Below are 57,671 nucleotides of genomic sequence, written 5' to 3'. Positions count from 1 at the left end.
GAGTGGCTCCAGATCCTGGAGAAAAACATCGCGAGCGATATTCTCGACAGGCGTTTCCTGTTTAACTCGCCCTGTCTTTTCAGCGCCGCGGCGGGCCTCACCGTGCGTCCCGAGTTCGCCTCCATCCTCTACAAACCCGTGGAATCCATGACCTTCGAGGATTACTCCCGCCTTTACGAGGCCCGTACCCAAAGCCAGCAGTTGTTTGCCTGTTTCGTCATCAACGTGCCCGACAGCATCGAAGGGATTTTCGAGTCCGTTAAGGACGCCAGCGTCATCAGCAAGTTTGGCGGCGGCGTGGGAGGCAACTTCGGTTGGCTGCGCGAACATGGTTCGGCCATCAACGGAGGTACCGGAGGTCAGGCATCCGGCCCCGTTTCCTTCATGGAAACCTGGAACACCATGGGAGCGGTGGTGGTCCAGGGCGGGAAACGCCGGGCGGCCCTCATGGGTATGCTTTTCGATAACCACCCGGACATTTTCCGCTTCATCGACTCCAAGACCGAGGACGGTAAACTTTCCTATTTCAACATCTCTGTGGCCGTGTCTGATAAGCTGATGGAGGCTACGGCCCAAGATGGGGATTTCGATCTGATTTCTCGGGATGACGGTTCCGTGAAGCGGACCATCAAGGCGAAAAAATTGATGGGGCACATCTGTGAAAGCGCCTGGAAACGCGGTGACCCCGGTGTGTTTTTCATCGATAAGGCCCAGCAGGACAATCTGCTCAAAATGAGCGACGAGTGGACTATCGAGTCCACTAACCCCTGCGGCGAGCAGCCGCTTCCGAACTACACCAGTTGTAATCTGGGCTCCATCAACGTGGAGGCCTTCGTTGAGAGCCAAAATGACGATGCGGTCTTTGACTGGGCAGGATTCTCGGATCAGGTAGCCAGGTCCATCTACTACCTGGATTTGGTTATCGATGCCTGCTCCTATCCATTAGAACGCATCGAAGAGCGCACGAAGAAAATACGCCCCGTGGGACTCGGACTCATGGGTCTGGCGGATGCAGCTCTCATGCAGGATATTGTCTACGGCAGCCCGGAGTTTCACACCTATTGTGAAAGACTGGGGAGCGCGCTTTCGACGGGAGCTCTTTTGGCGACGGCCCAAATTGTAAGTGACGCGGGGAAACAATCCTTTCCGGAGTCCCATCTGGTAGGAAATCTTTTTGACGTTTTCCGTAGCCAGATCGAGGAAGGCGAAGAGCCGCGGACTCGGCCTCTTTTCAGCGAGGGCGTAATCTTCAGCGACGAGTGGTTTCTGCTTTTGTCCGAGGAAGAATACGACCAGCTCTTGACCCGGATGCAGCGGTCGAAAATCGTCCCTCGGACGTTGGTCAACACATTGCTGGAGTTCCGCAAACCGGACAGAGGCTATTCCTTCGAGGAGTCCAAGGCGATCCTACATAGCCTCGTCCACGGACAGATGCGCAATAGTCGGCGCCTTTCCGTGGCACCGACGGGTTCTATCTCCATGATTATGGACGCCAGTTCAGGGATCGAGCCCAACTTCGCCTGGTCCTGGAACCGGCACATTGCCAAGGTGGACGGTTCAGGGACGGAGATGCGCGAGTTTTGGCACAAGTTTCTGAGTGAGGAGCAGCGACAGGAGTACAAAAAAACCGGTCGGTTGTCGGATAAAACCTTCGTTACGGCCTACGACATCACAATGGAACAACACGTGGATGTCATGGGGATTTTTGCCCGCGTCGTGGACTCCGGCATCAGCAAGACAGTTAACTTGCCCAACAACTCCTCGGTGGAAGACGTCCGCCACGTTTACGAGGCGTGTTATCGCCTGGGCTGCAAGGGCATCACTATCTATCGAGACGGCTCCCGCTCGTACCAGCCCATCGAGATCAAGAAGGCCGGGGAGGCTGGGGAAAAGGAGGGATCCGGTAGGGTCAAGGAACGTCCTGGGTTGGTCGTGTTTGGCAGGACGATCAAGGAAAGTACGCCTTGGGGCAGTATTTATGTTACGATCAACTTTGACGGCGACGAACCCTTCGAGATCTTCATTACTATCGGTAAAAGCGGCTCCGAGCTGAAGGCCATGACCGAGGCCCTTTCCAGGGCCATCTCCATCGGCCTACGGTCCGGAAGTAAATTGGAAGACTTCATCGCCACGCTAAAGGGTCTTTCGGGGAAAGAATACTGGATGTTCGGTTTCGACGAGACCCACGTGGCGCGCTCCATCCCAGACGCCATCGCTGTGCTGCTGGAAAAACTGGTGGAGCGGGATAACGCGCCCGCCGCGCCTCACGAGGGGGGCGCTCCCTGCCCGGAGTGCAAAGCTCCTATGGAAATGATCTCCGGCTGCGCGTACTGCTTCAGTTGCGGCTATAGCCCGTGCAAATAAAGATTGATTCAGAAAACACGAGGAGGAATTTGAATGTTCCAGGGGACAGGTACCGCGCTGATTACCCCGTTTACCACCGGCGGGGTCGATTATCACAATTTCGGAAGGTTCATCGATTGGCAGATTGACCAAAAGGTGGAATTTTTGGTGGTGTTGGGGACCACGGGAGAGAGTCCCGCCGTAACCGAAGCCGAGCGCGAGGAGATTGTCCGCTTCGCCGTAGATCGGGCCCAGGGGCGCGTTCCCGTGGTCATTGGAACGGGGGGCAATAACACGCCCCATGTCGTGGAGAGCAGTACGCGGGCCGAACAGCTCGGGGCCGACGGAGTTCTGGTGGTCACCCCCTATTACAACAAGCCGTCTCAAGAGGGTCTTTTCCAGCATTTTAAATCCGTGGCCGAGAGAGTGGGGATTCCGATGATTCTGTACAATGTGCCGGGGCGCACGGGGGTCAATTTGCTTCCAGACACTGTGGTCCGCCTGGCGGAGGTAGGGAACATCGTCGCCATCAAGGAAGCGTCTGGCAACCAGGCTCAGGTGGACGAAACGATCCGCAAACTTCGCCGGGTGCGTCCCGAGTTCATGGTTCTGTCGGGCAATGACGACCAGGCTTTTCATCTGATCAACGCGGGGGGGCGCGGGCTCATCTCCGTTCTCTCGAATATCGCCCCCAAGGAGACCTCTGACATGGTCCGCGCCGCGCTGGCCGGACGCGTGATGGAGGCTCGCGACTTACATTTGAAACTTTTCCCGCTGATGAAAAGCTTGTTCATGGAAACCAGCCCCATGCCGGTCAAGTATGCCGTCAGCAAATTGGGCTATTGTGACAACCGGATGCGTCTGCCCCTGGTGGAGGCGTCGCAGAACTGCATGGCCCAAATCAACGGCGACATGAAAGAGTGCTTGGGGGTTTGATTGACTATGTCGGGGGCTAATATTGCTGTGTTCGGCGCCACGGGGGCTGTTGGCGTGGAAATGATCAAAATCCTGGAGGAGTTCGACTTGCGGCGTGCGGGTCAGGGTAAAGAGCCTTTGGTGAAAGACTTGCGACTTCTGGCTTCCAAAGGAGGACGCTCCGCCAGGTGGCGCGGGGGTGATATACCGGTGGAGGCCGTCGGCGCATCGAGCTTCGAAGGTATCGACATCGCCCTTTTCGCGGTGGAGAGCGACGTCAGCCGAGAATGGGCCCCGGCGGCGGCCCAAAGTGGGGTTGTTGTCATCGACAACTCCAGCGCGTTTCGCATGGACCCGGAAATTCCTCTGGTGGTGCCGGAGGTGAACGAGGAGGACATCGCCCGCCACAAGGGGATCATCGCGAACCCCAACTGTTCCACCATCATCGCGCTGGTGCCCTTGGCTCCCCTTCACCGGGCCGCCACCCTCACCCGCGTCGTGGCGTCCACCTATCAGGCTGTGAGTGGCGCGGGCAAGGCCGGCCTAGAGGAGCTGGAGCGCCAAGTCAGAGATTACGTTCAGGGTAAACCCCTAGAGGCTTTAACCTTCCAATACCAGATCGCCTTCAACCTGATTCCCCACATCGACGCTTTTGGGGAGGGAGATTACACCAAAGAGGAGTTGAAGATGCGGAACGAGTCGCGTAAGATTTTGCATGCGCCTGATCTGCGCGTCAGTTGCACCTGTGTGCGCGTGCCGGTGTTGCGCAGCCACTCCGAGGCTCTAACAATCGAAACGGAACGCCCTCTTTCCCCTGACGAGGCTCGGAGGCTTCTGGAAAATGCCCCAGGAGTGAAGGTGATCGATTCGCCCGCCGACAAGGCCTACCCGATGCCCCTTTTCGCCTCTGATCAAGACCTGATTTACGTAGGCCGTGTCCGACGCGACGAAAGCGTCGAGCCAGGGCGCAACGGCCTTGTTCTTTGGGTATCCGGGGACCAGATCCGCAAAGGCGCCGCCACCAACGCCGTTCAGATCGCCGAAAAGGTGTGGGAAGGTAAAATGATTCCGTAGCTTGCCAAAAGAAGAGGGGGACGGGATCATGTTTGTATGGGAGTCCGTTGTTTCCGCGTTATCCCTAGCCATGGACGCATTTGCCGTGGCTTTGTGTGTGGGAGCGACAGGGGGGAACTCCGGAGCGGCTGTTCGTATGGGAACGGCCTGCGGAATTTTTCAGTTTTTCATGCCCTTGATCGGGTGGTTTTTAGGGGTCTACAGCATGGATTATATCGCGTCCTTCGATCATTGGGTGGCCTTTGGCCTTTTGACTCTGGTGGGAGGAAATATGATCTATAGTTCGTTTTCCCCCGCGGAGTCCTATTCCGCGGATCCTACCCGCCTGGCGGTGCTGCTGTACCTAGCGCTGGCCACGTCTATTGATGCCTTGGCGGTGGGGGCGAGTTTCGCTATGGTGGGCAAACCCGTGTTGTGGCTGGCGACCGTGGCGGGGATGGCTACGGGAGCGCTCTGTTTTGGCGGCGTGCAGGTCGGACGACGAGTGGGGTGCAAGCTGGGGAAACGGGTCGAGCTGCTGGGAGGCGCGCTTTTGTGCCTGATTGGCCTCAACGTTCTGAGAGCCCACATGGGAGCGTGAGGCTACGTAAATATTAGAGAGGTTCACGAGTTGCCTTGTTACGATAAAGCGATGAGAAAGCCAACGGCTGAAGTCGTTGGATGAGATGTCGTTGGATGAGATTTGGACGAGAATCGCAACGCCGCCAATGGCGGCGTTTGTTTTGTATTTGGTTTCTTGCCATATGTCTACTTTCATGTTAAACTTCTTTTATGTTAAACTCCTTTTATGGCTTATCAACGCGAGATGTGGGGCGGAACACGACGAACACGACCGGGATATCAATCGGGATATCAAGGCGGCTGTAAATATTCTCAGAGTGGGGGCATCCACTCTTAAAGGAGAAGACGTAAGACCGGTTTCAGTCGGCTGTCTTTGTCGATCTTAGAATCCCACAACTTTAGTCGTGGGAGTATGTTAAGCCTACATTGTTCGTTGCGGCGACGGCACGTTCCGTTCTACGCTGACTACGCTGACTGGGCTGACTGGACGGACTGGACGGACTGGACGGATAATCTCGAAAGAAGGACTAACGCCCATAACATGGACAAGGGCAGCCGCTACACTCGCTCCCGCTTGCCGCTGACACTGGTGTACAGCGAGGAATTTGCCTCTAAAAACGAGGCCGTGAGGCGAGAACGAGAAATCGAGAACGAGAAATCAAGAAAATGACCCGATCAGCCAAAAGCCGTTTGATTGCTCGGCGTTGCGACACAGGGTGTTGCGACACAGGGGGAGGGGATTGATTGTCTTCTAATTTTTTAAAAGGAAAATTTGTTCCTAATATTTTCGATGAAATGGGAAAACGGGCTTATTTTTTGATGCTGGAACTCGTGGCGATTCCCAGTATTACGGGCTCAAAGGAGGGAGAGAACCTTTGCGCGCGGTTTATTCACGATTGGCTTTCTCGGCTCGATTATTTCCGGAGCTACCCCGATGATCTGCGCCTTTGGACGTTAGGGAAAGATTTTCTTGGCCGCCTCTCGGTAAGCGCTCTATTGCGCGCGGCGCGGCCCACAAAGAAAACCGTGATTTTGACGGGGCATTTCGACGTGGTGGACGTCGACGTTTGCGGTCCCCTTCGCCCTTGGGCTTTTGACCCGCTGGAGTATACGGAGCGCATCGGAGACCTCGACTTGCCCCAAGACGTCCGAGAGGATCTGAATTCGGGACGTTATCTTTTCGGGCGAGGAGTCGCGGACATGAAGGCGGGGTTAGCTCTCGACCTTTGCATGTTGGAGGACTACGCGGCTCAGCGAGAAGATCTGGAGTTCAACGTTCTGTTGTTGGCTGTGCCTGACGAGGAAGGGGATTCCACGGGAATGAGGGGATCGCTTCCTCATCTGGTGGAGTTGCGGGAAAAAGAGGGACTCGACTTCGAGTTTTGTGTTCTGACGGAGCCCACGTTCGAGTCGGGGACTCCGGCGGTGTACTACGGAACGATCGGGAAGATCATGCCGCTTTATCTTTGTGTCGGACGCGAAAGTCACGTGGGGGAATATCATGATGGACTGAATTCCACTCTGATCGCGTCCTACCTCAATATTTCTCTGGAGGGGGGAAAGGATACAATTGAGACCAAGGGCTCTCAAACTTTCCCGCCCCAGTCTTGCCTGCGTATGCGGGACACCCGCGACCGTTACGCCGTGACTTTGCCTGAGCGTACCGTCCTTTATTACAATTGCCTTATCATTGAAAAAACACCCGCCGTGGTCTTGGAGGAAATGAAGAGCAAGGCAGCGTTGGCCTTGATTGGCGCCCTTGCTCACGTGGGCCGTGAAAGTACGGCGTCGCGGGTATTGACCGTGGAGGACGTACTAAACAAGGCATCTACGATAGCGGGTGATAGAAAAAAACTTTTTGCGGAACTCCTCCCGCGAATCAAGGCGGAAGACGAGCGAGAGCGTAACATCGAGTTTTTATCCCTAGCCCTGGACATGACGGGGGAGAAGGGGCCTCTGGTGGTGGTGGGTTTTATTCCTCCCTTCTATCCGCCTCGCGTCAACCGGAACGAGCGGATAGGCGAGCGGGCGGTGCGTCGTGGGGCGTTTGTCGTGAGCGAAGATCTGAGGCGCCGAGGGTTCGATCTTACGGAGGTGGAAATCTTTCAAGGCATTACTGACTTAAGCTTCACGGGATTTCAAGGCGACGCCGAGGAACTGACGCCTCTGGCAGCCAATACTCCATTATGGGGGAAAAACTACGGCCTGCCTCTAGCGGACCTGAGAAAAATAGACATTCCTGGTGTCGTTCTGGGTCCGATCGGCAAAGATTCCCACAAAATCACGGAAAGGGTGGAACTGAATTACTCCTTCAATGTGCTGCCTTCTGTGTTGAAGAAATTCGTCGCGTCGGTCTTACGCCATTATCTTGATCAGTGACGAGTTTGTCGAGTTTGTAAGGGGTCGTTTTTTGGTGACGCCGGACAGAGTTTTGTGTCTGAATTTGCGTCCAAATTTGCGTCCAAATCTGAAGAACGCTCTTTCGTTAAGAGGCATTATGCGTTACAATACACGCGCTATAGGGTAGGGTTCATTTTTGCGGAGGTGAGAGGGGATGCGACTTCTAACCCGATCCGATTTCGACGGTTTGATGTGTGCCGTGTTGCTTAAGGAACTGGATCTTTTTGAAGGAAAAAAATTTGTACACCCTAAAGATATTCAAGATGGCGTAATAGAAGTAACAAACGAGGATATCTTGGTGAATGTTCCTTACGCCCCGGGATGCGGCATGTGGTTCGACCATCATACTAGTGAAGACGCCAGAGGACTTATGTATCAGTTCAAGTACGTAGGGGCTTCGTGGCCAGCGCCTAGTTGCGCTCGTGTGATTTACGAGTACTATGGGGGCGCGAAAGGTCGTTTGGCGCGTTTCAAGCAGGTGGTCGTGGAAGCGGACAAGTGCGATTCGGCTCATTTTACCCGTGAAGAGGTGCTCAACCCCGAAGGTATGGTGTTACTTTCTTTCATTATGGACCCAAGGACGGGGTTTGGGCGGTATAGGGATTTTCGCATCTCTAATTATCAACTGATGGACTGTTTGATTGATTACCTCCGTACAATGGAAATCGAGGAAATCATGTGGTTGGAAGATCTGCAGGAACGTGTGCGTCTTTATGGCGAGCATAAAGAACCCTTCCATAAGATGATGAAAGACAATTCTTGGGCAGATGGCGCGGCCGTTATCACCGACTTGAGAGGAATAGAGGAGACTTACGTGGGCAATCGCCACGTGATCTACGCGCTTTTCCCCGATCAAAACGTTTCGGTCCGCGTTTTTGATGGTCGGGAAAAGCAGTTTTGTGTGTTTTCGGTAGGATACAGCATCCTCAACCGCACTGCCACTGTGGATGTGGGGAAACTCATGTTGAAGTACGGCGGAGGCGGGCACCGGAGGGTAGGAACATGTCAGGTTCCTTACGTGGAGGTCGACAGAATCTTGAAAGAGATCGTCGAGGAGATCAACGCCCGCAACTGGCAAATGTTGAACATTGCTGGACTGGAAGAATTTTAGGCGATTGTTTACCCTGCCTTTTCTGAAAAAAGGAAAGGCCATTAGACCATAGGGAGGAGGTGTAGAGTGTGCGGCATTATGAAATGTTGGTTCTGATGAGTGCCGAACTCGAAGAGCCGAAAGAAGAGATTGAAAAGGTCGAAGAAGTCATACGCAACCTTGGCGGCGCAGTTACCAAGGTCGAACCGTGGGGAAAAAAAGAATTGGCTTACCCCATTCAGAAGAAAACGAAAGGTATTTACGCGCTCTTTAATTTTGACTTAGAACCGGAGCAAACTTTCGAGCTAAGACGTGTACTCGGTTTACGGAGCAATATTTATCGTCAGATGGTTATTTTGCGGGACGAGTAACTTGCGCCGGGAGACATGAGAAGGAGAAAGATTCGATGGCCAGGGGATTCAACAAAGTCATTTTGATGGGAAACCTAGCTCGGGATCCTGAGGTCCGCTACACGGTGGATAAACGAGCCTGGGCGCGTTTTACTGTAGCGGTAAATTTTTCGCGGAAAAACAAAAACGGAGAATACGAAGAAAGCGTAGATTTTATTCCCGTAACGACCTGGGGACCGTTGGGAGAGCATTGTGGACGCTATCTGAAAAAAGGAAGCGCGGTGTTGGTCGAAGGCAAAATCAAAGTTCGCGCTTATGAAGCCCGTGACGGCAGCGGTAAGAAATACGCTACGGACGTAATGGCGGATAACGTTCAGTTTGTAGGCCCTAAACAGACCTCTGATACCGCGGGGGAGTTTGCTGGAGCGCCTGCAGATACTGGGGGTGTAGCTCGCCCTGTGAGCAATGACGCGGATTTTGGAAAAAGTATACGGGAGAAGGGTTTCGGCAACGAGTTCCCTATGGACTTTTCCGAAATGGGAGAGAGCGACGAAGGAGAAACCGAAATCCCATTTTAGCTAGATGATGTGATGCAGGAGGCTTGAAAAAGATGAATGAAGGAAGACCGGGCGGAGGGACGGGAGGTCCTCGCGGAGGGATGCGAAGAGGCGGCCCCAGGCGACGCCCGAAGTTTTGTTTTTACTGCGCGGATAAGCAGGAAAAAGTCGATTATAAAGATGTGGATAAGTTGCGCAAGTATATCAGTGAGCGGGGTAAAATTGTCCCTCGCCGCGTAACGGGAAACTGCGCAAAGCATCAAAGGCTTTTGACGGAGGCCATCAAGAGAGCCAGATATATGGCGTTGCTCCCTTACTCTTTAGATTGACGCCGTCCGTTTGGAGGTTTGTTTTGGGTGGGGGAGGCTCCGAGGGGGCATCTCCCCGCTTTTGTATCGTTATACGTGGGGAGGAACTATGGAGGGACCGAATAAATCTCGCAAAATAGTTATTTCGACGACGTCTCTTGTGCGGTGCTTTTTGTTATCATCCGCATCCACGGTGCTTTTTTGCGCCGCCTCTTTTGTTCCTCTCTTGGGTATAGCGGCTTTTTTGTTTTCTCCGACGCCCCTTGCCCTTTTAGGGGTACAAGAAAATAAAATATGGATGACCGCGGGGCTTTTGGGCGCCGCGATATTTTTGTTGTATTTTATGGGGCCCTGGGTTTTTAGCTATTTTTTGGTGACCCAGGGGTTTTTATGTTTCGGATTGACGCTACCTTTGGGCAAGGTCAAAAGCGGGGGCGAAGGTCTGCTTTTCTGTACAGTAACTTCCATTGTATCTAAAATCATCTTCATGGCCTTATTCGTCAAACTGACGGGAAAACATCCTGTTATGGTGGACGTTAGCGCGTTGCGCGTTTTGTTGGTGCAGACGTACTCAGGGGGATTAGGGCAGGACGTGGCGCCTTTGACCGACTTGGTGGAGCGGACGATAACGCTCATTTCCTATATGACGCCTTCTTTTGTCATTTTTTTGTCGATGGTCGACTCGTTTCTTAACTATCGGTTGTGCGAAACTTTGCAACGAAGACGCGCGGTGATGTTGCCTGCCCTGCCTCCCCTGGGAACGTGGCGTTTTTCCGGGAGTTTATTCTGGGCTTTGCTCTGCGCGTTCATTCTTTCCGTTGTTGCGGAGGAATGGCCTCTTGCGATTATGTTGAGCCTCAACCTGAAGTTCCTGGTCAACATGTTTTTCTTTTTGCAGGGGATATCCCTCATTTGGTGGTGGCTCACGAAGCGCGCGGTACATGTCCTTTTGCGGGGTCTGATTGTCTCGCTTCTTTGTCTGCCCGTTTTGGGAATGTGGGTCATCGCCCTGGGAGTGGGGGACATTTGTTTCGATTTCAGGACGAAAAAAAGAAAATAAACATGAAACAGGAAAAGCAAAACGGAAAGAAAAACGGAAGGAAAAACGGAAGGAAAAACGGAAGGAAGATTCGATATGCAGGTCATTTTGAAGAAGGACGTCAATAAAGTAGGCAAAGCAGGACAACTTCTGGACGTCAGCAACGGATATGCGCGTAACTTCCTGTTTTCGCGAGATCTGGCTGAGGAAGCCACTGAGGGTAAAATCGCGGATATGAAAAACCGGCAACAGAACAGGAAAGCCAAAGAGGAAAAAGAACGTCACGCCTCCGAAGAGGATAAAAAACGTCTTCAAGGCAAAGGAGTTCGGGTTCTCGCGAGTGTGGGGGAAAGCGGAAAACTGTTTGGAAGCGTCACGGTCGTGCAAATTGCCGAAGCCCTGAAAGCGCAATATGGGCTCGATGTCGATAAACGACACATCAAATTATCTGAGCCGGTGAAACAGCCGGGAAGTTACAGGATCTCCGTTCGCCTTTACGCGGGGGTACAAGCGGAGATGACGCTGTTCGTAGAAAACCAGAGCGCTTAACGCTGTGGCGATGATGTACGATCGTGTAGCCCCCCAGAACACGGGGGCCGAACGGGCGGTTTTAGGCGCTTGTCTGCTGGAACAAGAAGCACTAGGTAGTGCCGTGGAAGTCCTGATCCCTGATGATTTTTACGATATGAATCATAGGGCCGCCTTCGAGATCATGGCCGACATGTTTGGGGCGAATCGTCCCGTTGAACTGGTAACTTTGGGCGAGGAACTGGCGAAGCGGGGTCTTTATGAAAAATTGGGAGGACAGTCCTTTTTTTCCTCTCTCGTGGCCGAGGTGCCCACGACGGCCAACATCGAATACCACGCCAGCATTGTCAAGGAAAAATCCATCCGCCGCCGCCTAATTGAGGCCGGCAACCAGATTGTACGTCTGGGCTACGCGACAGACATGGACAATGCTATGGCCCTGGACGAGGCGGAGCGCGCGGTTTTTGAGGTCACCCAAAACAACAATAAAGTGGACTTCAGGCCCGTTCGCGAAATTTTAGGTGGAACTTTCGCTAAAATCGAAGAACAATACCGACGTAGCGGCGCGAAGGTCAGCGGTTTTGATTCGGGATTCACGGATCTGGATCTCTTGACGGGAGGTTTTCAACCGGGCAGCCTTAACATCATCGCTGCGCGGCCGTCGATGGGAAAGACGGCGCTCGCTCTGAATGTCGCCCAGTTTGGAGGTGGACGAACGGGGGATTGCATTTTGATCTTCAGCCTCGAAATGTCCAGTGACCAATTGGTCCAAAGGATGTTGGGCTCCGAGGCGCAAATCAACATTCACGCCATGCGGACGGGAGTCATGGGTAAATCCGAGTGGGACGAGCTGATGGCCGCGGCGGGGAGGTTAGCGAAGGCCCCGATTTACATCGACGATAGCTCCATGCTCTCGACGATGGAATTTCGTTCCCGGTGCCGCCGTTTTAAGGCGCGATATCCGACTTTAGGTTTGATTATCGTGGACTACCTCCAACTGATGAGTTTTGGCGGGCGTCCCACGGATAACAAACAGCAGGAAGTCGCGGAGATTTCCCGTATGCTCAAAGGGGTAGCCAGAGAGTTGCAGTGTCCCGTCATCGCCTTGTCCCAGCTTTCCAGAGCCGTGGAACAGCGACCGGAGAAAAAACCGGTGCTTTCTGATCTGCGGGACTCTGGCGCGATCGAGCAAGACGCAGATACGGTTATGTTGCTCTATCGGCCCGATTACTATGACGGCGCGGTCAACCCTGACCTGGACAGTGAGGCTTTTTTGACCTTGTCCAAAAATCGCAACGGTCCCACCAACGAAATCCGCCTTATCTTCAAAAGGGAATTCACCCGGTTTTTCAACGCCACGAGCATGTAGTTAAAGTTAGATTAACATATTCCCACGACTAAAGTTGTTGGGATTCTAAGATCGACAAAGACAGCCGACTGAAACTGGTCTTACGTCTTTTCCTTTAAGAGTGGATGCCCCCACTCTGAGAATATTTACAGCCGCATTGATATCCCGATTGGTATCCCGGTCGTGTTCCGCCCCGCATCTCGCGTTGATAAGCCATAAAAGGAGTTTAACATAAAAGAAGTTTAACATGAAAGTAGACATATGGCAAGAAACCAAATACAAAACAAACGCTGCCAACAGCGGCGTTGCGATTCTCATTCAATCTCATTCAACGGCTGAAGCCGTTGGCTTTCTCATCGCTTTATCATAAATGGCAATGCCCTGTTTTTGGGAAAAATGGAATAAATGGAATAAATGGAATGTACTTTCAAAAAGAAAAAATAAAAACCGCCGCAAAAATTATAAACGCGACGGTCTAAATTATTCAAAAAACAAATGCTGATAATAAAAAAACAAAATTTCCCTTCCGCTTTTTCCTTTCGCTTGTACTGTACTATTTTTTATGATGACATTTATTCAGCAAAAGTTGCAGTGACTTTTTCACTCAAGCCAACGACCCAAAAGATAACGAAATCATACTATGGCAGAAGCATCTCCGCTGCTGAGTAAGGGTCGAGCTTGCGATCCAGAACATCCTGGAGGATTTCGGACCGTCGCGACTCCCAAAGCCGGAAGACAGACGCAGAAAGGCGTTCCAATAAGATATCTTCTATCTTGGAACTCAAACGATCCCGTTCCCGCGTTTTCCCGGCTTCGCCTTTTTGCGCGTACTCTCGATGGGCGCGCAGGTTCTCGCCCAGCTCCGGCACGCCCTCGCCTGTTTCCGCCACCGTTCGGGCGATGGGTGGCATCCACTCCCGGCCCTTCAAGAAGTCCAAGACGGCCCGTACTTCGTTGACCACTCGGTCGGCTCCCGGCTTGTCCGATTTGTTGATGACGAAGATATCGGCGATTTCCATAATTCCGGCTTTCATGGCCTGAATATCGTCCCCCAGGCCGGGGACCAGAACCACACAGACCGTGTCCGCCACACGCATGACATCTATCTCGGATTGCCCTACTCCCACGGTCTCAATGAGCACCACATCGAAGCCACAGGCGTCCAAAATCGAGGTCGCCTCCCGGGTACCCCGGCTCAGACCGCCCAGAGAGCCTCGGGTGGCCAAGCTCCGCATAAACACGCCGCTGTCGTCCGTGTGGCGCTGCATACGGAGCCTGTCCGCCAGGATAGCGCCACCTGTGTAGGGGCTGGACGGGTCCACGGCCAGAACACCCACTTTGGAGCCCGTCGCGCGGAAGTACTCGATTAGCTTGTCGGTGAGAGTGCTCTTACCCGCTCCGGGGCTTCCCGTCACGCCAATCACCCAGGCCTTGCCTGTGTGAGGGTAAAGCTCCTTCATCAAGGCCGCGATTTCTCCTTCGGTTTTTCCCTGGGAAGTCGGGCCAACACCTCGGTTTTCGGCTATTGAAATCAGGCGAGCAATGGAACGCGCGTCGCCGTTCAACGCTTTTTCGGTCAACGGATGCACGGAACCCTCCAAACTCTGAGTCGTAACGAAAACTTCCACTCAGCCTTTTACCGCTCAGCCTTTTACCGCGACGGCTTTTTCAAGCCACTCGATCGTCGTGGAGGTGGGTGTGCCGGGCCCGAAAATAGCCCCCGCCCCCATTTCCAGAAGCGAAGGAACATCTCCTTCTGGAATGACGCCCCCGCCGAAGACCAAAATGTCCGAGGCGTTCTTTTCTTTCAGAAGGTCGATGACTCGCTTGAAGTAAAACTGGTGAGCCCCCGAAAGAATGCTAATCCCGATGGCGTCGGCGTCCTCTTGGATGGCGGTCGTCACGATCTGCTCCGGCGTCTGCCGCAGCCCCGTGTAGATGATCTCCATTCCCGCGTCCCGCAGCGCGCGGGCTATCACTTTTGCGCCTCGATCATGCCCGTCCAGGCCGGGCTTTGCTATGACCACGCGAATTTTCTTCTCCGACATGAGTAATCCACTCCCCCTGCCCTAAAAATTCTTAGAGAACGATGTTCTCGACATATTCGCCGAATTCCTCGCGCAAAACACCACAGATCTCGCCTTCCGTGGCGTATGCGCGCACCGCGTCCAGAATCAGCGGCATCAGGTTCACTTTTTCGTCTCGCGCCCCCTGGCGAATGTTTTCCAGACGTTCATTGACAGCCACATTGTCCCGCTCCTGGCGAAGCTTTTTGAGCTTCTCCACCTGGCGTTCCTCCACGGAAGCGTCCACCCGCAAAAGTTTTCGGTTGGAAGTGTCAGCTTCTCGGCTTTGGAACTTGTTGACACCCACCACGACCGTGTTGTTGGACTCGATGGACTTCTGGTAATCGTAGGCCGCGTCCTGGATCTGCTTTTGCGGATATCCCTTTTCGATAGCGGCCAGCATCCCACCCATATCGTCGATCTTTTGGATGTACTCCGCAGCGCCTGCCTCGATTTCGTCGGTCAGCTTTTCAATGACGTAGCTGCCCCCCAAGGGATCCACGGTGTTGGTCACGCCGCTCTCGTAGGCGATGACCTGTTGGGTACGCAGCGCGATTTCCACACTCTTCTCATTGGGCAGCGCTAGGGCCTCATCCATGCTGTTGGTGTGCAGCGACTGGGTACCTCCTAGGACGGCGGCCAGCGCTTGTAGCGTCACCCGGATGATGTTGTTTTCCGGTTGTTGAGCCGTCAGGGTACAGCCCGCCGTTTGCGTGTGGAAACGCAACATCTGGGCCTTGGGATTCGTGGCGCCAAAGCGGTCCTTCATGATGCGCGCCCACAGACGCCGCGCGGCGCGGTACTTCGCCACCTCTTCGAGGAAATCGTTGTGGGCGTTGAAGAAGAAGGATAAACGCTCGCCAAATTGGTCGGGGTCGAGTCCCTTGCGTCGCGCCGCCTCGGCGTAGGCGATGCCGTCCGCCAGAGTGAACGCCACCTCTTGAGTCGCGGTGCTCCCCGCCTCACGAATGTGGTAGCCAGAGATGGAGATCGTGTTCCACTTAGGTACCTCGCGGCCGCAGAAGTCAAAAATATCCGTGATGAGGCGCATGGAGGGATGGGGTGGGAAAATATAGGTGCCTCGCGCGATGTACTCTTTCAGAATGTCGTTTTGGATGGTCCCCGAAAGCTGACTCGCTTGCACTCCCTGTTTTTCCCCTACGCAGATATACATCGCCAGCAGCACCGCGGCCGGCGCGTTGATGGTCATCGAAGTGGAGACCTTGTCCAAGGGGATTTTGTCGAAGAGAACCTCCATGTCAGCTAGGCTGTCGATGGCCACCCCCACTTTGCCGCACTCGCCCGCGGCCATGTGGTGGTCCGTGTCGTACCCGATCTGGGTCGGCAGGTCAAAAGCGACGGAGAGCCCTGTGGTGCCTCGCTCCAAAAGATAACGATAACGCGCGTTGGACTCCTCCGCCGTGGCGAAACCCGCGTACTGGCGCATCGTCCAAAAACGCCCGCGGTACATGGTGGGTTGCACTCCTCGGGTAAAGGGATATTCTCCCGGAAACCCGATGTGATCGGTGTAACCTTGATCTCCCAGGGATTCGGGGTCGTACAATCTTTCAAGGGGAATCCCTCCTCCCGTCGTGAACTCCGACCGCCGCTCCGCGTTCCGTTGCAGCGTCTTAGCCACTACGCTCTCATAGCGCGACTTCGCTTCCTCAAAATTCGAATCACGCACCTTAAAAACCTCCTTAATATATTATTCCAACAAGTCGGGCCACAAGGGGATCCAATCTCTCGTGTTCATCAGCCCCACATCCAGGTAGGTCGTGAGCGTGGAACGGCTCGGATAGCCTGAAGACGATAGTTCCTGGGGTAGGGGAATACGTATTTGTAATTTATTCTGAGGAGGGCTCAAAGCCGGCGTGTTGACCAAGGAAAAAACGATTCTGCCTCCCGTGAGCGCGGCAGCTCGGGTCAACTCCACCGAGGGAGCGGTACGCGCCCATAGATCCAACTCTACCCCGTTGTTCAGACAGAAAAGAGCCAAAGCGTCCAGCTCATCCTGAGTGAAAATGATGGAGGTGTCCACGAGGACATTCGTCAGTCCGTTCCTTTGCGTAGTCCAGAGTGAGGGCAGGGCTATCCGCACGTCCGTCCCATTTTCCACCAGCAGCCCGTTCAGGGAAGAGGAAAGGATTCCCGGAGGCGCGGGTCGATGAAACACCAGAAATTCCGGATTTTTTTCTTGCTTTTCCTGCCTTTCCGATTCTTCCAGCCACACGGCGGAGGAGGGAATCGTCCTGTTGTTCCAAACGACGTGAACCACCAGGGTTGTCCTTTTTGAGTACATGGGGAATGGCGACGAGAGAGTAGCGTCCAGAATGAAACTTTCCCTGTTCTGTTCCCGAGTAATCCTGGGGTTAGCAACGTTCAAGAAACCCAAGGCGGCGTTTACGTGAGGAAGTGAGATGCCTTTCCATAATGTGGAAGCGGCAATATCCAGGCAGTACACGTTTCCGTCGGAGGAGCTGAAAAGCGTCCATCCGTTTTCGAGGCCGCTCTCCATCGGGTCGCCAGCCTCGGCCGTCCGGTCCCGAAAGTCAACAGAGATTCTGAAAAGATTTCCATCCTCGTTGATAACGAAAAGTTCCCCTAGGGCGGACCAGGAGACGTCTCGAGGTCGGGGAATCTCGACGGAAAAAAAGTCGCGCCTGTTCACCGCGTTAAAAAAATAAACTTTCCCATTTCCGCGGTCCGCTATCGCCAACCAGGGACCATAAGCCGCCAGTCCCACAGGCTCGAAGAGCAAAGCATCCTCTGGCGGCGCCCAAGCTCCCGTGTTCTTCAAGTCGGTCAATGAGTAAAAACTCGTCTCGCGGACCACTGGGTCCGCCACCGCGAACTCGTTGGAGGAAAGCAACGTCACGTCCGCCACAACGTTATCCACAGTTCCTTTGTAGTCGGGCGATAAGGGGGTTCCTTCGATAGCCGTGAAGGAGTGGATGTCCCCGCTGGTGGTCACCACGTAAAAAGAATCGTCTCCCATGGGCAACATGGCAACGGGTTGTTTTATGGAAAGGCTTTCCACTCTTCGCGCGGACTTTTGGTAAAAGATTACCCGGTCGCCCAAGGTATCCGCCAGGCACAAAAACGCTCCCCAAGCGTCAGCTTTTCCCAGCCCCTTGACGCTGAAGGGTCTGAAAAACCCCAAGCCGAACTCGGTTTGAAAATCTGGATAAGAAAACTGCCACCGGGTGGAGAGGCTGGAGGTTCCCAACATTCTACGCAGCTCGCGCTGTTGCGCAATGGCGTAGGAGAGTATCCGGGGTGCCGTAAAGTCCATCGGGCGAACTTCCAGGTAGTAGTCCAGCGCCTCCCGTCCCGCAGCGTAGTCTCCGGTCCGGTTCATGACCAGGCCTTTCAGAAGGTAGTAGTCCACCAGATAAGTATTGGCTCTCAAGGCACGATCCAGATAATCCGAAGCTCCCCAGTAATCTCGGTTCAAGAGGCGCGTGTAGGCCTCGGTGAAGTAACGTTCCGATTCGTCCAACTGAGCACGGGGCAACTCCGCCGCGGAAGCGGGGAAAGCGACGTGGGAAAAAAGATAAATAACAATCGCAACCTGTACGAAAATAGAAGCACAATTTGAGGTCTTCGTTTTGATCTCCCCGTTCAAAGTCTTTGAAAACTTTCCTATATAGGATAACACAATGAATCGTTTTTTGCGGGCGTTGATTCTCGTAAACAAAAATAAGGAGCATGGACAACCTTTCCATACTCCGGTCCTTTCAGCGTACTAATGCCTGCTTATAACGAGTAAATACATTTCACATAGTATTTCTTCGACTATGAAATCAAAGAAAAAACTGAACCTCGCAAAGCTCGCGGAAATATTCCATAAGCGCTGTTGTAGTTCTGATTTACAACTTCCATTTTACAACTTCCATTTTTGGTTATTGTTTTTTCAGCGATATGCCGTTCATTTTCTCATAGTAAAGTCCGAGAGCGCCATGATCAAGGGTATCGTGACCGTTATTGGCCAAATTCTGCATCATTTCCATCACTTGAGCGCTGAGCGGCATGGAGTTATGAAGAGCATGGCCCGTCTCCAGAATATTGTTTAAGTCCTTAATGTGCAGATTGACGCGAAATCCCGGAGCGTAATGCCCTTCAAACATGCGCGGCGCCTTGTCTTCAAGACACTGGCTACCTGCAAGCCCTTTTCTGATGGCCTCGAAAACTTTCCGGGGATCGACGCCCGCCTTTTCCGCGAGGCTCATTCCCTCGGCGACGGCGGCGATGTTGACAGCCACTATTGTTTGGTTTACCAACTTGGTGATCTGTCCCGCGCCGCTTTCCCCCACCAAGGTGACGCTTACGCCCATTTTTTCGAGAATGGGTTTAACCTTCTCGAACGTCGCTTCTTTTCCCCCGACCATGATGGCGAGGGTTCCCTTCTCGGCCTTTTCCTGTCCTCCGCTGACTGGCGCGTCGATCATATCGACCCCTTTCTCAGCCAATAGCGTGGAAAGTTCACGGCTGACCAAAGGAGCGATAGAACTCATATCCACGACGATTTGTCCCTTGCGGCAACCTTCGGCGACGCCGTTCTTACCCGCGACGACTTCCCTGACATGAGGCGAATTCGGCAGCATAGTGACGATAACGTCACCGCTCTGCTCCGCCACCTCACGAGGAGAGGTTGCGCAAGTTGCCCCGTCTGCGACTAACGCCTCGACCGCCTCTTTCACAACATCGAAAACGACCAGCGAATAGCCCGCTTTGATGAGATTCTTGGCCATGGGTTTTCCCATAATGCCCAAGCCGATAAAGCCGATCTTGCTCACGTCAATGCACTCCTTTAATATAGATTAGTTCTTCCAAACTTCCGGGTTGACGAGATCCATGGGTCTCTTGCCCGATAACGCCGCGACAAAGTTTTCCGCGGCTTTGCGCGCCATTCCGTCTCGTGCTGCCTTGCTGGCACTTCCGATGTGAGGCACGGTCGTGATATTGGAGAGGGTGAGGAGCGGGTCGTCCAATGACACGGGCTCTTTTACAAAAACGTCGAGCCCCGCGCCCCAGATCCACTTTTCGGAGCAGGCTTTGTAGAGAGCGGTTGGGTCGACCAAAGAACCGCGGGCCGCATTGATGAGAATGGCGGTCTTTTTCATCATACGCAGTTCTTTTTCGCCAATGAGGTTTCTCGTCTGCTCGTTCAGAAGACAGTGTAGTGTGACAAAATCGCTTTCCCGCAAAAGTTCGTCTATGGGAGTATACTTCGCGCCCAGGTCTTTTTCCGCGTCGGGCCGCCGCACGGCGTCAAAATAGAGAACGTTCATATCGAAGCCTTTTGCCCGTTTGGCCACAGCCTGTCCGATTTTGCCCATACCGATCACGCCCAGGGTGCTGCCGGCGACTTCCATGCCCACCAGATGATCGGGCCCCCAAACTTTCCAGTCTCCGGAACGCAAGAAGTTACTGGCTTCGACAAACCTGCGTGCGCTCGCCAGTATCAGGGCGAAAGTCAGGTCCGCCGTCGCGGGTGTGAGAACGTCGGGCGTGTTGGTGACACATATTCCTCGCTTGGTAGCCGCGACCACGTCGATGTTGTCGTAGCCCACCCCATAGTTGCTGACGACCTTCAGCTTGGGAGCGGCGGAGAATAGTTCCTCATCCACACGAATCGGAGGCCATGACACAAGACCTTCCATGTCCGCTAGGTCGCGCAGTAATTCGTCTCGTACCGGAGCGCCTTCTTTCTCCCAAATCTTATAGTCCACCTTGCCCCGAAGAACCTTCAATCCCGCTTCTTGAATCGGCAAACCCACGTAAGCCTTCGGTAAAGACATATCACACCATCCCTTTTATGATTTTAAGAGTCATTCATTTTTTCGAGGATGACCTCCATCGCGGTGATATCCTCCGACTGCTGCGCCGCCATAAAGGCTACCGAGACTTCTGGCCTTTAATAGGCCTTGAATAGACAGACAGACCTTCAATAGGCCTTTAATAGACAGATCTTTAATAGGCCTTTAATAGATAGGCCTTCAATAAGCCTTGGCAAAGATGGTCTTTCTGCCTTCCCTGCCAGTGAGGACGCATTTGCCCGTGGACGTGTCGCCCAAAGGGACGCAACGCGGGGTCGCGCCCCCGGTTTCGTCCTTGACGCGGCGCTCGTCCTCAGGAGTTCCCGCGAAGTAAGCCTCGACGAACCCTCCCTTTTCCTCCAGTGCCGCTTTCAGTTCGTCGTAACTCGACGCGAAAGACGTGTTCTTTTCTCGGAAGGCTTTGGCTTTGGCGTACAGAGATGCCTGGATGTCGTCCAGGATCTTTGTGACAGTGGGGATGAGGGCATCCTGGGCAATGTTGAATTTTTCTCCGCTATCCCGCCGCACGGCTCGGACCGTCCCGGCTTTCATGTCTTTTTCGCCGAACTCCAAACGCAGGGGTACCCCTTTTTGTAGATGATAAAAGAAACGGTCCCCCGGCCTCATGTGGAACTGAGTATCAACGGTAGTGTAGAGACCGCCCATAGCGTCATTCAGGCGCGTGGAGAACTCCTTGGCCCTCGGCAGCAGTTCCTCCTCCAGAAGATGTGCGTCTGTGCCGATGGGCAAGATCGCCGCCTTTGTCGGGGCAACTCTGGGAGGCAACACCAGACCGTCGTCGTCTGAGTGGGTCATGATGATGGCGCCAATCAGGCGAGTGGATACGCCCCAACTGGTGGTCCAGCATTCCTCTAAGTCCCCCGCCTTGTTCTGAAAGCGGATGTCGAAGGCGCGCGCGAAATTCTGCCCTAGAAAATGGCTGGTTCCAGCTTGCAGCGCTTTTGTGTCACTCATCATCGTCTCACAGGTGTAGGTGTCGACCGCTCCAGGGAAGCGCTCTCCCGGTGTTTTCTCCCCTGGCACCACGGGCAGAGCCAGAACATCCTCCATCACTTGCCTGTACACCTCCAACATGCGCAGGGTCTCCTCCCGCGCTTCCTGGGAGGTTGCGTGGGCGGTGTGTCCCTCCTGCCACAGGAACTCCGATGTCCGCAGAAAAAGGCGGGGGCGTTTCTCCCACCGCATGATGTTGCACCACTGGTTGATCAGAATGGGCAGATCTCGCCAGGATTGGATCCACTTGCTGTACATGTGCCCGATGACGGTCTCCGACGTGGGGCGAATGGCGAAAGGTTCTTCTAGTTCTTCGCCGCCCGCGTGGGTGACCATGGCGCACTCCGGCGCGAAGCCCTCCACGTGCTCGGCCTCTTTCTCCAGAAAAGAGTTTGGGATCAAGAGCGGGAAGTAGGCGTTAACATGCCCGGTGCGTTTGAACGCGTCGTCGAAATACCGTTGCACCGACTCCCATATGGAGTAGCCCGTGGGACGAATCACCATGCAACCGCGAACTGGCGCGTAATCCGCCAACTCGGCCACTTTGATGACGTCGAGATACCACTGCGAATAATCCGTATCGCGCGAAGTAATGTTACGAGCCATATTTACCGACACCTTCCATCTATGTCTACCATTTTATGTCTATCATCTATGTCTACCATCCTATGTCTACCATCTATGTCTATCATCCTATGTCTAGCTTAGGGCAAAGGATAGTGGTCCCAAATGGGAACCCCTAGGAAAAACCCAAAACGAAATTGCTCGCTGCCATACATCGCCGCCAATTTAACGTTGATGATATTGTTGGGGATACTGAACGCTAACCCCACCTCCCAGGGCGCGGCTATTTTTGCGTACTCCTTGTCCATAGCGTAACCGTAACTGGCGAAAACCTCCGTGGCCACAATGCCCCATATACTCCGTTGCAGGACGCGGCGGAAGGCGATATTGGCCCATAACATACGCTCTGCCTCGATGGGGTGTTTCGCGATGGAATACACTTCCTCTGTGGCTCCCAGGTAAACGCCGTGTCCCTCCGTGCCCGTGTCGCCCTCCGCGTACCCCAACCGCAGGTAAGTTCGCCACATGGGCCCTACTTCCAGAGGCTTGAAGTAGGTGATCCGGTACAGGATTTCGTCGGTGTCAGGCCACCAGACGTTCAAACGCCAAGCCTGCCCTTCAGTAGGATCGCCTGGGATATCCAGGGTATCATAGGCCGCGAAAAAGGTGGGGCCCACAGAATCGGAGTCGTTATGACCTTCGATATGCTCATAGGCCATACCTACCCCCATACGCACACTCCCCGCCCTGAAAAGATATTGACCTCCGAAGGCATAGCGTTCCCAGTCTCGCTTGCCTTCATTGAACGTGTCCATTTTCCACTTTTGAGCGGCCAGGGTGACTTCCCAAGAACTCAGAGGTTCTGGGGCCGTCAAATAAGTCAAGTCAAAACCCCATTGATCGCCTATCCGAGCGACCCCCCGCAGGGAGTCTAGCTCATTAAACACGCCTCGCGCCGTTCCTTTGAGGTAAAGCCAACGATAAGGATCTAAGTTAGTGGCGTATCCCGAAAACCCCAACTCTAGCTTGGGATTTCTGCGAACGTCGAGCACCAGGAGGACCTTGTCGTTGTCCAGATGCTGAAGATTGTAGTCCACCGTAGCGATATCCGGCGCCGCCATGAGCCGTTCTACGACCTCCCCCACGTCCTCAGCGTCGAAGGGTTTGCCCACCCAGCGCAAAAATTGCTTGCGCAACTGTTCATTAAGAGGATCTGGCAGTCCTTCGATGAGCACGTCTTGGACAATGGAAGGTTTCGAGGGCGTTCGAGGTTTTAAAATCGCGTCGGGCGCGCTGTCCGACAGAGCCCTGATTTTATCGATAGCGTTGAGGGCCGCTTCCCTTCCCCGCTGAATGATATCGTTTGTGAAATTGTCGGCCAAAAAAGAAAATTCTTGCACCCGAGGAACTATGAGGAGGTCGGCGTGCTGAACTTCCTCTTCTGTGGTGCGTCGCATGACAATGGTCAACGCTTGGTCAATGACATCCACAAAGGTGTCGATAGAACGGTCTTTCGAGGGAACATCCGAGACATCAACACCAATAACCGGAACACCAGGGAAAAGCTCTTTAGCCGTATCAATGGGCAGATTGGAGACCAACCCTCCGTCCACCAAGAGGCGTCCGTCGATTTCCCAGGGTTCAAAAAGGGCGGGAATCGACATCGAAGCCCGCATCGCGGAAGGCAAGCTGCCCGATCGCAGGACGACCTTCTCGCCGGTTCGGATGTCTGCCGCGACGGCCGCGTAGGGGATGGGAAGTTCGCTGAAATCCGTAGCGTCGATGTTTCTCAACAATTGTCCGTAGTACTGAAACAGCTTGTCTCCCGTCAGTATCCCTAAAGGGCCGCCGCGTTTCCCTGACTGTTTTTTGTAAGTGAGAGTCGAGACCGTGCTCATTTTCGCCCGCCGGTCATCTCCAGTAAAGACGAACATGGGACCCGTATTTTCCGACAAGAGGGCGGGCAAGTCGAGCTCCCTGATAATTTCACGCAACGCTTTCGCGCGGTAGCCGCTGGCGTTCAACGCCCCGATGAGGGAACCGATACTGGTTCCCACGATGCCGACAACGGGGATCCCCTGTTCTTCCAACACCTCAATGACGCCAATATGAGCGAAACCTCGCGTGCCTCCTCCGGACAGCGCTAGAACCACCCCGGCCTCTGTGGCGAAGGGCGTCATGAAACATAGTAGAAGCGAGAATCCCCAAAACACACGCGAAATCTTTTTCATTTGCACCCCTCCTCGTCCGAATACGTTATACGCTAAAAAAACGAGCGGCGGTCTCTTTCATAAGAGAACCCCCGCCTCTGTCACGTCATTTCTTCCAAACCGGCCAAATACCCTGCTATAACGTCACGTTTCGGCGTTGCATCAACTGGCGTTGAAAGACAATACCAAGTAGAGAGTCCCCGCAGGCTGCAATACAAAAGGCAACGTAAAACATTTAATTCCAGGGGACTGATTCGGCACGTTTTGAATATTCTCTCCTGCAATGAGTTGGGGGGGAGTGACGTCCACGCCAGCCAGAGCGGCTTGAATCAAAGCACGTCCACTGACCATATTAGAAAGTTCGCCGACAACGCTCATCGCTACAGAATCATTCTTGTTGGGAACGATCATACCTCCTGACATGGCAGTGACGACGGCTTTGAAGCCATCCTCGTTCAACATGATGATCACCGTTCCTTGCACTCCGCTGCCCACAATGCCGATCAAAGACACGGCGCAGATATTGGATACTTTCACTCCCTGAGAAACCTGAGCTTTGTTCAACGCGACTTCAAGGCCGACCTCACGTCCCACAGAAATCAGAGATGAACCAAATGTATTAACGAGAACGGCTAATTTATCCATATCGGCCATCATTGACTACTCCCTTCCAACCCTCGACTTCGCTTTTCAGAAGTTTGTACAATCCTTCAAAATTACGTTTCTCCTGCAAAAACGGGAGCTCTAATGCTCCGTAGGGCGATCGACCACGCAGCCAAATCATCCACTTTTCTTGGAGGAATCCATAACGACCGCGGCAAACATTTTTGCCACCAAGTAGGGCTATGAAAACGCCAGTAAAGATCACGGGCTGTCAATGTCGTACCCTTTTCTTCAATCAAAACTATCTTCAAATCAAATCGCGCAAACCACGACTCTATCTCTCGGCTACCAGTTCCATTTCCCAAAGCAACATATCCCAAGCCCACTTTACGCACAAAAGACTGTCGTTCGCGCGTCCAAACCGCAAGCTCTTTTTCCCATTCATTGGCAGGGCGGTTCAACGCTTTTAGAAACACATCCAACTCAGATACAAGACATATCCCCGACAAGATCAGGCTACCTTTGGATGTTGTCAATGCCCATCCTATTTTATTTCGCCCCGGGTCCACGCCCATGATCATTTTTCCACTCAAACTGTCCGCTGTTCCGTCAAGATCAATAAGATCAATAAGATCACTCATTTTCCTAAATATCTCATCAGTCTATCATTTCTCGACGCAAGTGACAGATTCCCATTTATCCAACAACCACATCCACTGTTCAGGATATTCCTCAATCCATCCGCTTAAAGTATTATTACATATTTTCAACGACTTTTCCATATTAACCCCAAAAGGATTGCCTTCTTCGTCAGGAAGGTCGCTTAAAATCCTTTGGATATGAACAGTATGGCGGATTCCATCGGGATCTCTCAAAGCCACCACGGGCACCACAGGCGAGCCGAACCTGCGGTGCATTTTGATGATCCCCGTGGCGCTGCTGGCAGGCACTCCCAAAAAAGGAACGATGATCCCCTCTTTCCTGGCGTCCAGGTCTTGCAAAACAGTCAAGACATCTCCGTTGCGAAGAGCGCGAAAAGCTTCCCGCAAAGCAAAACCCTTGCTAGGAACCATTTTCATTTTCGATCCATCGGCGCGTAAGTGGGCAACCCAATCTTCCACGCCGACTGTGTTGCGTTGGGGCGTATAAATAGGTGTTATCGCGTATCCTTCCATCACCATTCGAGCGCCTGCCAACTCCCAGTTACCCATATGAGCCGTCATAAGCAGGGCGCCTTTGCCCCGTCCGAGGGCTTCGTCGAGGTGTTCCTTGCCCTCGATCGAAACCAGGGAGGGTAACCGTAAACGAAGTTTCGGCAGCCGCACGAACTCCACGACAGAGCGTCCCATGTTGGCGTAGGATCTTCTCACGATTTTTCTTGCTATCGTCACCCCTACCCCCAAAGCGGACACACAGCGCGCCTCGGCCTTGTCCACCTTGCGTTTGCTGAAGGCCCAAATCGCTATCCCCAAAAACGAGCCCAACCTCGTGGCCGCAACATGAGGTAACAGGTTGAAAAAAGCGACGACACTTGACAATAAGTGTTTGCTCAACGCGCTGTTCAACTTTCCCAGTTTTTGAGGCATCGGCGACCGTTGCAAATCTAGGGTTTTGCCTAGAGGGCTACCTTTCCGATAGTTCCAGAAGGATCCCTCCGGTGGCCGAGGGGTGGATAAAAGCGATTTTAGCCCCTCCCGCGCCCGGTCGCGGCTTCTCGTCGATCAATCGGATGCCTTGAGCTTTTAGTTCATCCAGGGATTTTTGGACGTCATCCACCCGTATGGCCAGGTGGTGGATTCCCTCACCTTTTTTCTCGATAAACTTCGCCACGGGGCTGTCGTCCGCTGTAGGTTCCAGCAATTCCACCTCTGTGTCTCGCACGGGAAGAAACGCCGTCTTGACCTTTTGCGCCGCCACTTCCTCGACGCCAGCGCACTTGATCGACAGAGTTTTTTCCCAGAATTTTAATGATTCTTCGATGTTTTTCACCGCTACCCCTATATGATCGATTACTATCGGATTCATCAATTTTTCCCCCTCTTCTTCTTTTCTTCTTCTTACCTTTATCTTCGTTTATTTTGCCCCTACTCCGGAAGATGCTTTGGCGCGGCCCCAATACAAACTTCCGACAATTACTTCCATATCTTACCCGATTTTACCTCTGGCGTCGCCGTATATCGTCGTAAGAAATCACTCAGTGGGAATATAGTGTCTCTTGACGCGGAGGTGCGCCACGAAACCCACGCAACACATGACGAGTAACATCGTGTAGGGGGCGACGTAAGATCCCGTCCAAGCGAACAAGAGCCCGGTGATGTAGGGTCCCACAAAAGACGAAAACAGGACGTAGGTATTCAGAATGCTCAAATTCATGGCGAAATACCGTTGCCCGTAGACCTTGTCGATGAACCCCGCATTGCAAGGAACATTGCTGCCGTAAAAAAAACCGCCTAAGATGTAACCTGCCGTCAAAATCATGATCGATTCCCTTACGGCTGCGAAAATCAAAACGCTGATCGCCAGAGCTGTTCCCCAAATACCGATCAAAAGCGTCCTTCGGCTGCCGATTCTGTCGAAAACAACGCCCCCCACAACCCGACCCAAACCGTTAAATATGGAAATGAGCCCTCCAATGGTGGCCGCGACCACGGAGTCCTGGGCGATGGAATAAGCGAAGGGAACCGCGTTTCCCAGCATGGCCAGTCCGATAGACGCAACCAACATGCCCCTTGAGTAATAGGCATAAAAGGTACTGTCCCTTAGCATTTCTTGGGGTAGAAAGTCTCTTTCCCCCTTGGCCCGGTCACCTAGATCGGTTTGTCCCGCGGGAGCGTTTTTCGTGTTCAACGCCATCAGCAAAATCAAAAAGGCCAATCCCGTCCCCAGTGCCACAAAAGTCCCGCGCCAGCCCACAGCCTCCATTATGACGACGGCGACGCTGCCCAAAAGAGATCCGCCAAAGCCGAAGCCCATTAACAGAACTCCAGAAACCAACCCCGTTCGGTCCGGGAACCATGACAGGGTAGCGCTCAACAAAGTATTATAACCAGCGCCGACTCCCAAACCGCATAGGACGCCGTAAAAAATATAGAGTTCCAACAAACTCCGTATTTGAGAGGTCAAGAGAAACCCCACCAAAATGAATCCTGCGGAGAGGAGCATCACCTGCCGCGGGGTTTTGCTTTTCAACAACCTGCCTGACAGCAGGCCGCCCAAGCAAAAAAACGCCATGCAAATGGAAAAATTCAAAGATGTTTGAGAACGAATCCAGCCAAATTCCGACTCCAAAGGCCCTACAAACACGCTCCAAGCGTAGATCAACCCTAAAAACAAAAACCCAACCAGCGCGTTAGCGACATAAAACCATCTTTTTCTCATTCCCGATCTCCGCTCCATGACTCACCGCGCAACTCGACCTTCTCCAACTCCAACTCCAACTCCAACTCCAACTGAGCGATGATAACCCTACTTTCTTTTATAAAGGTGATTGTAGCGTATCGATGCGTGTTTTGAAATGTATCTTGAAGCTGTCAAGCATCAGTGAAAATGTCCGGTTGTATTACCAGAAAGTTCCCGGTGTGGTGTTCAACGTATACCGGTTATCAGTTCTTGCTATCAGTCCCTGTTATTGGGAATTTGCATTGAGTTTGTTCATATATCAAAGATACAGTAGGTCTCTTGACATGGGTCTCTTTTTTTGTGGGAATTGAGATCAAATGACCACAGCAAGTATATTTTTAGCAATCGGTATATTTCTTTTTTCATACTGGGATACCTTTGACCTTCCAGATCGTCTATAATTGACGTACCAGGTTTTCTTCCCCGATGCGCCGATAGAGAGCCTCACATGTGCGCCTGCTTCGGAGTACCGTTTGGGGAATATATCTTAAACTCATTTTTTTGATTTTTCGTTTTCAACAGACGGAAGAAAAGGAGGTTGGCGTGATGTACAAACCGATACTTGTAGCCAAAGATACGTGGTGGGTGGGAGTCAACGATTACGAGACGGATCTTTTCGAGTCCCTCTGGCCGTTGCCCCAAGGAGTGGCCTATAACGCTTATGTGATTTTAGGAGAGAAAACGGTGGCCATCGACACGGTGAAGGGTCCTTGGTTTGACGGTTACGCTGGAAACGTGGCGGAAGTTTTAGGCGGACGTCCGCTGGACTACCTCGTCGTCAACCACATGGAACCCGACCACGCGGGGGTGATAGGGCAGTTGAAACGAGCATACCCCGGCCTCGAACTGATCGCTAACGCCAAAACCTTACCGCTGCTGAAGGGGTACCACGGCATCGAGAAAGACATCGTCCAGGTCAAGGATGGGGAGAGTTTGGACATAGGGGGACACACGTTGAGCTTTTACACCATCCCCATGCTCCACTGGCCGGAGAGCATGGTAACTTTCGACGCGACAGAGAAAATCCTTTTTTCCAACGATGCCTTTGGTGGTTATGGCGCTCACGAAGGAGGCCTTTTCGACGACGAGAAGCCTCGGTCTCGTTGGGAGGACGAAATGCTGCGCTACTACGCCACTATCGTCGCCCGGTATTCCGGCATGGTCCAGACGGCCTTGAAAAAGCTCCAGGGTCTCCAGATTGAAAAAATTTACCCCGCCCACGGCACCCTTTTCCGACATGATGTGGGACAAGTGGTGGAGCTTTACGACCTCTGGAGCAAACAGGAAACGGAGCGCGGCGTTGTGGTGGTTTACGGATCTATGTACGGCAATACCCGACGTATGGCCGAAGCGGTTTGCCAAGGTATTTCCCAGGGCGGAGTGAAGGACGTTCGCCTCTACGACGCCTCTCGTTCGGACCCGTCTCTGATCCTTCGAGACATTTGGCGGTACAAGGGTCTCGTCCTTTTGAGCTGCACGTATAACACCTTGCTTTTTCCCTCCATTGACGCGCTTTGCGTCAAATTGGTCAATCGGATGCCTAAAAATCGCGTTCTAGGTATAGCCGGCAGCTACAGTTGGAGCAAAGGCGCGTTGAACGCGCTGCGGACTTACGCCGATACCCTCAAGTTGGAGAGGGTTGGGCCCGAAGTGGAGGTCTTTACCGCTCCCACCGACACCGATCTGGAACAATGCGTCACCTTAGGTAACAACATGGCGCGCGCCACAATGTGCTTGCGCTCATAGCGCCAGCGGGCGGTTTTATGGGCTCTTGGCGGAAGTGGACGTGTTTCGGTTCGCTTCCGCCAATCGTATTTTTCGCGTTACGCCGATGTTCTCCAAGAGGTGGATGTCGTGGGAAACCACGATCAACGCCCCAGTGTATGTGTTCAGGAGCTTTTCGACCGATTCGACGGAATTCAAATCCAAGTGGTTCGTGGGCTCGTCCAGAATCAAAAGCTGGGGGGAAGGCTTCCTGTGAATGGCGCAGAGCAACATGACCTTCACGCGCTCTCCACCGCTCAAAACACCCAGAGGGAGCTTCAGTCGCTCTTGGGCGATTCCTATCTGAGCTAGCCGCGTACACGCCTCCCTCAGATCGAGATTCTCGTCCCACGAGCGCAATAGATCCACGGAGGAGCGTTTCTCGTCCATTTCGTCCACCCCGGCGAATTGGTCGAGAGTGGTATACGGCACTTTCACCTGGCAAGTTCCGGCGAGAGGCGCGATTTCTCCCTTCAGAACCCGCAGAAGCGTCGTTTTACCGCTTCCGTTGGCTCCCTCGATCGCTGCGCGCTCTGGTCCGGTCATCGTCCAGTCGATAGGGCTTCTATAGGCGCCGTAGGGCAAGACAATTCCCTCCACCCGCAGAACCACCTTCGTTGCGTGAACGAAACAGGCGGGTGGGATCAAGACTACCGCGTCCTCTACTCCGGCTTTCAGGAACGCCTCTTTTTCGGCTGTCGCAAGAGCCTCCACCTTTTCGGTTTTCAGCTTCTGAAGAGCGCCCGCAGTCTTTTCGGCCGACCCTCTCATAGCGTGGAGCATCACCTTGGGCATCCCTATGTTGACGGCGCTCTTCCTGCCCTGGGCCGCGCGATGCCTCTGACGCTCGACTGCAGCCTGTAGCTCGGATTTCATACACTTGCGCTCTGTCTTAGCGTGCTCCAGACGGGACAAATCCGCCTGATGCTCCCGCTCCTTCGATTCTCTGTAAAAGGTATAGTTGCCTCCGTAGCTTTTGAGTCCATGAGACGACAGCTCCACGACGCGCTCCATCCGTCCCAAAAGCTCCCGGTCGTGACTAACCACCAAAAGCCCCTTCTTCCAGGTCTCCAGATACGCCATAAGGGTCCTCCTGTTGGGAACGTCCAGGTGGTTGGTAGGCTCATCCAAAATCAAAAAATCCGCCCTCGAAAGAAAAGCTCCCACAAGGGCGACTCGCGTGCATTCCCCGCCGCTCAGCCTGGAGGTGGGCGTGTCAGGCGTCAAATAATCCAGTCCCGCCGCGCAAAGCTCTTGACCAGCGCGTTCCTCGGCGTCCCAGTTGCCATCAGCTAGATCGAAATCTTGCGGGTTTGACTCACCTTTTTCGACGCGCCGAACCGCGTTTAAAACCTCCGATATTTGCGCCAGATCGGCCACAGTTCCAAAAACCGACGGGTCCGTCATCTGATCGAGGTAGAAAACAGAGCCGTTCCGCAGGACGCTGCCGGAGGAAGGGAGAAGGAGTCCCGCCATGAGCTTTGCCAGCATAGTCTTGCCCACGCCGTTACGGCCCACCAAGGCGGCGAGTTCCTTCCCAAAACTTTCGTTCAGGTTCTCTAAAAGTCTTCGTCCATCCGGCAAAATGTAAGAAAGATCACGCAATGAAATATTCGGTGTAACAACAGACATCCAAGAATCCTCGATATTCAGATTTTCAGGTATTCAGATTTTCAGAAGCAAAATCATTATTCAGAAGCAAAACCGTTATTTCAAAAGCAAACCGCAGGGGATTCGTCCTCTGAACGGTTACAATTTTCTTTTAATTTGTTAATATTAATCTATATTTATTAATATTAATCTATATACGATAACTTTTCAATCGTTCCCGTTCGGCCTCCAAGACCTTTGTTTTCGCGATAAGACGTTCTTTTCCCTCCTCGATTTGAACAGCGACCTGAGAAAAAGCCGTCCCGCCATAGGTCTTTCGTCTGGCTACGCTTTCCTCCAGGTTGAGGATCGAGAAGATGTCCGGCCCCACCTCCGGGATTTTCTCCTGCCATTCGGCGAGGGTCAGCCCCGTCAATGGCTTTTGGCTCTCCAGGCAATATTTGACGAGTTGCCCCATCTTCCAATGGGCGTCACGGAAGGGCAATCCTTTTACAACCAGATACTCGGCCACGTCGGTGGCCAACGTCAGGGCAAAGCCTTTTTCCAGCCCGGCCCGCGCCGACGCTTCGTTCACCTCTGTCTTGGCGATCAAGGGCGGCAGGACCTCCAAAACCAGATCCACCGTTCCCAGGGAGGCGAACAACCCCCGCTTGTCCTCTTGAAGGTCTCGGTCATAGGTCATGGGGAGCCCCTTCAGCGTGATCAGCAGGTCCATCATATGCCCTAAAACTTGCCCGGTCTTGCCCCGTACCAGCTCCAGCACGTCGGGGTTCTTCTTTTGGGGCATGATGCTAGATCCCGTGCAGAAAGAGTCGGGAAGTTTCAACCAGCCAAACTCCTGAGAGGTGTAGAGGATCATGTCCTCGGCCATGCGCCCCGCGTGAACAGCGAAGAGTCCGGCGAAGTGGTGGTAATCGGCCATGTAATCCCTCTGAGCCACGGTGTCTAAGCTGTTGCGGGTAGGGTGCCCGAAGCCTAGAAGCCGAGAGGTCATCCCTCGATCCAGGGGCAGAGTGGAACCCGCCAGAGCCCCAGCCCCCAGGGGACACTCGTCCAGGGAGGCAAGCGCGAACTCCAACCGGCCATAGTCCCGCAGAAACGCCTCAAACCAGGCCATCCAATAGTGCCCCAGGGAAATGGGCTGGGCTTGTTGGAGATGAGTATATCCCGAAACTACCGTGTTTTGGTGCCGTTCTGCCCGGTCCAGGAGAGCCCCCAGAAGGGAAAGCAGGGCAGTCTGCAAGTCTAGAAGGCGATCCCTGAGGTAGAGGCGTATCGTGGTCGCGACTTGGTCGTTGCGGCTTCGTCCGGTGTGAAGTTTCGCGCCCACTGGGCCTAGAAGCTCGATGAGGCGGTTTTCCACGTTCATGTGCACGTCTTCGAGCTGTTCGGAGGGCTCCAGCTCCCCACTGCGAATCTCGCGGCGAATCGCGTTCAGGCCGTCCTCGATCTGTTGTGCCTCATCGCCTGAGAGCAATCCCACAGCTCCCAACATGCGCGTGTGGGCCACGCTGCCCCGGATGTCGTGGTCGTAAAGCCTCCAATCCAGGTCCAGTGACTGGGTAAATTTCAGCACCACCTGAGCGGTTTCCTCCTCAAAACGTCCTTTCCACATCGTTGCGTTACCCCCTTCTTGCGTTAGCGACCTTTGCAAATCTCTACCAAGCGGCCGTCGCAATCTTGTCCCAAGCCTTGATCTTCGAGCCATGGGCGTCCCGGGTGACGACGCAGCGCCAGCCAAGACGCGACCTGTAAGTGAATACATTTTACACGCGCGGGTTCTCCTCTCGATCTGTATTGGATGCCTCCCACACCGCCCCGATAAAGGAGATCTAGGGTACTAGGCTCGAACCGGCGCAGAAAACCCGACATAGACCGAGGCAGTAGAGCAATCCTCGTCCGTTGATGATCCATGTTGAAAGCAATCCACTCTCGATATGCGTAGCGTTCGATCCAGCGCTCCAATTCCCGGACTCCACCCTTGGACTCCGCTGTACCGGCCATCCGCACAAGCCAGGGGCAAGTCAGCCAGAAGGACGTGGGGAAAGGGGTAAATAATCGTTCAAACCCCTTTCGTTCGATTTCCAACGGATAAGGGTTTGCGTTGGGGGCTTCAGGAGAAGCAGTGAAGCCGCTTTTGGTCGATAAGCAGGCGACCGGCGAGCAAAGCGGATCGTGTCGATTGCTTAGTTTTTTCATCAAACGGACTCCGTCCCCCTGAGTTTGAATCTTTAAGGGCGCGCAGAGAATCACGCGTGGACATCCCAACCGGCATCGGCTCGCTGTACCCAAGACCAAGTTGGGATCGAATTTGCGTCCTTTTGTCTGCCGTGAAACGGAGAAAAAATCGAGTGGTCGCGCCTCTTCATAAAAAAAGGGGAGGCTCTTGCCCCCCAAATCTACAATCTTCAATCGAGTTTTCATCTGGGATTTTATCCGGCGCTTCGTCTTAAATTTTTGCCCGAAGGCAAACCGTATTTCTCAGCTTTTCGGCTTACCTCCTGGTTTTTTCTTTCCCGATTTCGAGGAGTTCATTTTGCTATTGAGATCCGCTATTTTGGACTCGCTGACTTTCAGAAAAGACGCCATTTTTTTCTCGAAACTGTCTTTGTCTTCCTTCGTGATAGGCGCCTGGACAAAAGAACGCTCTTCCACCTTTTTCAGAGAAAGGTCGATGCGCCCCTTCTCGTCGATTTTGATCACGCGAGCCTTGATGTTTTGCTGTAAAGACAAAACATCCTCCACCTTCTTGACGAAGTTGAACGACAGCTCGGAAATATGGATCATACCCTTCTGCCCTGTCGAAATCCGCACAAACGCTCCATATGGCATGATCTGCTCCACGACGCAATCCGCCAGGTCACCCACTCGCACCGAAGAAGTTTCGACCTTCTTCTCCTCAGCCATTGCTATTACGAACCCCCCGATAGTATTTTCAATATAATGCTTCTCCTCGAAATAATGCTTCTCCTCGAAAGTATCGAGTCTCCTGTCCACTTACCCGCTCATAGCCAATTTACATTTAACTTCACTAACTTGTATTTAACTTACATCCAGCATTAACTTATATTTAACTTACATCCAGCGCCACTCGAAGTCGCTATGCACGCCCAAACGCCTATAGAGATAGATTCCTCTAGATTCAAAGTGCCTACTTGTGGGATTATACCAGATTAACAACGTTCCATACTGTTTGTTCAAAGTCATTTTTACGATGGCCTCCTCGATGATGGGGCCGTACCAAGCCAAGAGCATTTCTCCCTCTTTCTTGGGTTTCATGGTCTGCCATTGCAGTCTGTTGGAACGTTCTTGAGGCAGAACCGCCGCTCTTTTCGTGCCGTCGCGCGTCTTAACTTTCATCTGTAATTTAGGCATGGCGCGCACCCGCATCTTCTCTGGGACGTATTTCGCGATCGCCGATCCTTTCGCCTTCACCCACTGGTTCGGGAAACGAAAACCCCGGCTCGAACAAGCGATATTTCCCAGAGTCAGAAGACCGGCCCCCGTTACCCTCATTTGCGTGCGGATCGGATGCGTCTCCACGCGACGCTTCAAGGCGTAAACTTGAGGAAAAGTCAAAGCGGGCGACAGACGATTCACCTTTACTTTGCCTAGAAAATGCCGGCTGAAATAATTCTTCAGGTCCTGTGTGATCACCGTTGATTCTCCACTCCGCTTTTTATTTGCTCTCTAGTCTTCTCCCAAAGAAGAAAGAGCCTTTTGAATGCGGCCGAAGGGCTCGAACATTTCCATAGTCTTTGCCGCCTCCACCAGCACTCCGGCGGTTTGTTTGACCTCGTCCTCTTTCGTGTGTTCGGGAAACATCACCCGCAGCGGAGCGCTGACGGAATCGGCTTGAATCATGTAGACACCGGTCTCTCCTCCGCTTTCCACGTTGCCAGCGACGTCCAAGGGAGGCCGGTTCGAAGGCGCGAGAAACAAGACTTTACCCTTCGTAACGGTCTTCAAAGGGGCTAAAAGGCCGGCTTCCCGGCAGACCCAAAGGGAAGGTTTTGTTTCCACCGCGCCGATTAGGCTCTCCAGGATAAGTTCCTCCCTCAGGTAGACTTCCAGAGCGTTGCCGTACAGAATGCGTTCAAGGCGTGTGGGCCGGATGGGGTCCGTGTACCGGAAGTCCATTGGAATACCGCGGAAATCCACCACTAAAGAGGCCCCGCGAAAGAGTCCCTCCGCCCCGTCCACTATAATATAACCTAAACTGTTGCTGGATACCGTCAAAACGACACCTCCAAAACGATAGCCCCTCTCAACGGGGTCCAGTTACGCGTAAAAATCGAAGCTCTTTGGAGATGTTTTCGGGTGATTTTCTTGCTCAATCACCGCTCCAAGGCTTGCCTCGGAAGAATCCGGCTCCTCAGAAAAAGACTGTCGCTCCTCTTCTCGGCGGCGTTCTCGTTCCTCTTCCTCTTTGCGTTTCACCTTCCGTACCTCCGCCGCGGCGAGCCCTGCTTGTACCATTTGGGTCCGCCTCACGCTTTCCTGCGCCACCTCCTGACCCTGCCCAGTCTGTTGGGCCGCAGCAATAGCGTCCCTGGAGATTTGCGCGCTGTGCTCGATATTGAAATGAGCGAGTTGAAGATTGACGGGTTGAAGCATACAAATTCCCCCTCGGGTCCCCTAAAAATTTTTTCGCAAATGGCCTCTCACCATTATTCGAAGGACCTGAAACGGATCTCTCCCTCGTCGAAGACAAAAGACGAATATTGGAATGGCTTCTTCACCACATAAGAGAAGCCCCTGATTGTGATGACGACGCCTGGATAACAGGTGCCCTTCACCCTCACCACGCCTTGGGATTTAGTGCGTTCCAGGCGCTCCTCTATCTCTTTCAACTCTGCTATCATGGAGTTCAGAGCTGCCTGAATCTGGAACTGGGATTTGATGGCGCCGAGCATCATGGCACGTTTTCCCGTATCCAAAGTGGAGGTCAGCTCCTGTTTCCTCAAATACTCCAAACGGGTATCCAGCTTTTCGATGTTCTCCTTGTACTGGGCGATCAAGGTCTGCAACTCCTTGCGTCGTTCGGATTGTTCGGGGGGGATGCCGACCACGACCTCCGTTTTCGTTTCCATTTCACTGCCCAGAGTCTGACACTTCACCTCCAGGCCGGCCTGAATCTTTCCTCCCGCGATTTGGGACTTCTGTCCTCCCAACACCGTTACGCTGCGTTGGGCCGCCACGTCGCTGTGAAAGATTGATTTCTTAACCTCGATATCCGCACTGCGCATATAGGCCTGGTCCACGAAACCCGCCACGATCTTTCCGGCGGCGATGATGCGTCCCTTCCCCATGCCGCGAACCCCGCCGTGGATGATCACGTCGCCAGAGCTTTCCACGTGGGCGCCCTCCACCATATCCTTGATGTCGATGTTGCCTGATGCGATGACTTCAAATCCATCTCGCACCGCTCCCAAAATTTTCACGCTTCCCATGAAGTGGATGTTACCGGCGCTGAAATCCACGTCGCCCTTGACCTCTAGTTCCGGCCGGATCGATAATTTTCTGTCCCTTCGCAAAAGATGTCCGTCTATGGCGGCGGTGAGAATTGTTCCGTCCTCGGAAATCTCGAATCCACTGTCAACGGAAAACATTACGTCTTTGCCCGAAACAGCTTTGAGCACTGTCCCCACCACGGACATTCCATTCTCGCCTGTCGTCAGCGGATGCTTCACGGCAACCCTGTCTCCCCGTCGGACACTGACGACAGCGCTTCTCGTCCTGTGGTCTATTTTTTGCGCCTCTTGGTCCACCACCGGCGCTTGGTCAGGGTCGATCAACATCTCGATCCTGGCATTTTTTCCATTTTTGGGCACCTGGCCATGAGCCACGATTATCGGCTCGTAGGCTAATTTTAGCTTGATAAGCTGTTCAATCGCCTCTTTGTCGATGCCGAAAACGACATTCTTTCGGCTCAAAGATTCCTCGATTTCTTGCTCACTCGGCCAAGGTTTTGTGAAAAAAGGAGGTTCCACAACGACGGAGGCGGACATCTGGTCCTTCGACAACTGTACCACGACAAGCGCGTTCTTCTCTTCCACGTCATTCCGTTTCGCAATTTTTTTGGGGGTTCGGCTTTTTTGTTCGACGAACTCCGCCACCGCTTTCTGTTCGTACTTTCGAACTCCATTGGCACGCAGGAAAGCGGTCACCGCAGCCAACGTCAGTTCATCCGTCAAAGCCGAGATCCAAATTCCCTCCGCGTCAGCCTCCAGTTTCAGCACATCCTCCGTCATCGTTGCATCCCTCCTCTTCGCTTCATAAACCTCAAAATCTTTTTTTCGTGGATTTGAATCAGCCCAAAAAACGAATCAATGGCCTCATTCTACAACGTAACCAAAGCCTTGAGAGCGCTTATAGCTTTACCGTGAATCTGGGAAACCCGCGACTCCGTCACTCCCAGAATCTGGCCTATTTCCTTCAAGGTCAGGCCTTCGTAATAATAAAAGGAAATCACCTGCATCTCTCGCTCCGGCAGCCGCGCAAGAGCTTTCGTAATATGATCCAAGTCGTCCTGGGTTTCCATGACGGAGACAATACTTTCCTCGTCGCTGGCCACGATACCTTCGAGGTTGACATCTCCGTCATCTAGGGTGACGATTTCATCAAGAGAAATGATGTAACTGCGACTGGCCAGCTCTAGGATTTCCCGATACATTTTTTCATTCACGCCCATTTCCCGCATAACCCACTCGTCGCGCAACTTACCCTTGTCCTGCAAAACTCTCTCGATCGCGTTATTCAGTTTTTGTAGTTTTTCGCGACCCGTTCGAGAGATCCAATCGTATTTGCGCAACTCATCTAAAACCGCGCCACGGATCCGAGGCACGGCAAAAGTCTGAAAGGAAAATCCTTTGGAAATGTCAAATCTATCGATAGCGTCCAACAGACCGAAAGCTCCAAAACTCAAAAGATCGTCGTAATCGAGTCCCGTGGGGGGAGAAACAGTCATCCTGCCGACCACATATTTTATAAGAGGGAGGTATCTTTTTACGATTCTTTCCTTGTGCTCCGTTGTAGGGTTTTTGCCGTATTCGCGCCAAAGTTCGGCATCGGGAATTTCAAGCCCCAAGGATATTCCTCCCTTTAGATTTCCGTCTTGCCTTTACCCAATGTTTTGATCGTCAACATCCAGGTGTTTGTCGAAAACTCCACCGTTCTACCTTTGTTGCCTCCGGTGTCGGAGGCAATCAAGGGGATGCCCGCCTTGGCCAACATTGCCGTGGTCTCCTTGATGTTACGCGAACCCACGGATAAAAACTCGGTAGTCGTATCTGACAGCGCAAACATTTGGGCACCTCCCGCGATCTTGGATTTCATCCTGGTTTTTATCGCGCCTTTCTTGATCATTTCGTCGATCACGACAGGAACGGCGGTATCCGCAAATTTTCCCAATTTTTCAATTCCCTTAGCTCCGCGACTATCCGGCAACATGATATGAGCCATCCCCACGATCCTGGCTGTGGCGTCGAAAATCACCAGTCCGATGCAGGATCCCAACCCTAGCGTTATCAATTTCGCGGGCGCGCTGACCACAATCAAGTCAGCCATCCCCACATGATAAGCGTTTTCCATATCTACAGTACCTGTAGCTTTCTCAAGAGGAGTTCGAGAGCGTCGGGGTCAGGCGCCATGATAATATTTCCAGAGACTTTCCCGTCTTTATTTTTCACCCCGGCTATTCGAAGTTCCGTGTTGACAACCAGCGCCATCTCTCCTACTTGCCCTAAAATAGAGATTATTACATCTAAAATGGGAGCCAACATGTCATGGGCCACCCCCGGCACGGAAATTTGATGCCGCGTTCCAATCAGCATGTTGATTGCGTTTAAAAAAGAGCTGAGAATGATGTTGCCGACCTCAGAAAGCGCGCTCTCCCTCATCTCTTCCGGTAAATCGACTGGAAGGGAATCTCCAAACTGCTGTCGCAGCAAGAGATCCACCATCAACTTAGAATCGTCTTCGTCCTGAATGAAGATCAAGCTGCATCCAAATTCACCCAACGATCGAACGAAGACAGCCGCTACCAAGGAGTTTGGATCTCCATAGTATTCCGGTAACGAATAAATGGATACCAGGTCGGCCTTGGGAACATCCATATCGATCATACACGACAACAGCTTGGATAACGCCGTAGCCGCGTTGCCGGTCCCGATATTGCCCACTTCTCGGATAGCATCCAGTTGTAGGTAGTTGAACGAGCTGAGATCCAACATAATCTCCCTTTCTTGCTACGCTTTTGTCGTGTAAAAAGACGCCATATCCAGAATCAAGGCCACATTGCCGTCGCCCAGTATCGTCGCCCCCGCGATACCTTTGATCTTGGACAAGAAGCGCCCTAAGGATTTAATAACGATTTCCTGCTGTCCGATTAGCTCGTTCACGATGAATCCGATCTTGTTTTTACCGATCTTCACGACCACCACTGGGTACTCGTCCCGGTCTGTATCCTCTACTGTCGTTCCCAACACGTTGCCCAAGTCGCTCAAGGAGAGCACTTCACCCCGCAACAGAGCCGCCGGGGAACCATGGACCGTCTTGATGTTTTCCCGCTTGACCAGGATCGTCTCCTCCACGTTCTCTAGGGAAATGGCGTAGGTTTCATCTCCGACCTTGATCAAAAGCGACAACACGATCGCCAAGGTCAAGGGTAGCCGCACGTAAACGCTGGTTCCATGACCCATCCGGGAGACGAGATCCAGTTGCCCGCCCAGGGCTTCTACTTTGGTTTTAACCGCGTCCATGCCCACGCCTCGCCCGGAAATGTCCGTTACGGTCTGCGCCAAGCTGAATCCCGGCAGCAAAACGATTTGAATGGCCTCCTCATCTGAGATCGTGGCGGCGGTGTCCTCGTCCAGAATCCCACGTTCCACAGCTTTCTTCTTAACTTTTTCAGGATCGATACCTTGACCGTCGTCCGTCACCTCGATAATGACGCCACTGCCCTCCTGATAGGCCGAGATCTTCAACGTTCCTTTTTCAGGTTTACCGGCCGCCCGGCGGTCCATCCGAGTTTCGATTCCGTGGTCTAAAGAGTTGCGGATCAAGTGAACCATAGGGTCCCCGATCTCGTCGATGACGGTACGGTCGAGTTCCGTGTCCTGACCCTCCAGGACCAGCTCCACTTCCTTCCCCAGGGCCCTTGACATATCGCGTATGAGCCTTGGAAAACGGTCGAAAGTGAAAGACACCGGCACCATGCGTAACTTTGTGACCAGTTCTTGAATGTCTCCCGAGATACGTCCCAACTGGGACAGTGGTTCATCAAACTCGCGTAGACGAGCCTCCTGTACTAGTCTTTCGATGCGAGCACGCCCGATGACTAACTCTCCCACCAGATTCATGAGCTTGTCTAGACGTCCAATGTCCACGCGTACAGTTTGGTTGGCCTTTTTCACGTCCGTTTTGAGAAGCACCGCCGGCGCCGGATGCGCTTCCGCCTTGGCGTAGCTTGGAACTTGGGGAATATCGGAGGCTTCGAGGATCACTACTTTTTCTTCTTTTTCCTCGGGTTCTTGATGTTCAGCGGACGCGTCTTGTTTAAGTTCATCCACGATCACCGTGGCCACATCGCTGATTTTAAGGACCGCGTTTTTGACCTGTCCCACGGCTTGTTCGGAGGCGAGGAAGATCGTGAAATCAAGAGCAAAGTCCTCGTTCTCCAGTGCCTCTATGGAGGGGTCCGTCTTAATTACGTCTCCGAGCTCCTCCATTCGATTAACGACCATATAAGCTCGAGCCGCCTTCAAAAGGCAAGATTCGCTTAAAACCACCTGAATCCTGAAAACGGTGCGGCCTATTCCTTTTGCTTCCGAGATCCATTCTTTTTCTTGCTGGGATAACGGTCCATAGGAAGGGTTGTTTTCAAGGGGAACAGACGCTTCCCCTTTGGCGGCCTCCCCTTTGGCGGCCTTCTCGTTGGCCGCGGAGGCCGCGTTTTCGTTCATGTTGCGCAAAGCGGCCACCAGGACGGAAACATCCATATGCGCGTCGCTTTCTCCTCCCCGAATGGAGTCCGCCATGGCCTGCATGGTGTCGAGGGAAGAAAACATGAGGTTCATGTCGGCGTCACTGAGGTGGCGGGTGCCTTTCCGAGCCGCGTCCAGGCGATCCTCCAAAGCGTGAGTGAGACCCGCCATTTTCTCGAACCCCATCGTGGCGGACATCCCTTTCAATGTGTGAGCGGAGCGGAAAATTTCGTTGATAATGTCCAAATTTGTCGTGTCTTTTTCCAACGCTAGCAAAAGATCGTCCAATCGCTGAAGGTTGTCGCCAGCTTCATCCAAAAATGCGCCTAGGTATTGACTCATATCCATTTCAGTCATGGTCTACCATCCCCAAACTCGTGAATTCCGAAAAGTACTCCTCGTTTATTTTAGTGTATTTTATCCTTTTACGCTTCTTAAAAGAGCATCGGGAATTTCGCCTAAAGGCAAAAGTTCATCCACAACTCCAGCTTCCACCGCCGCTTTCGGCATACCGTATACGACGCAGGTCTCTTGAGCTTCCGCGATAATATGAGCGCCCTTTCCGTGAAGGGCGACAGCGCCGTCCGTCCCATCCCGGCCCATTCCCGTCAAAACCACTCCTACCGCTTTGCCGCCATATTCGTCGGCGACGCTTAAAAACATTATATTCGCCGAGGGTTTGACGGATAACACAGGAGGCGCGTCGGAAAGTCCACAATAAGCGACTCCGTTTGACCGCCGCTTCACGATCATGTGGCTTCCTCCAGGAGCGAGAACCACGGAGCCCCGCTTCAGCTCCATACCTTCCTCTCCTTCAAACACCGAGAGAGCGGATATAGAGTCGAGCCGCTTCGCCAACGAGGTGGTGAAATCCTTCGGCATGTGCTGGGTGATAACCAAGGGAACCGGAAAATCTTCGGGCAGCTTAGCTAACACCTGTTGTAAAGCCAGAGGTCCCCCCGTCGAGGACGCAATAGCGACGATTTCCTTTCTGGTCGGTTTGTACCCTGGCGCTCCTCCCCCCGACGCGAGAATATGAGACATCGCCACCCCTCCAGCTTTCAGCTCCACTCCATCTTTTTTAAAGTAAGGACTCACTCGCGCCCCCTTGGCCATGAGCACTTTGGAGACGATCTCCGCGGCTATTTCTTTGAAATTGGTGAAAATAGAGATCGACGGTTTTGCCACAAAATCCACACAACCCAAGGACAGCGCCTTGAGCGTGACCTGAGCTCCTTCTTGGGTCAGACTGCTGACCATGATGATGGGGATGGGGTCAGTTTTCATCAATTCCTCCAACACGGCCAGTCCATTTTTGTTGGGCATCTCCACATCAAGAGTCACCACGTCTGGGGACAACGCCTGAATCTTGGCCAATCCATCGATACCGTCTCTTGCCGTTCCGATGACCTCGATGCGAGGATCCGCAGAGAGGATGTCCCCCAATAATTTCCGCATCAAGGCGGAATCATCCACGATGAGTACTCTGACTTTCGATTCTCTCATTTCCTTCATCATTCATTACCCTCGCGTTATAAATTCTTGTTGTCGGATATACCCGCCCATCAACTTCTCCAGAAAAGTAGACAAACCCTCGTAGGCCAACCCGATCTCTGTCTTGCTCGCGTCTCTCTGTAGAATTTTAACCAGCTTGCCCACCAGAAAAAAAGTCGTTCCGCTGATGTTCAGCGACAAAAGATAGCGGCCACCTTCAATACAACGAGAGACCAACTCTTTCTTGACCGAGACACCGACTCCTCCTAGGCTGATGTCCGATACGCGCACCGGAAACCACTCCTTTGGGATATTTTGGGGAGAAGGCGCACCCTCCACGGGGTCCTCGCCGGCCTTCAGACAAAAGGCGTCCGCCTTGATCGAACAGGGAACCCGGACGAACATTCTCCGCTGGACTTTTTCCAGATCGGAAACGGGTTTGACCCATAAAAGAGGCACAGGCACGTTGACGGTGCTGCGTATCACCGAGGCCGTGGCCTGATAATAACAGCCACTCCCATCTATTTTCATTAAAAGCTCTGTGCTGCGGAACGTGGGCAACAAAGCTCCCCGCAACGTTGGGTGCGACAACCCAATCAAGCCGTTTTCCAGCTCTTCGAGGCGTGAAGCGTAGGTTCCTTTATAAAGCCCCAAGGCAATCACCAGCTCCACTTTGGAGCCGATCAGCGTTTCCACCAGTTGCTTTTGGGATTGCTCCAATTCCTTATTCATACTTATACTCATCTCTCATATTCATCTCTCTACAAAATGTTGCCGCGTCAGCCGGAAAAAAAAGGCCTTCAGACCTTTGGGCGGCTGAAGATTCGTCACCCTTTCGGCGGGCATTCCAAACATCGCGCGCGCGAGTTTTCTGACGCACGCTGTTGCCGCCGAATGCGGGTAGAGCTGATAAAACGGTTTTCTGGCGCGCACAGCGTGTTCAACAGAACGATCCTTCAAGATGCAGCCAATATAGTGAATCGAAAAATCCAGAAATTGACTTGCCGCCATCCGAAGTCGATTCGCGACCTCAAGGCCCTCGTTTTCACTGTTGGCCATGTTGACCACAAAAACGACATCCTTTTTATGGGCGCCCTCAGAGGAACCTTTCAAGGCTTTCAACACGCCATAGGCGTCTCTTATGGAAGTGGGTTCGGGCGTCGTCAGCAAAATCAAAGTATCAGCCGCCGCCGCGAAGGTGAGCACCCCTCTGTGGATTCCGGCCCCCGTGTCGATCAATAAAATCTCGGCTCTGTCCTCCAAAACGCTCAAGCTGTCGATCAATCCCACTAGGTGAGACTCCTCTAAATCCGCCAGTTCTTTGATCCCCGATCCTCCGGGCAATATCCAGACGTTGTGTGTCAACTCCACCAGAACCTCGTTCAGGGTCTTGCTTCCCTCGATCAAATGGGAGAGGTTGTACTTGGCGGTGATGCCGCAAAGCATGTCGATATTGGACAATCCCAGATCCGCGTCCAGGAGCACCACCTTTTTTCCCCCTTCCGCCAAGGCGCAGGCTAGATTGACAGATAAATTGCTCTTGCCGACGCCGCCCTTTCCGCTGAGAACCGTTATCGTCCTCAAATTTCCGCCTTTTCGGCTTTCCTGCCGGTGCTGTTCGACGATACGTCTCAGCTCTTTCGCCTGGTCGGAAAACACCACGGAACTTTTATTCACGGCGCAATTTCTCCATTTCCTCGCTCATCTTCCTCGCTCATCAAAAGACCGGCTAAGCGAGCGCTAGATGCCACTTCTATGTCGTTGGGCACGTTTTGTCCTGTGGTAAAGAAAGAAACGGGCCTATCCAGAGACTTCAGCATGTTGAAAATAGCCCCGTAGCTCACCGTCTCGTCCAATTTCGTGAAAATGACGTGGGAAACGGGGATGACGGACATGCACTGGACTACGTCCAGCATATCCCTGTACTTCATGTTTGCGGCCAGTACCAGGTGGACGGCATCGGGTTTGAAGACGTTGTACAAAACTTCCAGTGTCTCCAAGTTCTTGCGGTCTTTCTGCCCGCGCCCCGCCGTGTCCAGCAAAATCAGCTCCGCGTCAGAGTGATCCTCCAGGACATCGGCAAAGTTCTCGATCTCGAAAATGACCTCGATGGGGACCCCCAAGATCTTGGCGTAGGTCCGCAGTTGATCTACCGCGGCTATCCTGTAGGTGTCGCTGGTAAGAAGGAGAACGTTTTTGTGCTCCCAAAGGGCCTGTATGGCTGCCAGCTTCGCGATGGTCGTCGTCTTGCCGACGCCAGTGGGGCCCAACAACATGACCCTCCGGCCCCCCAGCGCGTTCTGCGAGGAGTCGGAGGCACAACGGATCTTCGACTCTAGCCATTTAGAAAAAGTGACATTTCTTTTATTCCCTCTGAACTCCTCCGTCAACTGCCGCGCGTAGTCAGCATCCATCTCCGCCTCCACCAGTTTCCGGTAGAGTTCGTCCGAGTCATTCCGTTTTCCGGGCGCTGTGAAAAGCCCTGGAAATCCTGCCTCGAAGTTTTTATCCAGTCTAACCTCGGTCTCTTTAGCCTCATGTTCGTTGGGTATGCTCCCCAAACGTTGTAAAATCGTGTCGAGCTTTTGCGAGAGATTGCTCACCTCTTCCTTGAGTTTGACGGAATCCATGACATCAATCCCGTCCACGAGAATCTTTCGTTGCGCGATGGGGTCATTCGTCGCGGAGGCCAAACCCGCCGCGGAGAGGTGAATGTTGTCAAACCCCTGGGCATTCCTGCCCGCCGCCCCAATACCTGCTGGCGAGTAAATCACCCTCGCCATTCCATCCTGGGCCGTCGTTTGTCGAGTGGGGAGCTCTTGGAGTTCCGTTCCTCCCCGTGTCTCCGTTGCCTGTTTAAACTCTAGAAGTTTCTGAAACGCCACCAGTCGCTCTTTGGCAGTTGTGTCGTCCTTCTCTCTCTCCTTCGGTTTTCCCTCTTTGGAGTCGTCTTGAAGAATACCCGCTGAAACCATGAGAACATTGCGCTGGAAAAATCCCATAAACCCTCCCACGCGCACCGTTCGAGTAGATAGGATGACCGCGTCCTTGCCCAAGCGCTCGCTGGCTAGCCTAAGCGCCTCCGCGTCGTCCTTGGCTTCGAAGGTTATCTGGTTGAGAACTCGCATCTATTCCACCATTCCCACCGTTTTGATTTGAATTCCGTGAGCTATTTCATTATAAGATACCACAAAAATATTAGATATTGATCCCTCCACCAATCGCCGCACTACCAACCGAACATTGGGATGCACCAAAAGAACCGGCATCAGGTTTTTAATGGTCATATCGTCAGCAGCGCGGGAGATTGCGGCGATCATCTTCTGGACTTCCCTGGGGTCCAGGTTCAACTGCCACCCTCTAGCAAGGTCCCCATCCATAGCCGCCATGATCTTTTGCTCCCAGTTCGGTGACAAGGTAGCCACCGTGATGACCCCGGCGGCCCCCTGAATTTTTAAGGAAATCAGGCGCGCCAAAGATTCCCTCGCTCGTTCCGTCAGAAAATCCACGCTGCGCGACATCTTACCATAATCCGCCAGGGCCTCGAATATTGTCACGAGGTCCCGTATGGGTACCTGTTCTCGAATGAGGTTTTGAAGAACCTTCTGAATTTCGCCGAGGGACAGGGAGGTTAAAAGCTCCTCTACCACCGCCGGCGCGTTTTCCTTCACCATATCGGTGAGTTTTTGGACCTCCTGCCGCGTCAGAAGCTCCGCGCCGTTCTTCTTGATGACCTCTGACAAGTGTGTGGCCAGAACGGAGGGGGCGTCCACGACGGTATAGCCCATCGTCTCGGCCTTATCTCGAAGGTCGGGAGAGATCCAGAGCGCGGGCAGCCCAAAAGCTGGCTCCGTGGTGGGGATGCCGACCAGTTCTTCCTCCACGGTGCCCGTGTTCATCGCCAGATAATGGTCGGGCAAGAGCTCGCCCCGCCCCGCCTCCGCTCCCTTGACCCGGAGCACGTACTCCGTGGGTTTGATCTGAATGTTGTCGCGAATGCGGATGGGAGGAACGATCAACCCTAGCTCGATAGCCATCTGCTTGCGAATCGTTCCGATGCGCTCCAGCATATCACCTCCCTGAGCGGGGTCCACCAAAGGGATGATCGCGTAACCGATCTCCGCTTCCATAGGCTCCACCGTCAAGAGGCGCATGACCTCTTCCGGCGAAGCGGGAGACGTAGTGGACTGAGCGTCGCCGCGCCCCGCAGACTGAGGGGTTCCCGGCGCACCCTTGCCCGAGGCCGGAGTGGAGGTTTTTTCCGCGGTTTCGATGGCCTGGGCCGTTCCTTCCCGCGTCACCATATACCCCATCGACCCGATCATCGCTCCCAGAATGATAAAGGGGATCGTGGGAAGCCCCGGAATGATAGCCAGCCCGAACAAAAGGCCCGCTCCGATGTAAAGCGGGCGAGGATACTTGGTGAACGCCACCACGATATCCTGCCCCAGATCGGAGGACGCCGCCGCGCGGGAGACGATGACGCCCGTAGCGGTTGAAAAAAGCAGCGCCGGAATTTGGGAAACCAAACCGTCGCCCACAGTTAGGAGGCTGTAAAGTTCAGCGGCCCTCGCTGCCGGCATTCCACGCTGAAAAACGCCGATGGTCAACCCCCCAATAATGTTGATGAGGGTAATGAGAAGCCCTGCCATAGCGTCTCCTTTGACGAACTTGGAAGCGCCATCCATGGCGCCATAAAAGTCTGCTTCACGTTGGATGTCCCGGCGGCGTTCCTTGGCCTCGTTTTCGTCGATGAGGCCGGAGTTCAGATCCGCATCGATGGCCATCTGTTTGCCCGGCATGGCGTCCAGCGTAAAGCGGGCGGCCACCTCGGCCACGCGCTCAGCGCCTTTGGTGATGACCACGAGCTGAATGACCACCAAAATTAAGAAGATAACGGCCCCCACCACGTAATTGCCTCCGACCACGAACGTCCCAAAAGCCATGATGATACTTCCGGCGTCGCCCTGTAAAAGAATCTGGCGCGTGGTGGAGACGTTCAACGCGATGCGGAAAAGCGTTACGATGAGCAGGAGTGTCGGAAACACCGAGAGCTCCAGGGCTCGCTTGACGTAAAAAGTAACCAACAAGACGATCACGCCCAGAGTAATGTTGCACGCCAACAAAATGTCTATAAACCACGTGGGGAGAGGAATGATCATCATAGTCACTACAAGGATCATCAGAAGCGCTACGCCGATATCCGAGTAATGAAGTATTTTTTTCAGAACGGACATTTCTGCCCCTGCCGTAGCAGACGCCACATTTTTCCCCTCCTTTTTTGAGAATTTATTTTATTGTACACGAAAAGAGCTGAAATACAGCGTCGTTCAAGCGTCCTTCAATTGAAATACAGATATTGAACCTCCATTTTGCCGTATTTTTTACGGTGCCGTTTGCCGGACAACGTCTATGCTAACGTCTAAGCTACGGAATCTTTCGCAATAATATCGGGAGTGTGAGCGTTGGATGAACAATCACGTTTTTCACAAGAGATCGGCGATTTTTCCGATCAATCATCTCTATTTATTGTCTGTCTATCTATCTATCTATCTATCTATTATTATTCTATCTATTATTATTTGTCTATCTGTTCTATCTGTTATCTGTTTATGCTATCTGGGGTGACTGCCCTGAGTCTCCAACCAGCTCTGGAGGATAAGAGCCGCGGCGATTTTATCGACCTTTTGTTTGCGCTTACCTCTGGAAACGTCGGCCTCCAACAGCGCTCGTTGCGCGATGACGGTGGTATAGCGCTCGTCCCAAGTCTCGAATTGCCGATGGGGATAGGCCTCCTGTAGCTCCTCCACCAGTTTCTGAATTTTCTGTGCCTCAGGGCCATAGCTCCCGTCCGTTCGACGCGGCATACCGATCAGAACAGGTTCAGGGTCGTATTGCCTCAGACATTCCTCCAGCTTCTCCCGCCAGTCATCTTGGACCTGCCACACGGCAATCCCTTGAGCGAAAAGACCCAAGGGATCCGTAACAGCTACTCCAATACGTACTGAGCCTATATCAAGAGCCAAAACCCGCCTCATGAATCCTTTACCTGACCCTCCAACATGGTTGCGATTTTCGCCAGGGCTCGGTCCAGGTTCTCGATGCTTTTTCCGCCTCCCTGAGCCATGTTGGGGCGGCCGCCGCCACGCCCGCTCAGGAGGAGCGCGGCCTCTTTGGCCAAGGCCCCAGCATCCGCCCCTTTTCTAACCGCCGCGTCGTCGGCCATGACCACCAGGCGGCAATCGTCGCCTGTCACGGAGGCCATGACCACGACGGTGGGGGAATGGAGCGACTTCGCCTTGTCTCCCACGTCCCGCAGCATGTCCGGCGCGGCTTGGGGGAATTTGCCCATTTGCAGCAGAACACCCCGTATCTCCTTTTGCTCGAAAGCGCTTTTCGCATTGTTCGCCAGTTCTTTAAGGCGCGCTTCCTCCAACTGCCGCCGCAACTGGCGCACTTCTCCCACCAGGACCTCCGCCTTATCCGGTAAGTTCGTCTCGTCCGCAGAAAGAATTTCTCCCAGGCGAGTGATCGAACGCGAGGCACGCTGCAACAGCTCCAGGGCGTTCATACCCGTCACCGCGAAAATACGCCGTGTGCCAGACCCGATGCTTTCTTCCCGAAGAACTTTAAAAAGGCCAATGTCTCCCGTCGCCCGAACATGAAGACCGCCGCAAAGCTCCGTCGAAAAACCAGGCACGGCAACGACGCGTACAATGTCCCCGTATTTCTCGTCGAACAAGGCCTTCGCGCCTCTTTTTCTCGCCTCTTCCCTGTTACATTCCGCAACGTCTAAGGCGATGTTCGCCAAAGTCTGCTCGTTGACGATCCTTTCGACCGCCTCGATTTCCTCATGGGTGAGGGGCCCGTGGTGGGTGAAGTCGAAACGCAAAAGCTGCTCCGTTACCAAAGACCCCGCCTGCCTCACGTGCCCGCCCAACACACGCCCCAAGGCCTCGTGCAACAAGTGCGTCGCGGTGTGGTTGCGCCGGATGGCGGAGCGTCGGTGATCATCCACTTCGCAGTGTGTTTTTATACCCACGGAAACGGAGCCTGCGAGGATTTTCACTCGATGCAGAATCAGATTCCCCCGGGGAACGGCGTCGATAACCTCCATTAAACCCTGAGAAACCTCTAATAAACCCTGAGAACCTGGCGCGGCCTGCGAATGAATACGTCCGACATCTCCCACCTCGCCACCGCGTTCCGCATAGAAAGGCGTCACATCCAGCACCAGCTCGCATTCTTCCCCAGCCTCGGCGCTGTCTACCCGGCCCTTCTCCGTCAGGATCGCCAGAATTTTTCCCTCGCCTTGCCGCTCGGTGTATCCCGTGAAGACGGTGGGAGGCAGTTCGTTTTCCAGGTCCGTGTAGATATCTCCCACTAGGGCGCTTTTTTTCTGTTTGCTCTTGACGCGCGCCCGCTGACGCTGGGCCTCCATCGCTTTATCGAATCCCTCTCGATCCACGGAGATTCCCTGTTCCTCCGCCATTTCCAGCGTCAGTTCGATGGGGAAACCGTAAGTGTCGTAAAGGGTAAAGGCCACATCGCCGGGCAGGGTTTTTCCACCGCCGGATTTGAGGCGCGTCGCCTCGGAGTCGAAAAGATCGGTACCCTGCATCAGTGTCTTTTCAAACCGATTCTCCTCCACATCGATGATCTTCTTAATGGTCAGATTGTTTTCGATCAGCTCGCGGTAGGGGTCGCCCATAATGTCAATGAGGATGGGCAGGTACTCGCCCAGAAAACCGCTCTCGAACCCCAGTAGGCGCCCGTAGCGCGCCCCGCGGCGCAGAAGACGGCGCAGCACGTAGCCCGGCCCGTCATTGGCGGGCAACACTCCGTCGGCCAGCATGAAGGCCACGGATCGGGCATGATCGGCGATTACACGAGCCGCCATGTCGTTTTTCGCGTTCTCCCCGTAACGAATGCCCGCTTTCGCGCAAGTGTGTTCAATGAGGGGCATGAAGAGATCGGTCTCGTAATCCGTGTCTACGCCCTGCACGACGGAGGTCAGGCGTTCCAGCCCCATGCCCGTGTCGATGTTGTTGCGGGGCAGGGGGATCAAGTCGCCGTTTTTCTGCCGGTCGTATTGGGTGAAGACCAAATTCCAGATCTCCAGAAACCGGTCGCAGTCGCAACCTACGTCGCAGGAAGGAGAACCACAGCCGTACCCTTCACCTCGGTCGTAATAGATTTCCGAACAGGGACCACAGGGTCCTCCTTCGCCCATGAACCAGTAGTTTTCATCCTGGCCGAACCGCCGAATGCGCGTCTCCGGCAGCCCTACTAAGTCGTGCCAAGCGGTCCAGGCTTCCTCGTCATTCTCGTAGATGGAGGCGTACATTTTGTCAGGGTCAAGCCCTATGACCTGGGTCAAAAATTCCCAGGCCCAGGAGATGGCCTCTTTTTTGAAGTAACTGCCCCAGGCAAAGTTGCCCAGCATCTCGAAAAAAGTGTGATGGCGGGCGGTGCGCCCCACGTTTTCGATGTCGTTGGTGCGTACGCACTTCTGACTCGTGACCGCGTGGGGATACTCCGGCGTTCGAATCCCTAGGTAATAGGCTTTGAATGGGACCATCCCCGCGATGGTAAAGAGCAGGGATGGGTCCTCAGGGATAAGAGAAAAACTAGGATAATGGTAACTTCCTTTTCCCACCCAGAATTTTATGAACAGCTCGCGTATTTCTTTGCCGCTTCGATACCGCATGAAAACATCTCCTCTTTTGGTCTTATCTTGCCGTCGCGGCCTTTATTAATATTTCCGCCGCCTCGCCTCGGGTGATGGGGCGGGCAGGGTGAAGATCGCGGGTTGCGCTGTAAAGATTCAGTATGCCTAGAGAATCTAATGTATTGATGGCCTTGAAGAACCGGTGTTCAGGGGAGATGTCGAAACGGCGTGGGACGGAGTTGTCGTTGCTGAACCCAAAAGCCTTGACGACCGCGTCGGCGAAAACTCCCCGGGTGATGAAGTGGATTCTTTCGGTCCACTCGTCTTCGGTCAGTTCACGCCCCTCGGACGTTTTCGAGGCCAAACGCGCTTTGTTCAGCATAGCCGTCATTTCCTGGCGCGTGATCATCTCCTCGACGCCGAAAAAACCCTTATCCGCGCCATTGATGATGGCCATAGCCAAAACGGGGTCGTCCAGGTCGCTGATGTTATAGGAAGGCGCGTGAGGGGGGTCCTGCGGATTGATGAAGCCGTACAGGCTAGAAAGCTGAACCGCGTTGTAAAAGGGATGTTCGGGCGGAACGTCGGAGTATTTGCAAAGGGACAGAACGACGCCAGCCTCCAACAGCGCCCGTTGAAGCTTCACCGGAGGCAAGTCACGGGGCGTTACACCGTTTTGCACGGAAAGAGCGGCCAGCGCTCCTGCCGCTTGCCCCACCATCATGCAGATGGGTTGAAGACGCAAAGCGCCAGCGGCCAAACGGGTCATCGAGAGATTTTTTTCGGCGACGATGAGCCCGTCGATATCCTTGGGAAGCAAGACTCGTAGCGGAACCTGAAAGGGACCACGCGGGCGATTGAGCGTAGCGGACGCGGCTCTTTCCTCCATGCTCCACTCCATATCCGCGTCAGTGTTCGCGCCGTGGAGGTCCAAAATATAGCCTCCAATTGCGATGGCGTCTTTGAACTCGTGACTGGTTTGACCGTCTCGGTAACTCAGAGAGTTTCTGAGGAGTTCCGCCGACGTCAGAATATAGTCTCCCACAACCCTGCGCGATTCCCTAACGTAGGGAATGGGGGGCATGCGACGCGCGATTTCCCGCCATTCCTTGGGAAGATCGAGCGCCACTGGCAATTCATCGTTTAGGTATTCGTCGTCAGCGACTGACCATTTTTCGCTCAGCTCGTTTTGGATATAGTAGATGAAATGCAAAGTCTTGATTAATGCCTCTTTTTCCACCTGAGCCCGTACTTTCTCGTTCTCCAGATACTCCACGGTCAGTCCCCTGCCCTCGTTTTCGCTCACCTTTCCGGGGTAGTCGTTGCCCCAGTTGACGCCCGATTTCGTGATGTACTTCCAGTTATCGGCGCTACCATCGTAACCCCAAGGTGTCGAGGAGTCGGGAAGACCTCGATAGGCGTTGTGGCTGACAAAGTTCACAGGCAACTCCACGGGATATATGCCTTTGAAATCGACCCCGTCCGCGGAAACGTAGCTTTCGTAGTTGCGTTTGGATTCTTCATAACCGGGGAGAGGGGTGGTGACCCGAAGATTTGGGGGAATGCCTCCGGGGTAGCTACGAATGATGGCGACCCAGGTGATGTCTTGAAGCAAAGCTTCCTTATTAAGAAAAGGAGTGACGGAGTTTCCCACTCTGTAGGCCGCACCGACCAAGGGCAGAATATCCCCATACTCCGTGGCTTCGATCAGGACGCGGCAGGTTATCTCCGTTTTTTTTTCTTGCTCTTCCTTTGTCCCGCGTCTTTTTTGGACCGTGACCCCCGTAACGGTACTGCCGTCCCGCGCCACTCCCGTTACAGCGGAGGTCAACAAAATGTCCAGCGGTTTTCCGCTCTGGGTCCGTGCTTCCTCTAGCATCTCATAGAGGACCCTTTGACCCACGGAGGGTTCAAAGGCCAGGCTCCGAGGATCCCAATAGCAGGTTCCCATGGATTTTTCCATCGTATCGTAATAAAGTTTCATCTTCAAGATAAACTCCAGATAGAGACCGCTCCGTATGCGGCTCAAATCGTCCATGGTGGAAACTCCGGCCGCGGTTGCCTGGCCGCCTATCCATTCGCTGGGCTCCACGACCAGAACGCTCACGCCCAGCCTGGACGCCTGCAACGCCGCCGCGATTCCGCTGATGCTTCCTCCCGCCACGACCACATCATAGTCATTATTCAAGTTCAGGGGAGCAGAGCCCGTTCGGCCAAAAGCGGTCTCACTGGTCCCCCTGAAACCCCCAAGAGCTAAATATTTGCCTGGACTGGCCCAAGCGCGTAGCGCTTGAACGGTTACCATGTTGTATTCCACGGCCATCTCCGCTTTTGCTGAGCTGAAAGCGCTGAAGATAAGAAAAATCCACAAACACAAAAAAACGATCCACAATTTTGACAATTTTCGACGCAACATCAATGCCTCCCTGAATGGCCTCCTTGTGAAATTACCGTACCCTCATGCAACTGCTGAACACTGTTGTCTGGTTGTACTTGGAAAAGGCGAAACGAATGCCGTCTTGTATCCAGTAATGCTGTCCCGTGGCGTAGTCGAACAAAGGAACAGCCCCATATTTTTCCCGGCCTTGACGCGTCAGTGCGTCTAAAGCCCGCAAAGCGCCAGCGCTATTATCACAGGGCAGGGTAATATTGACCCGGTAGGCAGTTCCCTCCAGTTCGTAAACCTCGATGCCCATCTCGCCGTGGAGCCACATGTATCGGGTCAATTCAGGCGTTGTGCCGCTCATGCAATATTCGTCCGCGGGAGGACCTAAAAGCTCGTTGAGCGCGTCAATGGTCATTCCGGGATGGAGTTTGGCGTTCAGCTCGAAGATACGGTTCACGTCCTGCCATATGTCGGCGAAGGTCTCTTCGGCCGGCAGCGCTACAGTGATCGCGGCGATCAACGCAACTTTGCATGCTAAGCGTGTCCAAAACGTCCATCTCATTCTTGTCTTCATTAAAAAACTCGCTCCTTTTTTCAAGGCTTTTTTTTGTGAGAAAGGTAGACAGAGTTGAAGTTTTTCCTTTTGGTCAAGGGGGTCTTTTCTTTCTCGATTTCTTTCTCTATTTCTTTCTCCATTTCCTTTTCCTTCTTTATTTCTTTTTCTGTTTCCCTCTTTTTGCTGTTCATCTCCGTATCATGCGCGTAGGCTGGTGTCCCGGACCTGATCAAGTCCATAGACACGAGCCCTTCCACGTCCTTGACGTCGACTCCTATAAGCCGGCTCACCTCGTAAGCCGTATAGGATTCGTTTTCGTGATTTCGCAGAAAGTTCCGCACTATCGGGTAAAGTTTATTCAATCTGGCCGCGCAGTCAGGACAGACCTCCTCGTTTTGCGCGTTAGTAAAAGCACGTCTACATAACCTGCAAACGACCAGTGCCACATGGACTTCCTCCTTTTTGTAATTCAACAGGATCTATTGGGTTGCTCAACCCCAACAAGAAAACGATAATACCACTATTAACACATTCATAACCAGAGTCAAGCAACATCTCAGGGCAAACACATCGGGAATCGGTATGAATGATCAATTACGTTTTTCCTGACGCGTCTGCCCTGGCAGCGCATTGCATGGATCTGCTAAAGCGTATAGAAATCGCTTCGACATTCATGACCGGCGCCACCGGCGCCGATGTACAATATGCCAGCGGGTGGTGGGCATGTTTGTCTTGATGTTCATGTTCTATGGCGTCGTAGTAGATTTAAGTATGTTAGCGTAGCTAGAATTTGAGTAGGAATTTCAGGTAAAAGTTTCGTCGATGTGTGATCCTGCGTAAAACCAGGGGGATCGACGCGGATCGTAAAAGTCTGTTAACCCCGTGTCTTGACAAGAGAATAGTGTGTTTTTATAATATCTTTGTTTTGAGAATGATGATAAATGAGAAAATGAAGAGTTTAGTGATAGTCAATGTGCGGCGGGTTTTTGAGATTCCTGTGAGGGATGGAAACAATTGGTGGAAAAAGAAATCCTCAATGATCCCACATGTTTTTGAGATTCCTGTGAGGGATGGAAACTAGATTCAGCGAGAGGTTCCTCCGACGGCCACCACGTTTTTGAGATTCCTGTGAGGGATGGAAACCTGTATACCTCTGTATACCCTGTACAGCAGAGCACAGTTTTTGAGATTCCTGTGAGGGATGGAAACAAACCATCCAGTACAAACGCACGAAAGAGCCGGGCAAGTTTTTGAGATTCCTGTGAGGGATGGAAACCCAAGTCGCCCGCGTGCAAAGGAGGCGGTGGGATGTGTTTTTGAGATTCCTGTGAGGGATGGAAACATATCGGAAACAGGAAGTTTCCCCCGTCAGCTTCTGCACCTTTTTGTACTCGAAACCGCCAAGCGAGAGAAAACCCAAATTGATGTACTCCAGCACTTCATATTCCCCTTTTGCCTCGGCAGGTTCCTGAATCTGGCGCAACGCCAGGCCTGTACCCGAGAATGCATTCGCCTGCTGCAACGCCTCGTAATCCCCGATTACGATAGGCAAACATTTTTCATAATATTTATTATAATAATTTTGACAATGTTCCATCGACCGAAATGGAGGCTTTTGATTCTGGATCGTGTCGAGGGGGTTGTATATTTCCCATACATTTTCAGTACATTTTCAGTATAATGACTGAGTGACGGACATAAATTTACCCATTCCATAACGAAGACAGGAGGAACAAGTGAAGATGAAAATCAGCGTCCCATACGGAAAATCGGCCATAATCTGTGAGATTCCCGAAGAGCGCTTGAGAGGAGTACTGTACTCCCGAGCGCACGACTATAAGGCAAAAGCCACCGAGTCCTCCCTCGTTCGCGAGGCCCTAGGTGCTCCCACAGGCTCTCCGCCACTTCGAGAGCTCGTGAAGGGTAAAAAACGCGTCGTCATCATTACCAGCGATCACACTCGCCCCGTTCCAAGCGGTATCACTATGCCCCTTTTATTAGAAGAAATTCGCGCGGGAAACCCTGATGCAGAAATAACGTTGCTCGTCGCCACAGGCCTGCACCGCAACATGACGCGTGAGGAAATCGCCGTCCGTTTCGGGCCTGAGCTCTCCTCTTCTGAGAACATTGTGGTACACGACTGTCATGACGAAAAGAACCTCGTTGCGTTGGGAACGCTTCCGTCAGGCGGCTCGTTGGTTGTCAACCGCTTGGTTGTGGAGTGCGACCTTCTTATCTCGGAGGGGTTCATCGAACCGCATTTCTTCGCCGGGTACAGCGGAGGTCGTAAGGTTGTGCTGCCAGGAGTCGCAGGGTATAAAACCGTTTTGGCCAATCACTGCTCGGAGTTTATCGCCCACGATATGGCACGGACTGGAATTTTGGACGGCAACCCGATACATGGTGACATGATTTTCGCCGCGAAGACCGCAAAGCTGGCTTTTATTTTGAACGTCGTCCTAGACGCGGACAAAAAAATCATCGCGGCCTTTGCCGGAGACTCTGACGCGGCGCACCGCGAGGGTTGTGATTTTTTGAAGAGCCTGGCGGGGATAAAGCCCGTTCCGGCTGATATCGTCATCACCGGGAACGGGGGCTATCCACTGGACCAGAACGTCTATCAGGCCGTCAAGGCTATGACGGGCGCGGAGGCCAGCATCCTTCCCGGCGGGGTGATCGTGATAGCGGCGGAGTGCTGCGATGGTCACGGGGGAGAGGCTTTCTACGACACTTTCAAGTCCACGCGTTCCGCCGAACAGGTGATGCGCGCTATTACAGCGCGAGGACGCGATGAGACCCTGCCGGATCAGTGGCAGTCGCAGATATTCCTGCGCGTCCTGCTGAAGCATAAGGTAGTTATGGTTTCTTCGGTTGCGCCTGAGATGATCGAGCACTTGAACATGATTCCGGCGGCGTCGCTCCAGGACGCGGTGGCGAAAGCGGAGGAGCTGCTGGGTAAAAAAGACGCTTCAGTAACGGTAATACCGGACGGGGTATCCGTCATAATCGAAT

General features: G+C 53.2%; 50 protein-coding genes and 1 CRISPR repeat array (1 of these 51 running past the window's edge). Of the genes, 15 read left to right on the top strand and 35 right to left on the bottom strand.

The features are described 5' to 3' along the window. The 13 genes from LBJ36_11420 to dnaB form a co-directional block, all read left to right on the top strand. On the top strand, nt 1–2,364 hold the 3' portion of the coding sequence (locus LBJ36_11420) for an adenosylcobalamin-dependent ribonucleoside-diphosphate reductase (protein MDR1379641.1). 246 nt of this gene lie to the left of the window's left edge; the window shows 2,364 of its 2,610 coding nt (coding positions 247–2,610); its start codon lies off the left edge, out of view; the stop codon is at nt 2,362–2,364. Between the two features lie 33 nt (nt 2,365–2,397). Beyond that, nucleotides 2,398–3,279, top strand: a complete 882-nt coding sequence (gene dapA, locus LBJ36_11415) for a 4-hydroxy-tetrahydrodipicolinate synthase (protein MDR1379640.1) — start codon at nt 2,398–2,400, stop codon at nt 3,277–3,279. A gap of 6 nt (nt 3,280–3,285) precedes the next feature. Next, nucleotides 3,286–4,332: an aspartate-semialdehyde dehydrogenase gene (locus LBJ36_11410; GenBank protein MDR1379639.1), complete on the top strand. Its 1,047-nt coding sequence runs from the start codon at nt 3,286–3,288 to the stop codon at nt 4,330–4,332. Between the two features lie 28 nt (nt 4,333–4,360). After that, nucleotides 4,361–4,912, top strand: a complete 552-nt coding sequence (locus tag LBJ36_11405) for a manganese efflux pump MntP family protein (GenBank protein MDR1379638.1) — start codon at nt 4,361–4,363, stop codon at nt 4,910–4,912. A 414-nt stretch (nt 4,913–5,326) separates the two neighbouring features. Next, nucleotides 5,327–5,563 carry a GIY-YIG nuclease family protein gene (locus LBJ36_11400; protein ID MDR1379637.1) on the top strand — a complete coding sequence of 79 codons (237 nt, stop codon included), beginning with the start codon at nt 5,327–5,329 and terminating at the stop codon, nt 5,561–5,563. Nucleotides 5,564–5,688: 125 nt separating this feature from the next. Beyond that, nucleotides 5,689–7,272 carry a M20/M25/M40 family metallo-hydrolase gene (locus tag LBJ36_11395; protein MDR1379636.1) on the top strand — a complete coding sequence of 528 codons (1,584 nt, stop codon included), beginning with the start codon at nt 5,689–5,691 and terminating at the stop codon, nt 7,270–7,272. 175 nt (nt 7,273–7,447) lie between these two features. Next, complete coding sequence (locus LBJ36_11390) at nt 7,448–8,404, top strand: exopolyphosphatase (GenBank protein ID MDR1379635.1); 957 nt, start codon at nt 7,448–7,450, stop codon at nt 8,402–8,404. A gap of 68 nt (nt 8,405–8,472) precedes the next feature. Next, nucleotides 8,473–8,754 (top strand): 30S ribosomal protein S6, encoded by a 282-nt coding sequence (gene rpsF, locus LBJ36_11385; GenBank protein ID MDR1379634.1) that lies wholly within the window; start codon nt 8,473–8,475, stop codon nt 8,752–8,754. 35 nt (nt 8,755–8,789) lie between these two features. Next, nucleotides 8,790–9,311 (top strand): single-stranded DNA-binding protein, encoded by a 522-nt coding sequence (gene ssb / locus LBJ36_11380; protein MDR1379633.1) that lies wholly within the window; start codon nt 8,790–8,792, stop codon nt 9,309–9,311. A 32-nt stretch (nt 9,312–9,343) separates the two neighbouring features. After that, nucleotides 9,344–9,619, top strand: a complete 276-nt coding sequence (gene rpsR / locus LBJ36_11375; GenBank protein MDR1379632.1) for a 30S ribosomal protein S18 — start codon at nt 9,344–9,346, stop codon at nt 9,617–9,619. A gap of 61 nt (nt 9,620–9,680) precedes the next feature. Next, a complete protein-coding gene (locus LBJ36_11370; protein MDR1379631.1) occupies nt 9,681–10,658 on the top strand; it encodes a YybS family protein in 978 nt (325 codons plus the stop codon). A 75-nt stretch (nt 10,659–10,733) separates the two neighbouring features. After that, nucleotides 10,734–11,186 carry a 50S ribosomal protein L9 gene (gene rplI, locus LBJ36_11365; GenBank protein MDR1379630.1) on the top strand — a complete coding sequence of 151 codons (453 nt, stop codon included), beginning with the start codon at nt 10,734–10,736 and terminating at the stop codon, nt 11,184–11,186. A gap of 10 nt (nt 11,187–11,196) precedes the next feature. Beyond that, nucleotides 11,197–12,534, top strand: coding sequence for a replicative DNA helicase (dnaB, locus tag LBJ36_11360; protein MDR1379629.1), 1,338 nt, complete (start codon nt 11,197–11,199; stop codon nt 12,532–12,534). A 617-nt stretch (nt 12,535–13,151) separates the two neighbouring features. Here the strand turns inward: dnaB and meaB are convergent. The 13 genes from meaB to LBJ36_11295 all read right to left on the bottom strand — a co-directional run bounded on the left by meaB (nt 13,152) and on the right by LBJ36_11295 (nt 28,170). Further along, nucleotides 13,152–14,114, bottom strand: coding sequence for a methylmalonyl Co-A mutase-associated GTPase MeaB (meaB, locus tag LBJ36_11355; protein ID MDR1379628.1), 963 nt, complete (start codon nt 14,112–14,114; stop codon nt 13,152–13,154). A gap of 42 nt (nt 14,115–14,156) precedes the next feature. Continuing rightward, nucleotides 14,157–14,561, bottom strand: coding sequence for a cobalamin B12-binding domain-containing protein (locus LBJ36_11350; protein ID MDR1379627.1), 405 nt, complete (start codon nt 14,559–14,561; stop codon nt 14,157–14,159). 31 nt (nt 14,562–14,592) lie between these two features. Continuing rightward, a complete protein-coding gene (locus tag LBJ36_11345) occupies nt 14,593–16,266 on the bottom strand; it encodes a methylmalonyl-CoA mutase family protein (GenBank protein ID MDR1379626.1) in 1,674 nt (557 codons plus the stop codon). 21 nt (nt 16,267–16,287) lie between these two features. Then, the gene (locus tag LBJ36_11340) at nt 16,288–18,240 is read right to left on the bottom strand and encodes a hypothetical protein (GenBank protein MDR1379625.1); all 1,953 of its coding nucleotides are present in this window, start codon (nt 18,238–18,240) and stop codon (nt 16,288–16,290) included. Between the two features lie 244 nt (nt 18,241–18,484). Next, a complete protein-coding gene (gene garR, locus LBJ36_11335) occupies nt 18,485–19,378 on the bottom strand; it encodes a 2-hydroxy-3-oxopropionate reductase (GenBank protein ID MDR1379624.1) in 894 nt (297 codons plus the stop codon). 24 nt (nt 19,379–19,402) lie between these two features. Further along, on the bottom strand, nt 19,403–20,383 hold the full coding sequence (locus LBJ36_11330; GenBank protein MDR1379623.1) for a D-glycerate dehydrogenase: 981 nt from the start codon (nt 20,381–20,383) through the stop codon (nt 19,403–19,405). 198 nt (nt 20,384–20,581) lie between these two features. Beyond that, nucleotides 20,582–22,021: a proline--tRNA ligase gene (gene proS / locus LBJ36_11325; GenBank protein MDR1379622.1), complete on the bottom strand. Its 1,440-nt coding sequence runs from the start codon at nt 22,019–22,021 to the stop codon at nt 20,582–20,584. Between the two features lie 98 nt (nt 22,022–22,119). After that, nucleotides 22,120–24,210 carry a patatin-like phospholipase family protein gene (locus LBJ36_11320; GenBank protein MDR1379621.1) on the bottom strand — a complete coding sequence of 697 codons (2,091 nt, stop codon included), beginning with the start codon at nt 24,208–24,210 and terminating at the stop codon, nt 22,120–22,122. A gap of 141 nt (nt 24,211–24,351) precedes the next feature. Then, nucleotides 24,352–24,846 (bottom strand): chemotaxis protein CheX, encoded by a 495-nt coding sequence (locus tag LBJ36_11315; GenBank protein ID MDR1379620.1) that lies wholly within the window; start codon nt 24,844–24,846, stop codon nt 24,352–24,354. Between the two features lie 59 nt (nt 24,847–24,905). Then, nucleotides 24,906–25,433: an endonuclease gene (locus LBJ36_11310; protein MDR1379619.1), complete on the bottom strand. Its 528-nt coding sequence runs from the start codon at nt 25,431–25,433 to the stop codon at nt 24,906–24,908. 24 nt (nt 25,434–25,457) lie between these two features. Next, the gene (locus LBJ36_11305) at nt 25,458–26,378 is read right to left on the bottom strand and encodes a lysophospholipid acyltransferase family protein (GenBank protein ID MDR1379618.1); all 921 of its coding nucleotides are present in this window, start codon (nt 26,376–26,378) and stop codon (nt 25,458–25,460) included. 37 nt (nt 26,379–26,415) lie between these two features. Then, a complete protein-coding gene (gene mce, locus LBJ36_11300) occupies nt 26,416–26,817 on the bottom strand; it encodes a methylmalonyl-CoA epimerase (protein MDR1379617.1) in 402 nt (133 codons plus the stop codon). 165 nt (nt 26,818–26,982) lie between these two features. Then, nucleotides 26,983–28,170 carry an MFS transporter gene (locus tag LBJ36_11295; GenBank protein MDR1379616.1) on the bottom strand — a complete coding sequence of 396 codons (1,188 nt, stop codon included), beginning with the start codon at nt 28,168–28,170 and terminating at the stop codon, nt 26,983–26,985. A 567-nt stretch (nt 28,171–28,737) separates the two neighbouring features. On the opposite strand from LBJ36_11295, the gene LBJ36_11290 reads away from it, so the two are divergent. Then, complete coding sequence (locus tag LBJ36_11290; GenBank protein ID MDR1379615.1) at nt 28,738–29,937, top strand: FprA family A-type flavoprotein; 1,200 nt, start codon at nt 28,738–28,740, stop codon at nt 29,935–29,937. Nucleotides 29,938–29,952: 15 nt separating this feature from the next. Here the strand turns inward: LBJ36_11290 and LBJ36_11285 are convergent, their stop codons facing one another. The 22 genes from LBJ36_11285 to LBJ36_11180 all read right to left on the bottom strand — a co-directional run bounded on the left by LBJ36_11285 (nt 29,953) and on the right by LBJ36_11180 (nt 55,105). Then, nucleotides 29,953–31,587, bottom strand: a complete 1,635-nt coding sequence (locus LBJ36_11285; GenBank protein ID MDR1379614.1) for an ATP-binding cassette domain-containing protein — start codon at nt 31,585–31,587, stop codon at nt 29,953–29,955. 169 nt (nt 31,588–31,756) lie between these two features. Continuing rightward, complete coding sequence (argH, locus tag LBJ36_11280) at nt 31,757–33,181, bottom strand: argininosuccinate lyase (GenBank protein MDR1379613.1); 1,425 nt, start codon at nt 33,179–33,181, stop codon at nt 31,757–31,759. Nucleotides 33,182–33,204: 23 nt separating this feature from the next. Further along, nucleotides 33,205–33,990 (bottom strand): DUF501 domain-containing protein, encoded by a 786-nt coding sequence (locus LBJ36_11275; GenBank protein ID MDR1379612.1) that lies wholly within the window; start codon nt 33,988–33,990, stop codon nt 33,205–33,207. A gap of 57 nt (nt 33,991–34,047) precedes the next feature. Further along, a complete protein-coding gene (locus tag LBJ36_11270) occupies nt 34,048–34,473 on the bottom strand; it encodes a S1 RNA-binding domain-containing protein (protein MDR1379611.1) in 426 nt (141 codons plus the stop codon). 168 nt (nt 34,474–34,641) lie between these two features. After that, nucleotides 34,642–35,223 (bottom strand): hypothetical protein, encoded by a 582-nt coding sequence (locus LBJ36_11265; GenBank protein ID MDR1379610.1) that lies wholly within the window; start codon nt 35,221–35,223, stop codon nt 34,642–34,644. A 33-nt stretch (nt 35,224–35,256) separates the two neighbouring features. Continuing rightward, entirely contained in the window at nt 35,257–35,805 is a 549-nt protein-coding gene (locus LBJ36_11260) for a hypothetical protein (protein ID MDR1379609.1), read from the bottom strand. A gap of 42 nt (nt 35,806–35,847) precedes the next feature. Continuing rightward, nucleotides 35,848–36,183, bottom strand: a complete 336-nt coding sequence (locus tag LBJ36_11255; protein MDR1379608.1) for a hypothetical protein — start codon at nt 36,181–36,183, stop codon at nt 35,848–35,850. A 53-nt stretch (nt 36,184–36,236) separates the two neighbouring features. Then, nucleotides 36,237–37,820 carry a FapA family protein gene (locus LBJ36_11250; GenBank protein ID MDR1379607.1) on the bottom strand — a complete coding sequence of 528 codons (1,584 nt, stop codon included), beginning with the start codon at nt 37,818–37,820 and terminating at the stop codon, nt 36,237–36,239. A gap of 89 nt (nt 37,821–37,909) precedes the next feature. After that, the gene (locus LBJ36_11245; GenBank protein MDR1379606.1) at nt 37,910–38,656 is read right to left on the bottom strand and encodes a FliA/WhiG family RNA polymerase sigma factor; all 747 of its coding nucleotides are present in this window, start codon (nt 38,654–38,656) and stop codon (nt 37,910–37,912) included. A gap of 14 nt (nt 38,657–38,670) precedes the next feature. Continuing rightward, nucleotides 38,671–39,159 carry a chemotaxis protein CheD gene (locus LBJ36_11240; GenBank protein ID MDR1379605.1) on the bottom strand — a complete coding sequence of 163 codons (489 nt, stop codon included), beginning with the start codon at nt 39,157–39,159 and terminating at the stop codon, nt 38,671–38,673. A 2-nt stretch (nt 39,160–39,161) separates the two neighbouring features. After that, entirely contained in the window at nt 39,162–39,800 is a 639-nt protein-coding gene (locus LBJ36_11235) for a chemotaxis protein CheC (protein MDR1379604.1), read from the bottom strand. 15 nt (nt 39,801–39,815) lie between these two features. Beyond that, complete coding sequence (locus tag LBJ36_11230; GenBank protein MDR1379603.1) at nt 39,816–41,909, bottom strand: chemotaxis protein CheA; 2,094 nt, start codon at nt 41,907–41,909, stop codon at nt 39,816–39,818. A 60-nt stretch (nt 41,910–41,969) separates the two neighbouring features. Further along, a complete protein-coding gene (locus LBJ36_11225; GenBank protein ID MDR1379602.1) occupies nt 41,970–43,070 on the bottom strand; it encodes a chemotaxis response regulator protein-glutamate methylesterase in 1,101 nt (366 codons plus the stop codon). A gap of 3 nt (nt 43,071–43,073) precedes the next feature. Further along, complete coding sequence (locus LBJ36_11220) at nt 43,074–43,778, bottom strand: flagellar brake domain-containing protein (GenBank protein MDR1379601.1); 705 nt, start codon at nt 43,776–43,778, stop codon at nt 43,074–43,076. Between the two features lie 21 nt (nt 43,779–43,799). Continuing rightward, complete coding sequence (locus LBJ36_11215) at nt 43,800–44,705, bottom strand: MinD/ParA family protein (protein MDR1379600.1); 906 nt, start codon at nt 44,703–44,705, stop codon at nt 43,800–43,802. Nucleotides 44,706–44,719: 14 nt separating this feature from the next. Further along, complete coding sequence (gene flhF / locus LBJ36_11210; GenBank protein MDR1379599.1) at nt 44,720–46,174, bottom strand: flagellar biosynthesis protein FlhF; 1,455 nt, start codon at nt 46,172–46,174, stop codon at nt 44,720–44,722. Then, on the bottom strand, nt 46,175–48,283 hold the full coding sequence (gene flhA, locus LBJ36_11205; protein ID MDR1379598.1) for a flagellar biosynthesis protein FlhA: 2,109 nt from the start codon (nt 48,281–48,283) through the stop codon (nt 46,175–46,177). 378 nt (nt 48,284–48,661) lie between these two features. Continuing rightward, nucleotides 48,662–49,084: a Holliday junction resolvase RuvX gene (ruvX, locus tag LBJ36_11200; protein ID MDR1379597.1), complete on the bottom strand. Its 423-nt coding sequence runs from the start codon at nt 49,082–49,084 to the stop codon at nt 48,662–48,664. After that, nucleotides 49,081–51,756: an alanine--tRNA ligase gene (gene alaS, locus LBJ36_11195; protein ID MDR1379596.1), complete on the bottom strand. Its 2,676-nt coding sequence runs from the start codon at nt 51,754–51,756 to the stop codon at nt 49,081–49,083. Before alaS ends, ruvX begins: the two co-directional genes overlap by 4 nt. 22 nt (nt 51,757–51,778) lie before the next feature. Next, a complete protein-coding gene (locus tag LBJ36_11190) occupies nt 51,779–54,088 on the bottom strand; it encodes an FAD-dependent oxidoreductase (GenBank protein ID MDR1379595.1) in 2,310 nt (769 codons plus the stop codon). A 76-nt stretch (nt 54,089–54,164) separates the two neighbouring features. After that, on the bottom strand, nt 54,165–54,677 hold the full coding sequence (locus tag LBJ36_11185) for a hypothetical protein (GenBank protein ID MDR1379594.1): 513 nt from the start codon (nt 54,675–54,677) through the stop codon (nt 54,165–54,167). Nucleotides 54,678–54,697: 20 nt separating this feature from the next. Beyond that, the gene (locus tag LBJ36_11180) at nt 54,698–55,105 is read right to left on the bottom strand and encodes a hypothetical protein (protein MDR1379593.1); all 408 of its coding nucleotides are present in this window, start codon (nt 55,103–55,105) and stop codon (nt 54,698–54,700) included. Nucleotides 55,106–55,641: 536 nt separating this feature from the next. Then, nucleotides 55,642–56,001: direct repeats of the CRISPR family, unit length 30 nt; unit sequence GTTTTTGAGATTCCTGTGAGGGATGGAAAC. Between the two features lie 400 nt (nt 56,002–56,401). Between LBJ36_11180 and larA the strand changes: the two genes are divergently transcribed. After that, nucleotides 56,402–57,671: nickel-dependent lactate racemase (gene larA, locus LBJ36_11175; GenBank protein MDR1379592.1), on the top strand; the 1,270-nt coding region annotated here is incomplete at its 3' end.

Source organism: Synergistaceae bacterium (assembly GCA_031267575.1).
Classification (GTDB): domain Bacteria; phylum Synergistota; class Synergistia; order Synergistales; family Aminobacteriaceae; genus JAIRYN01.
This window is presented reverse-complemented; position numbering and strand designations above follow the sequence as displayed.

Bases quoted from the DNA above. Each gene is read 5' to 3' on its own strand.
- dapA (MDR1379640.1), top strand. From the start codon at position 2,398: ATGTTCCAGGGGACAGGTACCGCGCTGATTACCCCGTTTACCACCGGC.
- LBJ36_11410 (MDR1379639.1), top strand. From the start codon at position 3,286: ATGTCGGGGGCTAATATTGCTGTGTTCGGCGCCACGGGGGCTGTTGGC.
- LBJ36_11405 (MDR1379638.1), top strand. From the start codon at position 4,361: ATGTTTGTATGGGAGTCCGTTGTTTCCGCGTTATCCCTAGCCATGGAC.
- LBJ36_11395 (MDR1379636.1), top strand. From the start codon at position 5,689: ATGGGAAAACGGGCTTATTTTTTGATGCTGGAACTCGTGGCGATTCCC.
- LBJ36_11390 (MDR1379635.1), top strand. From the start codon at position 7,448: ATGCGACTTCTAACCCGATCCGATTTCGACGGTTTGATGTGTGCCGTG.
- ssb (MDR1379633.1), top strand. From the start codon at position 8,790: ATGGCCAGGGGATTCAACAAAGTCATTTTGATGGGAAACCTAGCTCGG.
- rpsR (MDR1379632.1), top strand. From the start codon at position 9,344: ATGAATGAAGGAAGACCGGGCGGAGGGACGGGAGGTCCTCGCGGAGGG.
- rplI (MDR1379630.1), top strand. From the start codon at position 10,734: ATGCAGGTCATTTTGAAGAAGGACGTCAATAAAGTAGGCAAAGCAGGA.
- dnaB (MDR1379629.1), top strand. From the start codon at position 11,197: ATGATGTACGATCGTGTAGCCCCCCAGAACACGGGGGCCGAACGGGCG.
- LBJ36_11350 (MDR1379627.1), bottom strand. From the start codon at position 14,561: ATGTCGGAGAAGAAAATTCGCGTGGTCATAGCAAAGCCCGGCCTGGAC.
- LBJ36_11330 (MDR1379623.1), bottom strand. From the start codon at position 20,383: ATGTCTTTACCGAAGGCTTACGTGGGTTTGCCGATTCAAGAAGCGGGA.
- proS (MDR1379622.1), bottom strand. From the start codon at position 22,021: ATGGCTCGTAACATTACTTCGCGCGATACGGATTATTCGCAGTGGTAT.
- LBJ36_11320 (MDR1379621.1), bottom strand. From the start codon at position 24,210: ATGAAAAAGATTTCGCGTGTGTTTTGGGGATTCTCGCTTCTACTATGT.
- LBJ36_11315 (MDR1379620.1), bottom strand. From the start codon at position 24,846: ATGATGGCCGATATGGATAAATTAGCCGTTCTCGTTAATACATTTGGT.
- LBJ36_11310 (MDR1379619.1), bottom strand. From the start codon at position 25,433: ATGAGTGATCTTATTGATCTTATTGATCTTGACGGAACAGCGGACAGT.
- LBJ36_11305 (MDR1379618.1), bottom strand. From the start codon at position 26,378: ATGCCTCAAAAACTGGGAAAGTTGAACAGCGCGTTGAGCAAACACTTA.
- mce (MDR1379617.1), bottom strand. From the start codon at position 26,817: ATGAATCCGATAGTAATCGATCATATAGGGGTAGCGGTGAAAAACATC.
- LBJ36_11295 (MDR1379616.1), bottom strand. From the start codon at position 28,170: ATGAGAAAAAGATGGTTTTATGTCGCTAACGCGCTGGTTGGGTTTTTG.
- LBJ36_11290 (MDR1379615.1), top strand. From the start codon at position 28,738: ATGTACAAACCGATACTTGTAGCCAAAGATACGTGGTGGGTGGGAGTC.
- LBJ36_11285 (MDR1379614.1), bottom strand. From the start codon at position 31,587: ATGTCTGTTGTTACACCGAATATTTCATTGCGTGATCTTTCTTACATT.
- argH (MDR1379613.1), bottom strand. From the start codon at position 33,181: ATGTGGAAAGGACGTTTTGAGGAGGAAACCGCTCAGGTGGTGCTGAAA.
- LBJ36_11275 (MDR1379612.1), bottom strand. From the start codon at position 33,990: ATGAAAACTCGATTGAAGATTGTAGATTTGGGGGGCAAGAGCCTCCCC.
- LBJ36_11270 (MDR1379611.1), bottom strand. From the start codon at position 34,473: ATGGCTGAGGAGAAGAAGGTCGAAACTTCTTCGGTGCGAGTGGGTGAC.
- LBJ36_11255 (MDR1379608.1), bottom strand. From the start codon at position 36,183: ATGCTTCAACCCGTCAATCTTCAACTCGCTCATTTCAATATCGAGCAC.
- LBJ36_11250 (MDR1379607.1), bottom strand. From the start codon at position 37,820: ATGACGGAGGATGTGCTGAAACTGGAGGCTGACGCGGAGGGAATTTGG.
- LBJ36_11240 (MDR1379605.1), bottom strand. From the start codon at position 39,159: ATGGAAAACGCTTATCATGTGGGGATGGCTGACTTGATTGTGGTCAGC.
- LBJ36_11235 (MDR1379604.1), bottom strand. From the start codon at position 39,800: ATGTTGGATCTCAGCTCGTTCAACTACCTACAACTGGATGCTATCCGA.
- LBJ36_11230 (MDR1379603.1), bottom strand. From the start codon at position 41,909: ATGACTGAAATGGATATGAGTCAATACCTAGGCGCATTTTTGGATGAA.
- LBJ36_11225 (MDR1379602.1), bottom strand. From the start codon at position 43,070: ATGATGAAGGAAATGAGAGAATCGAAAGTCAGAGTACTCATCGTGGAT.
- LBJ36_11220 (MDR1379601.1), bottom strand. From the start codon at position 43,778: ATGAATAAGGAATTGGAGCAATCCCAAAAGCAACTGGTGGAAACGCTG.
- flhF (MDR1379599.1), bottom strand. From the start codon at position 46,174: ATGCGAGTTCTCAACCAGATAACCTTCGAAGCCAAGGACGACGCGGAG.
- flhA (MDR1379598.1), bottom strand. From the start codon at position 48,283: ATGTCCGTTCTGAAAAAAATACTTCATTACTCGGATATCGGCGTAGCG.
- ruvX (MDR1379597.1), bottom strand. From the start codon at position 49,084: ATGAGGCGGGTTTTGGCTCTTGATATAGGCTCAGTACGTATTGGAGTA.
- alaS (MDR1379596.1), bottom strand. From the start codon at position 51,756: ATGCGGTATCGAAGCGGCAAAGAAATACGCGAGCTGTTCATAAAATTC.
- LBJ36_11185 (MDR1379594.1), bottom strand. From the start codon at position 54,677: ATGAAGACAAGAATGAGATGGACGTTTTGGACACGCTTAGCATGCAAA.